The organism is Micromonospora sp. HM5-17 (assembly GCF_003762835.1).
In the GTDB taxonomy this organism is placed as follows: Bacteria; Actinomycetota; Actinomycetes; order Mycobacteriales; family Micromonosporaceae; genus Plantactinospora.
Window position 1 is genome coordinate 401,747 of the sequence record NZ_RJWA01000005.1, and the last position, 57,671, is coordinate 459,417.

The 57,671-nt window shown below is 72.4% G+C and carries 47 protein-coding genes, 1 other RNA gene and 1 pseudogene (1 of these 49 cut by a window edge); 24 read left to right on the forward strand and 25 right to left on the reverse strand.

Annotated elements, in window-relative coordinates; all coding sequences use genetic code 11:
* Positions 1-271, reverse strand: partial view of an SCO5389 family protein gene (locus EF879_RS17415; protein ID WP_123559846.1) — the 5' portion only. 122 nt of this gene lie to the left of the window's left edge; 271 of the gene's 393 nt are visible here — the first part of the coding sequence; it begins with the start codon at positions 269-271; its stop codon lies off the left edge, out of view.
* 107 nt (positions 272-378) lie between these two features.
* Entirely contained in the window at positions 379-1,383 is a 1,005-nt protein-coding gene (locus tag EF879_RS17420) for an ATP-binding protein (RefSeq protein ID WP_123559848.1), read from the reverse strand.
* Positions 1,384-1,501: 118 nt separating this feature from the next.
* Between EF879_RS17420 and EF879_RS17425 the strand changes: the two genes are divergently transcribed.
* The 4 genes from EF879_RS17425 to EF879_RS17440 all read left to right on the forward strand — a co-directional run bounded on the left by EF879_RS17425 (position 1,502) and on the right by EF879_RS17440 (position 7,224).
* The gene (locus EF879_RS17425) at positions 1,502-3,334 is read left to right on the forward strand and encodes a DUF2079 domain-containing protein (protein WP_370375513.1); all 1,833 of its coding nucleotides are present in this window, start codon (positions 1,502-1,504) and stop codon (positions 3,332-3,334) included.
* Positions 3,335-3,635: 301 nt separating this feature from the next.
* A complete protein-coding gene (gene lipB, locus EF879_RS17430; RefSeq protein WP_123560042.1) occupies positions 3,636-4,304 on the forward strand; it encodes a lipoyl(octanoyl) transferase LipB in 669 nt (222 codons plus the stop codon).
* A gap of 212 nt (positions 4,305-4,516) precedes the next feature.
* Positions 4,517-5,596 (forward strand): lipoyl synthase, encoded by a 1,080-nt coding sequence (locus tag EF879_RS17435; RefSeq protein WP_370375514.1) that lies wholly within the window; start codon positions 4,517-4,519, stop codon positions 5,594-5,596.
* Between the two features lie 152 nt (positions 5,597-5,748).
* A complete protein-coding gene (locus tag EF879_RS17440; protein WP_123559854.1) occupies positions 5,749-7,224 on the forward strand; it encodes an NAD(P)/FAD-dependent oxidoreductase in 1,476 nt (491 codons plus the stop codon).
* Between the two features lie 84 nt (positions 7,225-7,308).
* On the opposite strand, the gene EF879_RS17445 is transcribed toward EF879_RS17440, so the two are convergent.
* Both EF879_RS17445 and EF879_RS27010 read right to left on the reverse strand, forming a co-directional pair.
* Complete coding sequence (locus EF879_RS17445; RefSeq protein WP_233604534.1) at positions 7,309-10,239, reverse strand: AAA family ATPase; 2,931 nt, start codon at positions 10,237-10,239, stop codon at positions 7,309-7,311.
* Positions 10,236-10,415 carry a hypothetical protein gene (locus EF879_RS27010; RefSeq protein WP_148086468.1) on the reverse strand — a complete coding sequence of 60 codons (180 nt, stop codon included), beginning with the start codon at positions 10,413-10,415 and terminating at the stop codon, positions 10,236-10,238. Before EF879_RS27010 ends, EF879_RS17445 begins: the two co-directional genes overlap by 4 nt.
* A 214-nt stretch (positions 10,416-10,629) precedes the next feature.
* Here EF879_RS27010 and EF879_RS17455 point away from each other — a divergent pair, with 214 nt between their 5' ends.
* Positions 10,630-11,322: a DUF4191 domain-containing protein gene (locus tag EF879_RS17455; protein ID WP_123559858.1), complete on the forward strand. Its 693-nt coding sequence runs from the start codon at positions 10,630-10,632 to the stop codon at positions 11,320-11,322.
* Positions 11,323-11,500: 178 nt separating this feature from the next.
* Here EF879_RS17455 and EF879_RS17460 read toward each other — a convergent pair whose 3' ends face one another.
* Positions 11,501-11,920: an RDD family protein gene (locus tag EF879_RS17460; protein WP_370375515.1), complete on the reverse strand. Its 420-nt coding sequence runs from the start codon at positions 11,918-11,920 to the stop codon at positions 11,501-11,503.
* A gap of 266 nt (positions 11,921-12,186) precedes the next feature.
* Here EF879_RS17460 and glnA point away from each other — a divergent pair, with 266 nt between their 5' ends.
* The 3 genes from glnA to EF879_RS17475 all read left to right on the forward strand — a co-directional run bounded on the left by glnA (position 12,187) and on the right by EF879_RS17475 (position 17,141).
* A complete protein-coding gene (gene glnA, locus EF879_RS17465; protein WP_123559860.1) occupies positions 12,187-13,611 on the forward strand; it encodes a type I glutamate--ammonia ligase in 1,425 nt (474 codons plus the stop codon).
* A gap of 279 nt (positions 13,612-13,890) precedes the next feature.
* A complete protein-coding gene (locus EF879_RS17470) occupies positions 13,891-15,468 on the forward strand; it encodes an alkaline phosphatase (protein WP_199736477.1) in 1,578 nt (525 codons plus the stop codon).
* The gene (locus EF879_RS17475) at positions 15,465-17,141 is read left to right on the forward strand and encodes a discoidin domain-containing protein (RefSeq protein ID WP_148086469.1); all 1,677 of its coding nucleotides are present in this window, start codon (positions 15,465-15,467) and stop codon (positions 17,139-17,141) included. Before EF879_RS17470 ends, EF879_RS17475 begins: the two co-directional genes overlap by 4 nt.
* 186 nt (positions 17,142-17,327) lie before the next feature.
* Here EF879_RS17475 and EF879_RS17485 read toward each other — a convergent pair whose 3' ends face one another.
* The 4 genes from EF879_RS17485 to EF879_RS17500 form a co-directional block, all read right to left on the reverse strand.
* Positions 17,328-17,768, reverse strand: a complete 441-nt coding sequence (locus EF879_RS17485; protein ID WP_123559868.1) for a cold-shock protein — start codon at positions 17,766-17,768, stop codon at positions 17,328-17,330.
* Between the two features lie 126 nt (positions 17,769-17,894).
* Positions 17,895-19,442: a pyridoxal-dependent decarboxylase gene (locus EF879_RS17490; RefSeq protein ID WP_123559870.1), complete on the reverse strand. Its 1,548-nt coding sequence runs from the start codon at positions 19,440-19,442 to the stop codon at positions 17,895-17,897.
* A gap of 376 nt (positions 19,443-19,818) precedes the next feature.
* Positions 19,819-20,007, reverse strand: a complete 189-nt coding sequence (locus tag EF879_RS17495) for a DUF397 domain-containing protein (RefSeq protein ID WP_123559872.1) — start codon at positions 20,005-20,007, stop codon at positions 19,819-19,821.
* Complete coding sequence (locus tag EF879_RS17500; RefSeq protein WP_158624193.1) at positions 19,994-20,782, reverse strand: helix-turn-helix transcriptional regulator; 789 nt, start codon at positions 20,780-20,782, stop codon at positions 19,994-19,996. The genes EF879_RS17495 and EF879_RS17500 overlap by 14 nt, the downstream gene beginning before the upstream one ends.
* 262 nt (positions 20,783-21,044) lie before the next feature.
* Between EF879_RS17500 and EF879_RS27285 the strand changes: the two genes are divergently transcribed.
* The 3 genes from EF879_RS27285 (at position 21,045) to EF879_RS17510 (ending at position 25,354) form a co-directional block, all read left to right on the forward strand.
* Entirely contained in the window at positions 21,045-21,371 is a 327-nt protein-coding gene (locus tag EF879_RS27285) for a hypothetical protein (RefSeq protein ID WP_158624194.1), read from the forward strand.
* A gap of 1 nt (position 21,372) precedes the next feature.
* Positions 21,373-21,756 (forward strand): hypothetical protein, encoded by a 384-nt coding sequence (locus EF879_RS28640; protein WP_199736478.1) that lies wholly within the window; start codon positions 21,373-21,375, stop codon positions 21,754-21,756.
* 250 nt (positions 21,757-22,006) lie between these two features.
* On the forward strand, positions 22,007-25,354 hold the full coding sequence (locus EF879_RS17510; protein ID WP_123559876.1) for an NACHT domain-containing NTPase: 3,348 nt from the start codon (positions 22,007-22,009) through the stop codon (positions 25,352-25,354).
* A gap of 45 nt (positions 25,355-25,399) precedes the next feature.
* On the opposite strand, the gene mptB is transcribed toward EF879_RS17510, so the two are convergent.
* Genes mptB through EF879_RS17530 form a run of 4 tightly spaced genes read right to left on the reverse strand, consistent with a single transcriptional unit; the run spans position 25,400 to position 32,679 of the window.
* Positions 25,400-26,902: a polyprenol phosphomannose-dependent alpha 1,6 mannosyltransferase MptB gene (gene mptB / locus EF879_RS17515; protein WP_123559878.1), complete on the reverse strand. Its 1,503-nt coding sequence runs from the start codon at positions 26,900-26,902 to the stop codon at positions 25,400-25,402.
* Positions 26,903-26,914: 12 nt separating this feature from the next.
* Positions 26,915-28,591 (reverse strand): hypothetical protein, encoded by a 1,677-nt coding sequence (locus EF879_RS17520; RefSeq protein WP_233604536.1) that lies wholly within the window; start codon positions 28,589-28,591, stop codon positions 26,915-26,917.
* Between the two features lie 43 nt (positions 28,592-28,634).
* Positions 28,635-31,862: a bifunctional [glutamine synthetase] adenylyltransferase/[glutamine synthetase]-adenylyl-L-tyrosine phosphorylase gene (locus EF879_RS17525; RefSeq protein ID WP_123559880.1), complete on the reverse strand. Its 3,228-nt coding sequence runs from the start codon at positions 31,860-31,862 to the stop codon at positions 28,635-28,637.
* Positions 31,863-31,875: 13 nt separating this feature from the next.
* Positions 31,876-32,679, reverse strand: a complete 804-nt coding sequence (locus EF879_RS17530; RefSeq protein WP_233604537.1) for a type 1 glutamine amidotransferase — start codon at positions 32,677-32,679, stop codon at positions 31,876-31,878.
* Between the two features lie 87 nt (positions 32,680-32,766).
* On the opposite strand from EF879_RS17530, the gene EF879_RS17535 reads away from it, so the two are divergent.
* Positions 32,767-33,696: an LD-carboxypeptidase gene (locus EF879_RS17535; RefSeq protein ID WP_123559882.1), complete on the forward strand. Its 930-nt coding sequence runs from the start codon at positions 32,767-32,769 to the stop codon at positions 33,694-33,696.
* Positions 33,697-33,727: 31 nt separating this feature from the next.
* Here EF879_RS17535 and EF879_RS17540 read toward each other — a convergent pair whose 3' ends face one another.
* Positions 33,728-36,949, reverse strand: coding sequence for an NACHT domain-containing NTPase (locus EF879_RS17540; protein WP_123559884.1), 3,222 nt, complete (start codon positions 36,947-36,949; stop codon positions 33,728-33,730).
* A 237-nt stretch (positions 36,950-37,186) separates the two neighbouring features.
* Here EF879_RS17540 and EF879_RS17545 point away from each other — a divergent pair, with 237 nt between their 5' ends.
* Entirely contained in the window at positions 37,187-37,675 is a 489-nt protein-coding gene (locus EF879_RS17545; protein ID WP_123559886.1) for a hypothetical protein, read from the forward strand.
* 393 nt (positions 37,676-38,068) lie between these two features.
* Here EF879_RS17545 and EF879_RS17550 read toward each other — a convergent pair whose 3' ends face one another.
* Both EF879_RS17550 and EF879_RS17555 read right to left on the reverse strand, forming a co-directional pair.
* Entirely contained in the window at positions 38,069-38,494 is a 426-nt protein-coding gene (locus EF879_RS17550; protein WP_123559888.1) for a DUF350 domain-containing protein, read from the reverse strand.
* A gap of 167 nt (positions 38,495-38,661) precedes the next feature.
* Positions 38,662-40,014 carry a glutamine synthetase family protein gene (locus tag EF879_RS17555; RefSeq protein ID WP_123559889.1) on the reverse strand — a complete coding sequence of 451 codons (1,353 nt, stop codon included), beginning with the start codon at positions 40,012-40,014 and terminating at the stop codon, positions 38,662-38,664.
* A 230-nt stretch (positions 40,015-40,244) separates the two neighbouring features.
* Here EF879_RS17555 and EF879_RS17560 point away from each other — a divergent pair, with 230 nt between their 5' ends.
* On the forward strand, positions 40,245-42,029 hold the full coding sequence (locus tag EF879_RS17560; RefSeq protein ID WP_123559891.1) for an NAD+ synthase: 1,785 nt from the start codon (positions 40,245-40,247) through the stop codon (positions 42,027-42,029).
* A gap of 147 nt (positions 42,030-42,176) precedes the next feature.
* A complete protein-coding gene (gene panB / locus EF879_RS17565) occupies positions 42,177-43,034 on the forward strand; it encodes a 3-methyl-2-oxobutanoate hydroxymethyltransferase (protein WP_370375516.1) in 858 nt (285 codons plus the stop codon).
* A 99-nt stretch (positions 43,035-43,133) separates the two neighbouring features.
* On the opposite strand, the gene npdG is transcribed toward panB, so the two are convergent.
* Complete coding sequence (gene npdG, locus EF879_RS17570) at positions 43,134-43,832, reverse strand: NADPH-dependent F420 reductase (RefSeq protein WP_123559895.1); 699 nt, start codon at positions 43,830-43,832, stop codon at positions 43,134-43,136.
* Positions 43,833-44,019: 187 nt separating this feature from the next.
* Between npdG and EF879_RS27290 the strand changes: the two genes are divergently transcribed.
* Entirely contained in the window at positions 44,020-44,865 is an 846-nt protein-coding gene (locus tag EF879_RS27290; RefSeq protein ID WP_158624195.1) for a hypothetical protein, read from the forward strand.
* Here EF879_RS27290 and EF879_RS17580 read toward each other — a convergent pair.
* Entirely contained in the window at positions 44,862-45,065 is a 204-nt protein-coding gene (locus EF879_RS17580) for a hypothetical protein (RefSeq protein ID WP_123559897.1), read from the reverse strand. The two genes, EF879_RS27290 and EF879_RS17580, sit on opposite strands and share 4 nt — an antisense overlap.
* 379 nt (positions 45,066-45,444) lie before the next feature.
* Between EF879_RS17580 and EF879_RS17585 the strand changes: the two genes are divergently transcribed.
* Positions 45,445-45,876, forward strand: coding sequence for a hypothetical protein (locus tag EF879_RS17585; protein WP_148086470.1), 432 nt, complete (start codon positions 45,445-45,447; stop codon positions 45,874-45,876).
* A 77-nt stretch (positions 45,877-45,953) separates the two neighbouring features.
* Here the strand turns inward: EF879_RS17585 and EF879_RS17590 are convergent, their stop codons facing one another.
* A complete protein-coding gene (locus EF879_RS17590; protein WP_123559901.1) occupies positions 45,954-46,862 on the reverse strand; it encodes an aminoglycoside phosphotransferase family protein in 909 nt (302 codons plus the stop codon).
* Between the two features lie 177 nt (positions 46,863-47,039).
* Positions 47,040-47,306: a hypothetical protein gene (locus tag EF879_RS17595; RefSeq protein WP_148086471.1), complete on the reverse strand. Its 267-nt coding sequence runs from the start codon at positions 47,304-47,306 to the stop codon at positions 47,040-47,042.
* Positions 47,307-47,467: 161 nt separating this feature from the next.
* On the opposite strand from EF879_RS17595, the pseudogene EF879_RS28225 reads away from it, so the two are divergent.
* From EF879_RS28225 to EF879_RS17615, 5 genes and pseudogenes are all read left to right on the forward strand, one after another.
* Positions 47,468-47,788: pseudogene (locus EF879_RS28225) on the forward strand (hypothetical protein); the annotation flags it as partial.
* A gap of 226 nt (positions 47,789-48,014) precedes the next feature.
* Positions 48,015-48,344, forward strand: coding sequence for a hypothetical protein (locus EF879_RS27295; protein ID WP_158624196.1), 330 nt, complete (start codon positions 48,015-48,017; stop codon positions 48,342-48,344).
* An 18-nt stretch (positions 48,345-48,362) separates the two neighbouring features.
* The gene (locus EF879_RS17605; protein ID WP_123559905.1) at positions 48,363-50,174 is read left to right on the forward strand and encodes a M91 family zinc metallopeptidase; all 1,812 of its coding nucleotides are present in this window, start codon (positions 48,363-48,365) and stop codon (positions 50,172-50,174) included.
* On the forward strand, positions 50,171-50,743 hold the full coding sequence (locus EF879_RS17610) for a hypothetical protein (protein WP_148086472.1): 573 nt from the start codon (positions 50,171-50,173) through the stop codon (positions 50,741-50,743). The genes EF879_RS17605 and EF879_RS17610 overlap by 4 nt, the downstream gene beginning before the upstream one ends.
* A 146-nt stretch (positions 50,744-50,889) precedes the next feature.
* Positions 50,890-51,675 carry a spermidine synthase gene (locus EF879_RS17615; protein WP_123559909.1) on the forward strand — a complete coding sequence of 262 codons (786 nt, stop codon included), beginning with the start codon at positions 50,890-50,892 and terminating at the stop codon, positions 51,673-51,675.
* Positions 51,676-51,716: 41 nt separating this feature from the next.
* Here EF879_RS17615 and EF879_RS27015 read toward each other — a convergent pair whose 3' ends face one another.
* Positions 51,717-51,959: a hypothetical protein gene (locus EF879_RS27015; protein WP_148086473.1), complete on the reverse strand. Its 243-nt coding sequence runs from the start codon at positions 51,957-51,959 to the stop codon at positions 51,717-51,719.
* Between the two features lie 396 nt (positions 51,960-52,355).
* Positions 52,356-52,796: RNase P RNA component class A (gene rnpB / locus EF879_RS17620), an RNA gene on the reverse strand.
* Between the two features lie 161 nt (positions 52,797-52,957).
* Here rnpB and EF879_RS17625 point away from each other — a divergent pair.
* On the forward strand, positions 52,958-53,854 hold the full coding sequence (locus tag EF879_RS17625) for a sulfite exporter TauE/SafE family protein (RefSeq protein ID WP_123559911.1): 897 nt from the start codon (positions 52,958-52,960) through the stop codon (positions 53,852-53,854).
* A gap of 122 nt (positions 53,855-53,976) precedes the next feature.
* Here the strand turns inward: EF879_RS17625 and EF879_RS17630 are convergent, their stop codons facing one another.
* Positions 53,977-54,405 carry a MarR family winged helix-turn-helix transcriptional regulator gene (locus tag EF879_RS17630; RefSeq protein WP_123559913.1) on the reverse strand — a complete coding sequence of 143 codons (429 nt, stop codon included), beginning with the start codon at positions 54,403-54,405 and terminating at the stop codon, positions 53,977-53,979.
* 94 nt (positions 54,406-54,499) lie between these two features.
* Here EF879_RS17630 and EF879_RS17635 point away from each other — a divergent pair, with 94 nt between their 5' ends.
* Positions 54,500-55,747, forward strand: a complete 1,248-nt coding sequence (locus EF879_RS17635) for an MFS transporter (protein ID WP_233604538.1) — start codon at positions 54,500-54,502, stop codon at positions 55,745-55,747.
* On the opposite strand, the gene mctP is transcribed toward EF879_RS17635, so the two are convergent.
* Both mctP and EF879_RS17645 read right to left on the reverse strand, forming a co-directional pair.
* Positions 55,651-57,321 (reverse strand): monocarboxylate uptake permease MctP, encoded by a 1,671-nt coding sequence (gene mctP, locus EF879_RS17640; RefSeq protein WP_123559915.1) that lies wholly within the window; start codon positions 57,319-57,321, stop codon positions 55,651-55,653. The genes EF879_RS17635 and mctP overlap by 97 nt on opposite strands.
* A gap of 6 nt (positions 57,322-57,327) precedes the next feature.
* The gene (locus tag EF879_RS17645; protein ID WP_123559917.1) at positions 57,328-57,567 is read right to left on the reverse strand and encodes a DUF3311 domain-containing protein; all 240 of its coding nucleotides are present in this window, start codon (positions 57,565-57,567) and stop codon (positions 57,328-57,330) included.
* Between the last annotated feature and the right edge of the window lie 104 nt (positions 57,568-57,671).

A 57,671-nucleotide genomic window follows, 5' to 3' on the forward strand; every position in this document is an offset into this window, starting at 1 on the left:
ACGCCAGCTTCACTCCGAAGTGCCGCTCCAGGCCGCCCCGGATGGCGTCGCTGGCCAGCGCCCGGAGGAGCTGCCCGCGCTCCGCCTCGCTCGGCGGCGGTACGGCGTGGTCGGCGTAGTCGGCGGAGGTGGCGTGCGCCCGGGCGGCCACGTCGGAGACCACCGCCCAGGCGTACGGCAGCGAGCGCCGGACGCAGTCGACGAACTCGGCGTCGTCGACCTTGCCGGCTTCGGCCCGCTCCAGCAGAGCGGCGGGTACGTCGAGGGACATCCTTACTACTCCTTCGGTAGAGACCGGCCCGGTGCGGGCCGGTGACCCAATGGGGAGGTGCGAGGCGCGGATCGGGACGGGCGTACGTGGTGGGCGGCGGGGGCCGGTCAGTGGACCGAGGCCACCGGGCCGGGGACGTAGTCCGGGTCGACCTGACCGGCGAGGTCCTCGCCGACCCGGTCGTTGGCCCAGGCGACCGCGTTGCGCAGGTGGAACTCGACCGCGTGCCGGTGGTAGGTCGCCCAGTCCTTGACCTGGGCGTCCACCGTCGTCCGAAGCAGTTCCAGCGCCGCCCGGTTCTCCGGCTCCAACGCGGCGAGCGGTTCCGGGGCGCCCCGTTCGGCTCCCTTGACGTAGCGGGACCGGGTCAGCCAGGTGAGCAGGTCGGCGCCGACGTGCTGGCGCAGGAAGTCGACGTCGGAGGCGTCGTCGACCTTGTTGCCGACCACGTGCACGGTGACGCCGTAGTCGCGGGCGTGGCCGACGTACTGCCGGTAGACGCCGACGCTGCGCAGCGTCGGCTCGCAGACCAGGAAGGTCACGTCGAACCGGGTGAAGAGTCCGGAGGCGAAGGAGTCGGCGCCGGCGGTCATGTCCACGACGACGTACTCGCCGGGGCCGTCGACCAGGTGGTTGAGGAGGAGTTCCACCGCACCGACCTTGGCGTGGTAGCAGGCGACGCCGAGGTCCTCGGCGCCGAACGGGCCGGTCACCGCGAGCCGTACCCCGCCCACCTCGCGGACCAGTCGGTCGTAGATCGGGTTGGCACCGTCGACGGAGAGCAGTCGGGAGCCGCGGCCGGGTGGGGTGGTCTTGACCATCGCCGCCGCCGAGGAGATCCGGGGATTGTCGCCCCGCAGGTACTCCTTGATCTCGGCAAGGTGGTCGCCGAGCGCGGGCAGCCCGGCCGCCTCCTCCTCGGTCGCGCCGAGCGCCGTGGCGAGGTGCTGGTTGATGTCGGCGTCGATGGCGAGCAGCGGCGGCCGGGCCGGACCGGCGCTCCGGCCCCCGGTCTCCGGAACGTCGGCCTCCAGCGTCGCGAGATGGCGGGCGAAGAGGGCGGCCAGGGTGGTCTTGCCGCTGCCACCCTTGCCGACGAACGCAACCTTCACGGTGGGAATCCTCCTGTTTACTGACAGATGCAATTTAGATTGGAAATCATTTCCATTCAAGTCGTCAAGGTTGCCGGGTTCGTCGGCGTGTCGGGGTCAGGTTGGTACCCTCCGGCCCGTGCCGCTCTCCCCGCCCGCCCTGGCCGGGCCGACCCCGCCGCCCTCCGCCTCCGCCGCCGACCGACCGGGTCGGCGCCGGACAGACCTCCTCGCGGCGGCGATCGCGGTCGTCGGGGCGCTCTGGATCACCAGTGGGCTGTGGCAGGATCCGAACGGCCGGGCGCTCACCGTCAACACCAGTGACCAGGCATTCTTCGAGTGGCTGCTGGCGTACGGCGCGCACGCGCTCACCCACGGCCAGAACCCGTTCTTCACCGAGCTGGTGAACGTCCCGAACGGGGTCAACCTCGCGCTCAACACCTCGATCACGGTCTACGCCGTGCTCTTCGCGCCGCTGACCTACCTCATCGGACCGTCGGCAACCTTCCTGGTGGTGCTCACCCTCAACCTCGCCGGCACCGTCCTCGCCTGGTACTGGCTGCTCTCCCGGCACCTCGTGGCAAGCGGCGCCGCGGCGCTGCTCGGCGGGGTCGTCATCGGCTTCGCGCCCGGCATCGTCGCCCACGCCAACGCCCACCTGAACTGGAGCGCCGGCTGGATCGCCCCGATGTTGGTCTGGGGAGTGCTCCGGCTGCGCCAGCCCGGCCGCTGGCTCCGCAACGGGGTCCTGCTCGGCGTCCTGGTCGCGGTGGCGTTCTCGATCGCCGCCGAGGGGCTCTTCGCCACCGCGCTGGCCTGCGGGGTCTTCCTCGGCACCTGGGCGGCACACCGGTCGCGCCGGGCCGAGGTCCAGGCCGCCCTCGCGGACTTTCTGCGTGGCATGGGGGTCACCGCCGTCGTGGCGTTCGCGCTGCTGGCGTACCCGCTCTGGATGCACTTCTTCGGGCCGCAGCGCTTCCACGGCACCGGCTTCGACCCGATCATCCACGCCGAGGACGTCGCCGCGTACGGCGCGTACCCGCAACGGACCCTGGCCGGACTGCTCGGCCTCGGTACGTCGCTGGCACCGAACCCGACCGAGGAGAACTCCTTCTTCGGTATCCCGCTGCTCGTGCTGGCCGTGGTCTGCTTCGTCGTGCTCTGGCGTCGCGCCGACCCCGCCCGCCGCGCCACGCTACGGGCGCTCGCGGTCAGCGCGCTCGTCTTCACGGTCCTCTCCTGGGGGCCCCGGGTGAAGATCTTCGGCGTCCACACCGACATCCCGCTGCCCTACACCCTGCTCGGGGACCTGCCGGTCTTCAACGCCGCACTGCCGGCCCGGCTCGCCCTCGTGGTGGCGCCGCTGGTCGGACTGCTCCTCGCGCACACCGTCGACGAGCTGCGCGCCCGGCCCGCGTCCGGGCGGATCCGGACCGCCTGGATCGTCGGCTTCGCGGCGGCGCTGGTGCCGCTCGTCCCGACCACCCTGCTGACGGTCCAACGGGAACCGCTGCCCGAGTTCATCACGTCCGGCCTCTGGCGGTCGTACGTCTCGGACGGCGGGGTCCTCACCCCGGTGCCGCTCACCGTCGACCTGACCCCGGACGGCCAGCGCTGGCAGGCGTACGCGCTGGCTCACCGGCAGGGCGAGTTCCGCATTCCGGCCGGGTTCTTCCTCGGGCCGGGCGGCCCCGGCGGACGGGGGCGGATCGGCCCGGTGCCCCGCCCCACGGACAGCCTGCTCGCGGAGGTGGCCAGGACCGGCGAGGTACCGGCCATCACCGACGCCGACCGCGCCGCCGCCCGGGCCGACCTGCGGTACTGGGGGGTCGAGGTGGTGGTGCTCGACCCACAGATGCACGGGGCGAAGTACCGGTTGCACCCCGACGCGGTGCTCGAGGCCACCACGCGGCTGCTCGGGCCGCCCGAGCGGGTCTCCGACGTCTGGCTCTGGCGGGTCCCGGCGGCCTGAAGGCCGTCGGTCGCCGCGCACCGGCCGGCTCGCCGTGTCCCCGGGCCGGGGTCGGCCGCCGCGGCTCGGTGCCCGGCCAGGAGGCCGAGCACGAAGAGGCTGTACGCCATCGAGCCCAGCCGCAGCGCCGCGACCGTCGCGTGTACCGCGACCAGGCCGCGCGACAGCAGTGTCATCCGGGCATCATGCCCCGACGGGTCGCCGCTGTCGCCCGGTGACCCCGACCACGTACCGGTCCGACCGGTGGGTAGCGAACTAAGCTGGGGGCGTGACCAGCACAGTTGTCGAATCGACCGGCACCATCGCCCCGACCGACACCGTCGCCGGGCTGACCAGCATCCGCCTCGGGACCGTGGACTACCTGACCGCGTGGGCGGAGCAGCGCCGGGTGCACGAGGCGGTCGTCGCCGGTGATCGGCCCAACACCGTCCTCCTGCTCGAACACCCCAGCGTCTACACCGCGGGCAAGCGCACCGAACCGTGGGACCGTCCGACCGACGGCACTCCGGTGATCGACGTCGACCGTGGTGGCAAGATCACCTGGCACGGCCCCGGCCAGCTCGTCGGCTACCCGATCATCAAGCTTCCCGGCGCCGACTCGGGGCTGCCGGTGGACGTGGTCGCGTTCGTCCGCCGTACCGAGCAGATGCTGGTCGACGTCTGCCACGAGTTGGGCCTGACCTCCGCCCGGCGGGTGGACATCAAGGGTCGCAGCGGCGTCTGGGTGCCGGCCGACGAGCGCGGCCCGGACCGCAAGGTCGCCGCCCTCGGGCTGCGGGTCTCCCGGGGCGTGACCCAGCACGGGTTCTCGATCAACTGCGACTGCGACCTCTCCGCCTTCGACCGGATCGTGCCCTGCGGCATTCGGGACGCCGGCACCACCTCACTCAGCGCGGAACTGGGCCGCCGGGTCACCGTGGCCGAGGTCCTGCCGGTCGTCGAGCGGCACCTGCCGACCCTGCTCGGCTGACCGCGGCCGGGCCCCGGGGCCGCCCCGGCCGGAAGCGGCACCCCGGGAGCCCCGGCCCACGGGGATACGGCGGTACGGGGTCACCCGGGGCGGTCAACGCCGCCAGGTGATCAGCGATCTCCCACGACCGTGAGTGGCATCACCCGTTTCGGCACGTGAGTCCGGTCGCCTCCGGTCGATCGGCGGACCCGCCGGCGCGTAGGCTCGGATTCGTGACCATCGAGCACTCCGCGACCCCCGCCGCCGCCGGCGTCGGACGGGGAAGCGTCGCTACCATACCGGAGACCCGCAGCGGCTCCCCCGTCGCGCCTGAGGGGCGCCGGCTGCTGCGCATCGAGGCCCGCAACGCCGCCACGCCGATCGAACGCAAGCCGCCGTGGATCAAGGTCAGGGCGAAGATGGGGCCGGAGTACACCCAGCTCCGGGGCCTGGTCTCCCGGGAGGGGCTGCACACGGTCTGTCAGGAGGCCGGCTGCCCCAACATCTACGAGTGCTGGGAGGACCGCGAGGCGACGTTCCTGATCGGCGGCGACCAGTGCACCCGCCGGTGCGACTTCTGCCAGATCGACACCGGCAAGCCGGCGGACTTCGACGCGGACGAGCCGCGCCGGGTCGCCGAGTCGGTGGTCGCGATGGGCCTGCGGTACGCCACCGTCACCGGGGTGGCCCGCGACGACCTCCCGGACGGCGGTGCCTGGCTCTACGCCGAGACCGTCCGGCAGATCCACGCGCTGACCCGGCGGGAGGGCGGCGTCCAGCCCGACGGCGGCGTGCTGGACCGGCTGCCGCACTGCGGCGTGGAGCTGCTGATCCCCGACTTCAACGGCAACTCCGCGCAGCTCGCGGAGGTCTTCGGTGCCCGCCCCGAGGTGCTCGCGCACAACGTCGAGACGGTGCCCCGGATCTTCAGGCGGATCCGGCCAGCGTTCCGCTACGAGCGCTCGCTGGACGTCATCTCCCAGGCCCGCGCCGCCGGCCTGGTGACCAAGTCCAACCTGATTCTCGGCCTCGGCGAGGAGCGGGCCGAGGTTTCCCAGGCGCTGCGTGACCTGCACGCGGCCGGCTGCGAACTCGTCACCATCACCCAGTACCTGCGGCCGACGCCCCGGCACCACCCGGTCGAGCGGTGGGTCCGCCCTGAGGAGTTCGTCGAGCTGCGGGAGGAGGCGGAGCAGATCGGCTTCGCCGGGGTGCTGAGCGGGCCGCTGGTGCGCTCGTCGTACCGGGCCGGCCGGCTGTACCAGCAGGCCGTCGAGGCCCGGGGCGTGTCCGCTCCGCCCGCCGCCGGATAGCTCCCTCCCCACCGGATTCCCGGCCAGCCCGCCGTACCGGCCCGTCGCTCCCACCACTGCAGCGGCGGGCCGGAGACCTTCAACCGTGCTAGATTCCGGCCGTCCTGTGCCGGATACTGGTCGGCAGCACGTCGAAGGTGATGAATACAAATATGACAGCGCCCCATACCGTAGTCATCGGAGCCGGCCCCGCCGGCCTGACCGCGGCGTACGAGCTGACCAAGCGGAACGCCACGGTCGAGGTGTTCGAGGCCGACGACGTGGTGGGCGGGATCAGCCGTACCGTCGAGCGTGACGGCTGGCGCTTCGACATCGGCGGGCATCGCTTCTTCACCAAGGTTCCCCAGGTGGAGGCGCTGTGGCACGAGATTCTTCCGGACGAGGACTTCCTGCTCCGCCCCCGGATGAGCCGGATCTACTACCGGGGCAAGCTGTACGACTACCCGCTGAAGGCCGGCAACGCGCTGCGTAACCTCGGGATGCTGGAGGCGGTCCGCTGCGTCGGCTCGTACCTCTGGGCGCGGATCTCACCGCCGAAGGACCAGTCCCACCTCGCGGGCTGGGTCACCGCCCGGTTCGGACGGCGGCTGTTCAACCACTTCTTCAAGACCTACAACGAGAAGCTCTGGGGCGTACCCGCGACCGAGCTCTCCGCCGACTGGGCCGCGCAGCGGATCAAGAACCTCTCGCTCTCCAACGCCGTGCTGAACGCGCTGCTCCCCAAGCGCAACCAGAAGGAGATCACCAGCCTGATCGAGGAGTTCAACTACCCCAGGTACGGCCCCGGCATGATGTGGGAACGCTGCGCCGAGCACGTGGAGAAGCGGGGCGGCACGATCACCCTGAACACCCGGGTCGAGACGGTGCACCGGGAGGGCGGCCGCGCCGTCGGGGTCACCGTCACCGGGCCGGACGGGTCGCGACGGGTCGCCGCCGACCACGTCATCTCCTCGATGCCGATCTCGCACCTGGTGCTCGCGATGGATCCGCCCGCCCCGCCGGAGGTGGTCGCCGCCGCGAAGGACCTCTTCCACCGTGACTTCCTCACCGTCGCCCTGGTGGTGCCCGAGGAGTTCAGCTTCCCGGACAACTGGATCTACATCCACGCGCCGGAGGTCAAGGTCGGGCGGATCCAGAACTTCGGCTCCTGGTCGCCGTACCTGGTCAAGGACGGGCGTACCTGTCTGGGATTGGAGTACTTCCTCAGCATCGGCGACGAGCTGTGGAACAGGTCCGACGAGGAACTGATCGCGCTCGGCGTCGCCGAGCTGGAGCAGCTCGGCCTGGTCCGCCCGGGCTCGGTCGAGGCCGGCTACGTGGTCCGGATGCCCCGGGCGTACCCGTTCTACGACTTCGCGTACAAGGACAACGTCGCCACGATCCGGGCCTGGCTCGAGGCGGAGGTCCCGAACGTCCACCCGGTCGGCCGCAACGGCATGCACCGGTACAACAACGCCGACCACTCGATGATGACCGCCCTGCTCACGGTGTCGAACATCCTCGACGGCACCGACCACGACGTCTGGGAGGTCAACGTCGAGGCGGAGTACCACGAGGAGAGGGGCCCGGGCGACCACGGCACCGGCCGGGCCGCCCCGGTGCTGCCCCGGGCCGGCGTGCCGCGGTGAGCCCGAGCCCGGCGGCGGAGATCGCCGAGGCCGCCGCCAAGGCCGCACCGCGGCCCGCCCGCACCCGCGCGAGCCGGCCCGCCGTCAGCCCCGCCCGGACGGCGCGGACTCGTCGGACGCCAGCAGACCCAGCCGGTGAGCAACCGCCGCGGCCTCGATCCGGTTCGCGACGTCGAGCTTGGCGATGATCCGGGAGACGTGCACGCTCGCGGTCTTCGGCGAGATGTAGAGCTGCCGGGCGATCTGGCTGTTGCTGTACCCCTGCGCGACCAGTCGCAGCACCTCCCGCTCCCGGCTGGTGAGCAGGTCCGGGCCGGGGACCGCACCCGACGCGGTCCGCAGCCCGAGCCGCCGGGCCAGCGTCCCGACCTCGTCGGCCAGCGGTCCGGCGCCGAGCCCGGCCGCGATCCGGGCCGCCTCCTCGACCGCCGTCGCGGCCTCCGCGCGCTCCCCCGCCCCGGCTGCCGTCTCGGCCAGCCCGACCAGTGCCCGGGCCAGCCGGTACGGCTGGCCCGCGACCCGCCAGGCCGACACCGCCGCCCGCCACCGCGGCAGCGCCTCGGCCGGCGGAGCGAGCGCGGCCTCGACCTGGGCGGCGCAGGCCAACTCGGCGGGATAGCGGGCAGGGATCGCCTCCCGGGCGGCAGCTATCCGATCCCGGAGCCGGGCGTCGCCAGCGGTCAGGGCGACCCGGGTCGCGGCGAGCAGCGCGGGCCAGCCGTACCGGGGATGGCTGGACAGCGGCCGGTCGAGCAGCGCGGTGGCGGCGGCGACCGCGTCCGCGGTGTCCCCGGTGGCGAGCGCCGCCTCGATCCGCAGTTCGTAGAGCGGCAGGTCCTGCGCGAAGTAGGGCCGGCGGAGGAAGCCCAGCGCCCGGGCCACCAGGTCCTCGGCGCCCGCCTGCCCTCGTGCCAGGCGCAGCCAGGCCCGCAGCAGCAGCCAGTGGTAGTTGGTGAACCCGGGCAGATCGAGCCGGGCAGCCGCCCCGCAGAGCTCGTCCGCCTCGTCCCACCGGCCCAACGCGATCAGCGCCTCGGCCTGATTGGAGAGGAGAAAGGCGCCGGTGGAACGGCTGATCCCCACCCGCCGGGCCTCGACGAACCCGGCCGCCGCCGCCTCGGCCGACTCCGCGTACCGGCCGATCTCGAAGAGCGTGTCGGAGGTGACCACCAGGGTGGTGACCAGCGCTGACGAGTCATTCGCCGCTCGGGCCAGCCCCTCGGCCCGGCGCAACTCGGCCAGGGCGGCGTCGGGGGGGACCTGCCGGCTACAGACCCAGCTGCTTGCCAGGGTCGCGACCAGGGTCGCGTCCTCGCTGCCAGAGACCAGCGCCGCCGACCTCGCCTCGGCGGCGATCCGGCCGCCCTCCCCCCGGTCGAGCCGGACCACCTGGAAGGCGATGTCGGCGAGGAGCCGGGCCCGCGCCGTGTCGTCGGGTACCGCCGCCGCCAGCGCGTACGCCTGCCGCAGCTCGTCCAGGCCGTCGCCCTTGCCGAGGGTGCGCAGCAGCCTGCCGCGGAGCAGCAGCACCCGCGCGGCACGCAGCGGCTCCGCCGCACGGTCCAGCTCGTCGAGGGTGGCCCGGGTCAGGGTCAGCGCCCGGTGGTAGTCGCCGGCGGTGGAGGTGGCCAGCAGGGTCGCCTCCAGCAGGGCGAGGTGGTCCATGCCCAGCCGCCGAGCGGCGTCCGGCACCTGTTCCCAGAGTTCGAGGATCCGCTCCAGCAGCCGCCCCTGCTCGGCGTACGCGTACCGGGAGCCGGCCGCCTCGGCGGCGGCCCAGGTCGCGGTGAGCGCCCGGGGGTAGTCGTGTGCCGCGTACCAGTGGTAGGCCAGCTCCGCCGGGGCCCGGCCGTCCGGAACCAGCTGGGGCTGGGCCTCGATCGCGGCGGCGTACCGGGCGTGCAGCCGGGCGTGCTCGCCCGGGAGCAGGTCCTCGTGTACGGCCTCCCGGACCAGGGCGTGCCGGAACTCGTAGCCGCCGTCCGGCTGGGCGACGACGAGCTGGGCCGCGACCGCGGCGCGCAGCGCGGCCTCCAGCTCGGCCTCGGGCGCCCCGGCGACCTCGGCGAGCAGCTCGTGGGCGATCCGGGTCCCGCCGGCCGCGGCGATCCGTAGCACCCGCTGCGCGGGCTCGGGCAGCCGATCGACCCGGGCCAGCAGCAGGTCACGCAGGGTGTCTGGCAGCTCGGCGCAGCCCTGGGGATCGCCGGAGGCGGCGAGTTCCTCGATGAAGAACGGGTTGCCCTGGGTCCGCTCGTGGATGGTGTCGATCGCCCGCGCGCTCGGCTCGAACCCGAACAGTTCGGTGAGGATCTGGCCGGTCCCCTCCCGGTCCAGGCGGCCCAGCTCGATCCGCTCGACGCCCCGGGCCCGGTCCAGTTCGGCGAGGAACGGGCGCAGCGGGTGGCCCCGGTGCAGCTCGTCGGAGCGGTAGGTGCAGATGAGCAGCACCCGGGCCGGCCGGACCACCCGGGCCAGGAAGGCGATCAGATCGCGGGTGGACCGGTCGGCCCAGTGCAGATCCTCGATCACCAGCACCAGCGGCCGTTCTGCGGCGAGCCGACCGAACAGCTCGGCGACCAGCTCGAACAGGTACCCCCGGGGCGAGTCCGGGCCAAACCCGGGGCCGGCCGGGGCGGTGCGGACGGCCGGATCGGCCGGACCACCCCCGGTCAACCGGGCGAGTTCCGGCAACAGCCGGGCGAAGTCGCGCTCGTAGCCGGCGAACGCGTCCGGCCCGTCGTCGCGCAGCACCTGCCGCAGTGCGGCGGCGAATGGCGCGAACGGCAGCCCTTCCTCGCCGAGTTCGAGGCACTGGCCGAGGAGGAGCCGGTCCCCCTCGGCACGGACGTACCGGCCGAACTCCTCGACGAGCCGGGTCTTCCCCACCCCGGCCTCGCCGCCCACCAGCACGACCGCCGGCTCGTCGGCCCGGACCCGCTTCAACGTGTCGCGGAGCAGGGCGAGCTCGGGCTGACGACCGACGAGGACGGTGCTGACGGTACGGAAGGTCACGACGTCAACGATGCCAGGTCGCGGGGCCGACGGCGCCACCCGAATCCGCGGGGACGTCCCCGCCGCCCGGGGGTGCGTACCGACCGGGCCAGCCGGTCGGCGGCGACCTCGGCGCGCAGGGCGGCCAGGTGGTCGTGGTGCAGGGCGAGCAGGAGGTAGGGGTCGTCGTGGACCATGTCGAACTCCTCGGTGTTCGGCGTTGTCGTCGAGGTCGACTCTCCGCCGGAAGGAGGGGCCCGGACATCGGGACGCCGTCGCATCTCCGGCGCGCCGGCCACCTCAGGTCGGCGCGATCCCGGCCCGTCTGCCGCGTAAGGTCCTTACGGCCCCTCGCTGGGCCGGTCGACCGCGGACCGGTCGGGATACACCCGGACCACTAGACTCCCTCGCATGGCAAAGGCGCAGGAGAAGGTGTCGTTCGGCCAGCGGCTGAAGCAGATCGGGATGGTGTTCTCGTTCACCGCCAAACGCGACAAGTGGTTCGTGCCGCTCGCCGTCGTCGCGGTGCTCGTCCCGCTCGCGCTGACCGTGGTCGCGGTGCTGGCGTGGGGCTGGCTGTGGCTGCCGGTCGGCATCCTGGTCACCCTGCTCTCGCTGCTGATCGTCCTGAACCTGCGCTCCAACCTCGCGATGATGAACGCCGCCGAGGGGCAGCCCGGCGCCGCGGCCTCGATCCTGGAGAACATGCGCGGGGGCTGGCGGGTGACGCCTGCGATCAGCTCGACCACCCAGTTGGACATGATCCACCTGGTCATCGGCCGCCCCGGCGTGATCCTGCTGGCCGAGGGAAACCGGCAGCGGACCCGCAGCATGCTCGGCCAGGAGAAGCGGCGGCTGGCCAAGGTGATCGGCTCGGCGCCGCTCTACGACTACACCATCGGGTCGGGCGAGGGTGAGCTGTCGATCCGCAAGCTGCGGATGACGCTCATGCGGCTGCCCCACAGCCTCAGCGGCAAGGAGGTGAACGCCCTCGACCGGCGCATCAAGGCCCTCTCCGCCGCCCGGCCGCAGCTGCCGAAGGGTGCCATCCCGAAGAACATGCGTCCCCCGAAGGGTGCCTTCCGGCAGATGCGGGGCCGGTGACCCGGGGGTCGGCGCGGGCCGGGGTCAGTCGCGGATCTGGATCGGCGCGGGCCAGGGTTCGGCTGGCGGGCCGAGGTCAGCGCGGGCCCGTCGGACTGACCGGGCCGACAACCGCACGCGCCAACCACGTCGAGTTCCGCCGGTCGGTCGCGCCCCGAGAGCGACCGGCCGACGCCGATCAGCGTGTCGACGCCGGCGGCGGAACGGCGACCACGACCGAGCCGGCCAGCCGGTCGTGCAGCCCGCGCTGGCGCTCGTCCATCAGCAGCGGCGGCACCGCGAGGCAGAGCAGCACCGCGCGCAGCAGCGCCCGGGGGATACCGATCCGCCCGCCGTCGTCGTACGCGACGCACCTCAGCCGGAAGATCCACATGCCGGGCGTCTGCGCGAAGAGGCCGACGAAGACGGTGTACTCGGCGATCAGGACCACCACCGGCGGCCAGCCGTCCCGGATCGGGTCGGCGAAGAGGGCGGAGAGCATGGCGCAGAGCGCCCAGTCGACGAACAGCGCCGCGAACCGGCGGGCCAGGCTTACCGGCGCGCCGTCTCCGTCCGCCGCGGGCGCGGCCGCAGCCGCGGAGTCATCCTTTGTCGCCACGGGAAGCCAGGGTATCGCCGCGCGCCGGCAATCTCCTCGGCGGCCCGACCGGGGTAGGACCAATCACCAAAAACGACACAAGCAGCGTTACACTCGCCATTTACCCCAAATCAGGTAACATCCGAGACGGGGCCCGGCGCACACCAGGCGCGATCACGCTCCGCAGACGACGTAACACGGCGGAAACAACAGAGACATGCTCGGGCAACGGCATGGCCATAGCGTCGCCACCAGCCTAGCCATCAGTGGACGTGCCAGGAGGACGTGTGTTCGCCAACCCCGAGGAACTTCTGCGATACCTCAAAAACGAGGACGTGAAGTTCGTCGACGTACGCTTCTGTGACCTGCCCGGCGTCATGCAGCACTTCAACCTGCCGGTCGAGTCGTTCGACGAGAAGATCTTCACCGACGGTCTCGCCTTCGACGGATCGTCGATCCGCGGATTCCAGGCGATCCACGAGTCGGACATGCTGCTGCTGCCGGACGTCGCGACCGCCTTCATCGACCCGTTCCGCGAGCAGAAGACCCTGGCACTGAACTTCTTCATCCACGACCCGTTCACCCGCGAGCCGTACTCCCGGGACCCGCGGAACGTGGCGAAGAAGGCGGAGGCCTACCTGGCGGCGAGCGGGATCGCCGACACCGCGTACTTCGGCCCCGAGGCGGAGTTCTACATCTTCGACTCCATTCGGCACGAGACCTCGGCCCACCAGTCGTACTACTACATCGACTCGATCGAGGGTTGGTGGAACACCGGTCGGGAGGAGCCGGGCGGCAACCGCGGCTACAAGACCGCGTACAAGGGTGGCTACTTCCCGGTGCCGCCGGTCGACCACTACGCCGACCTGCGCGACAAGATCGTCCAGAACCTTCTGAAGGTCGGCTTCACCGTCGAGCGTTCGCACCACGAGGTGGGTACCGCCGGCCAGACCGAGATCAACTACAAGTACTCCACCCTGCTGCACGCCGCCGACCAGCTCCAGCTCTTCAAGTACATCGTCAAGAACACCGCCTGGGCGAACGGCAAGACCGCGACCTTCATGCCCAAGCCGCTCTTCGGCGACAACGGCTCCGGCATGCACACCCACCAGAGCCTCTGGCTGAACGGTGAGCCGCTGTTCTACGACGAGACCGGCTACGCCGGCCTGTCCGACATCGCCCGCTGGTACATCGGCGGCCTGCTGCACCACGCCCCGTCGCTGCTCGCCTTCACCAACCCGACGGTCAACTCCTACCGCCGCCTGGTGCCGGGCTTCGAGGCGCCGGTGAACCTGGTCTACTCGCAGCGGAACCGCTCCGCCTGCACCCGCATCCCGGTGACCGGCAGCAACGCCAAGGCGAAGCGGGTCGAGTTCCGGGTCCCGGACCCGTCGGCCAACGTCTACCTCGCCTTCTCCGCGATGATGATGGCCGGCCTCGACGGCATCAAGAGCAAGATCGAGCCGCCGGAGCCGATCGACAAGGACCTCTACGACCTCCCGCCGGAGGAGTGGGGCAACGTCAAGCAGGTCCCCGGCTCGCTCCCGGAGGTGCTCGACGCGCTCGAGGCCGACCACGACTTCCTGCTGGAGGGCGGCGTCTTCACGCCCGACCTGATCTCGACCTGGATCGAGTGGAAGCGCGCCAACGAGGTGGACCCGGTCCGGCTGCGGCCGACCCCGCACGAGTTCGCCCTGTACTTCGACTGCTGAGCCAGCACACCCGACCAACCGGTTCGGGCCGGTCCGTCACGGCGGGCCGGCCCGAACCGTTTTCGCCGCCGGGTCCACGCGTGGCGCCACCATCCGCGCACCCGCTGGCACGGTGCGCCAGGATCCCCCGGTCCTCGGCACGGCGGTACGGCCGGTGTGCTGCGCCTGTTGCCACGCATTCGCCGTCCGGGACAGCATCCGTCACGTCGTCGTTGCTACCCCGTCACCTCAGTCGATCAAGGTGAAGACAATTGATCTTCCATGGCATAAGGTGTTCGGATGCTGTCGTCCACATTGTCCTTTCAGTCGTCGGGCAGCCTGTCCCGACGACGAGTGCTTGCGATCGGTGGTGGACTCGCCGCCCTCGCCGGACTCAGCCAGCTGACCGCCGACCGCTCGGAAGCCGCCGAGCGGATCGCGGATTACCCATTCCGGCTGGGCGTCGCCTCCGGCGACCCGGAGCCCGACGGTGTCGTCCTGTGGACCCGTCTCGCGCCCGACGCACTCGCTGAGGACGGTCGCGGTGGGATGCCACCACGCCGGTACGGCGTCCGGTGGGAGGTGGCCGAGGACGAGGCCATGCGCCGGATCGTCCGGTCCGGCATCGCGACGGCGACACCGGAGCTCGGCCACTCCGTGCACGTGGAGGTGCACGGCCTACGACCCGGGCGCGAGTACTGGTACCGGTTCCGGGCCGGAGGCCACGACAGCCCGGTGGGCAGGACGAAGACCGCCCCCGAGCCATGGTCCCGGTCGGCGCTGAGCTTCGCGTTCGCCTCCTGCCAGAACTTCCCGAACGGCCACTACGTCGCCTACCGGCACATGGCCCAGCAGGATCTCGATCTGGTCCTGCACCTCGGCGACTACATCTACGAGGGCGGGGTCGATGCCAAGGCGGGCGTCCGCAACATGTCGCTCTCCCCGGCGCACAACGCCGAGATCCTCACCCTCGCGCAGTACCGCCTGCGCTACTCCCTCTACAAGTCCGATCCCGACCTCCAGGCCGCACACGCGGCGGCGCCGTGGGCGGTGACCCTCGACGACCACGACGTCGAGAACAACTGGGCCGGCGAGAGGTCGACGAACGGGCTCAGCCCCGAGAACCTGCTCCGCCGCCGGGCGGCCGCGTTCCGCGCCCTCTACGAGAACCAGCCGCTGCGGGCGTCGTCCCTGCCCCGGGCCACCGACCTGCGGCTGTACCGGACGCTGCGCTACGGTCAGCTCGCCACGTTCCACGTCCTCGACACCCGGCAGTACCGGGACCGGCAGGACCTGCGCCGGCGTACCGACCCGCAACGCAGCCTGCTCGGCTTCGAGCAGGAGCGCTGGCTCCTCGACCAGCTCGGCCGCTCCACCGCGACCTGGGACGTGCTGGCCCAGCAGGTCATGATGATGCGCCGGATCGGCCGGCCCGGCGCCGGCTTCGAAACCCTCGACGAGGACGCGTGGGACGGCTACGAGGCCAGCCGCGACCGGCTGCTGCGCGGGCTCGTCGAGCGGCGGGTCGCCAACCCCGTGGTGCTGACCGGCGACGTCCACGCCAACTTCGCCGGCAATCTGAAGAAGAACTTCGACGACCCCGACTCGGCCACGGTGGGTGTGGAGTTGGTCGGCACCTCCATCAGCTCCGGCGGTAACGGCACCGACCTGGACAACACCGGCCGGGACTACCTGGCGGCGAACCCCCACCTGATGTTCCACAACAAGCAGCGCGGCTACGTCCGGTGCCAGGTCACCGCCGAGCAGTGGCGGGCCGACTTCCTGGTGGCGGACAGGGTCAGCACGGCCGACGGCACCGTGACGGTCCGGAAGTCGTTCGTCGTGCAGGCCGGCCGGCCGGGATTGCAGGAGGCATGATGCGGGCAGGTTCCCGCGCGGTACGCGCGGCGCAGGTGATCGCTCTCGCGGCGCTTGCCGTGGCACTGACGCAGGCGTCGGCCACCGCGACCGACCGGTCGGCGCCACCGGCGATGGAACGGGTCCGGCTGGCGCCCGCGCCCGCCGGCGAACTGCTCGTCGTGCAGGCCAACCTGCAGGACGCGGTACGCCCGGCCGACGTCGCCGACCAGACCGATCTGGACAACTTCGCCCGCCGACTGGTCCGCACGGTGCCGGCGGCGCCGGACGCGCTGCTGCTCACCGAGGTGACCGGCCCCGGCGCGGAACGGGTCGCCCTGGCACTGAAGATCGCGACCGGCTACCGGTACGCGGCACGGGTCGCCCCGGGCCGCGCGGTCTTCGCCGACGACGCCTCCGTCCGGGAGTCGGCGATCGTGGTCAACCTGGACACCGTACGCCCGGACGGCGCCGGCGGCTTCCACCAGATCCAGGGCGAGGACCAGGCGTACCTGCCGATCTCCAAGCCCGGGACGCCGCCCGCGCTCCTCGTCAGTGGGCACGCCGCCGGCGACCCGGCGGTCGCCACCGACGAGCTCGTCGCGTTCGTCGACGCCCTGCCCGGCGACCGGCTGCCCGTCCTCGGCGCCGACCTGCGCAACGCGCGGTGCGCCCAGGCCGGGCCGCGACAGCCGATCGGCTGTGAGCCGCAGCGGTTCTGGACGGCGATGGCGGACACCCGGGGGTACGTCGACGTTTTCTTCGAGCACGGCGCGAACCCGGCGGGCTGGCGGTCCAGCTACCTGTTCACTCGGGCCAGCGTGGCCGCCGCGGCGGTCGACTCCGGATATCCGGCGGAACTGGAGGACGCCGAGGCGTGCAAGGTCGCGTTCGACCGGGGCTCCTCGCGGCGCGCGCCGCGCGAGTGCCGGCAGCGGTACTACGCCGACCAGCCCTTCGGGTGGGCGAGGCTGGTCCGCCCGGAGCCGGTCTCCGTCGCGCTCGTCCCCGGCCGGGTGGTCCTGAACGAGTGTGAGCTGGGCGTCCGGAGCCAGGACATGCTGGCCCGGCTGACGAACCGGACGGCCGAGCCCCAGCACCGCACCGTCACCGCCACCGCGGCGGCGCCGCTCGCGGTCACGGTCACGAGCGAGAGCCTGGAGGTACCGGCCGGGCAGGCCCGCGGGGCTCTCCTGCGGGTCACCGCGGAGGCCGAGGCACCGCCCGGGGAGTACGAGATCACGGTCACGGTCGGCGACCGGGAGTACCGGGTGCCGGTGACCGTGCCCGAGGACTGCGTCGAGCCACCCGCCGTCGCCACCTCGTGGCACGTCGGCAACGAGCCGGAGCGCGCCGTGGACGGCGACTCCTACACCTTCTGGCACTCGGAGTGGACGCCGCCGAACCCGCTGCCGCAGTCCATCACCGTCTCCCTCGGCGAGCTGCGGCAGATCCAGACGCTGCACTACCAGCCGCGGCAGGACGGCAACCTCAACGGGACGATCCTGGACTACACCATCGAGGTGAGCGTCGACGGACGTAACTTCACCACGGTGGCGCAGGGTTCGTGGCCGGCCAACGCGCTGACCAAGACCCTGACCTTCCCGGCCACCCAGGCCCGGTACCTGCGGATCACCGCGACCCGCGCCTCGGGCGGCAGCTACGCGTCCGCGGCCGAGATCACGGTCTCGTGACCGGATTGACCTGATCCGCGGTCGATTCGCCGCGCACTGACTCGGGCCGGACCACCCTGGTGGTCCGGCCCGAGCCGTTTCGGGTCCGGGTGGCCCGGGTCGCCGCCACGGCCACCGGGCGATCGCGATCGAGGGCGACGATCGCCGGTTCGCCCGTTCGCTTCCGGGTGCACGGGAGCGGTGCCGTCACCGGCCGACGAGCCGACCGACGACCAGGGTCACCGCGATGATGCCGCCGAAGACGTACGGCCACCACCCGGGGATCGCCCCGCCTCCGACCATCATCGCGACGGTGGCGACCACCGCCCCCACGACCAGCACCGCCGCCACGCCGACGAAGACCACAGCGGTACGCGCGGCCGGCGGCCGGGAACGGGCGGCGGGCATGCCCTCCGCCGGCCGCCGTTGGGTCGTACGGCGGGCGAGCGGCGTCACCTCGGCGGCGTACGCGGTGCCGTCGGCATCCACCGCGACCGTGTACGACACCCACTCCCCCACCTCCAGGCCCCGCTGGTCGGGGGACCGGAGGTCGGTGTCGCGCACGATCACATCCGCGCCGCCGTCGGCCGGGGCGATGAGACCGATTCCCCGGTCACGGTCGACGCTCCTGATCCAGCCTTCCGCCATCCGGTCCTCCTCGGTCGGCGTGGACCCGCGCCCGGTGCGGCACCGTCACGGGTATTCTCGCTCCGCCGGCCGAGGCGGGCCGACTCCGTTCGGCCCCGGCAGGCCACACGGCGACGAGAACCCGGCTCAGGCGGGCGCCGGGGCGAGCCGCGCGACGAGGTCGCGGACCACCTCGACCAGCAGGTCGATGTCGGCCTCGGTGGTCCGCCAGTTGACGATCGCCGGCCGCAGCGCCACCCGACCGTCGTAGACGGTGGTGCCGGCGACGACCCGCCCGTCGTCGAGCAGTGCGGCGCCGAGCCGCCGGTTGAGGTCGTCGAGCGCCTCGGCCGGGACGTGCTCCGGGCGGGCCCGGAAGCAGACGATGCAGAGCGGCACCTCGGCGAGGCGTTCCAGCTCGGGCGCGGCGTCGACCAGGCGGGCGAGCCGCTGCGCGAGGTCGAGCTGCCGCTCCACCATCGCCCGGTATCCGTCCCGGCCGTACGCGGCCAGGGTCGCCCAGATCGGCATCGCGCGGGCCCGGCGCGACGACTCCGGCCCGTACCTGGAGTAGTCCAGCGGCCCGGACGGCACCGCCGCGTCGCCCGGCCCGGCCGACGTCGCCGCTGCGCGGGCGCGGGCCGGGTCCGGGCGATCCTGCTCCGGTCCCGACCACAGGGGGCTTCCCGGCCCCGGCAGGTACGTCGAGCCCGGCATCCCGAACGCCGCCGCCAGCCGGGCCGGCTCCCGGACGAAGGCAAACCCGCTCTCGTACGGCACGTTCAGCCACTTGTGGCCGTCGCAGGCGATGGAGTCGGCCCGGTCGACTCCCCGGACCAGGTGGGCGGTCCGCGGCGACAGCGCGGCGAAGAGCCCGAACGCGCCGTCCACGTGCAGCCAGGCGCCGTACCGCTCGGCGAGGTCGGCCAGCGCCTCGATCGGGTCGAAGTCGCCGGCGTTGACCTCCCCGGCGCTGGCGACCAGCACCGCCGGGCCGTCCAGTTCGGCGAGCCGGCGTTCGATCGCCGCCAGGTCGACCCGCCCGACCCGGTCGGCGGCGTGGACCTCGACGGTGTCCCGGCCGTGGCCGAGCATCTGCAACGCCTTGCGAATGCTGGCGTGGACGTACCCGCCGGAGAGGACCGGCATCCGGGGCAGTCCGGCCAGTCCGTTCGCGGCCACGTCGACGCCGTGCCGTTCCGCCCACCAGTGGGTGGCGACGGCGAGCGAGGTGAAGTTGGCGAACGTGGCGCTGCCGACCAGCGCCCCGCCGTACGTCTCGGGAAGCCCGAACAGCTCGCGCAGCCAGCGCAGCGTGATCCGCTCGACCTCGGCGGCGAACAGTGACGACGTCCGGAACGCGGCGTTCTGGTCCAGCAGTGAGGTGGTCCAGTCGGCGGCGAGCGCGGCCGGGGTGGCGCCGCCGATGACGAAGTGGAAGTAACGCGGCCCGGCGGAGTGGGTGGCGGCGGCGGTCCCGACCCGCAGCAGCCGCTCCGCGGCAGCGGCCGTACCGACTCCCTGTTCGGGCAGCCCGCCGTCCGGGGTCAGCGCCGACAGCTCGGCCAGCAGGTCGGCGCTGCCCGGATCGTACGCCGGGCGTTTGGCGAGCGAGTCGAGGTACGGCCCGGCCGCCTCGGACACCTGCCGCAGCACCTCTGCGGTCACGTCGACGTCGAAGAGCGGATCACCCATGCCGAATCCCCCTGACGGTCCTTCCACCCGGTGCGGCCCACCCTGCCACCGTCGGCTGCCCGCCTCACGGGCCAATCGCACGATCGCGGCCTGGGAGGGGCCACCCATCCGACCGGACGGTCACCGGATCGCCGAGACGCAGGTCGTCCACGACGATCTCCGACCGTCGGTCGCCCCACACGATCTCGGGCACTGATCATCCGCCCGTACGCCTGGGTCGCCGATTCCCGGTACCCGGGACCACGCACAGGGGCTGGACGACACGGACCGCCGTCAGTTGGGCACCGTCAACCGTGCGAGCAGAAGGTTGGCAACGGCCATCGGCGGACATGCACTCGACGGGAAGGCCCAGGGCTTACCGGCATGTCGAGCCGAGTCAGCGGTGGGACTTCACGAACTCCACGAAGCCCTGCCACGCCTCCGGCTCGAACATCAACACCGCGCCAGACCGGTCCTTGCTGTCCCGAACCAGCACCCGCCCGGGAAGGTTGTCGGCAACCTCAACGCAGGCACCCGTGCCGTTGCTGCGGGTGGCTGTCCGCCAGCGCGGCTCACTTGTGTTCATCAAGCATCCTCAAGATTACGTCCCGGGATTGCACCACGGGAAGCGCCAGGGCGTCGATCTCCTCCCAGGCTAGCTCCAGGTGCCCGAGGTCGCTATGGCTGGTCACGGGGTGGCCGGTCAACTGATCGTCCATGTGGCCGAACCGTCGACCGTCCGGCATCGTCGCGATGTTGAACGAGCCGGAGAGGCCGACGTGAATCCCTTCCGACTCTGCCAAGACGAGCCGGATCTTGACATGCGGTCGATGTCCCATGTCAACCAGGTGCCCAAGCTGTCCCTTCACGATGTCCCGCGGCCCGCGTCGCAGCGCCATCTCACCGATGATGGCGGACAGCGCGACAGGGTTTTCCTCACGAAGAATCGTGTTCGCCTGACGCGCGCAGCGCGCGGCGATCAGCTCGTCGATCCGACCGGCGTTCCGGGGCACCGTCGAGAAGACAGCGCGCATGTACGCCTCACATTGCAGCAGCCCGGGTATCAGCATCGGCTCCCAGGTGCGTACCAGGAGCGCCCTGCGCTCATGGTCAACCCATGGTCGTAGCCAAGGCTGCCGGTCCTCCCGTGCGGCCTTCGCCAGGTCTCGGATCTCATGACCAGTGCCAAAGTACTGATCCAGGCGATCGGCGGTGTCTTCCTGCGGTATCAGCTTTCCGGATTCAAACTGCTGTACGAGAGATTTCGACACATTGAGCGCCGCCGCGATCTTTTCCTGTGACAGCCGGCGGGCAGCGCGGAGTTGCCGTAGACGGTGAGGCAGGTCATGGCGGTCACTCATGATTATCACCACTCTGCTGTTTGGGCGTGCTCCACGCTGGCCGATCCATGAATGCCATCTATCTTCCGTCTCTTGTCCGTGGTGGTCCAGGGTGAATGTCGACGGAGGAGCCATAACGGTCCAACGCGTCGGGTGGCCGCGTGCCCCACACGTTCCCCCGTGGACCGTCCCCGTCAGCGGGGGTCGCCCCTTCCCGAGCGCTCGGGGGGCGAGCGCGGGCGACCCCCGCCTCCCATTCCCACAGCCCAGAAAGGGGCAACCCATGGCACTCCGAAGGCGACACATTTCACCGCACGGCCGCACCTGGCGCTGGCTCTGGCTACGCTGCCGATGCCGACGCTGGTGGCACTGCCCCGGCACCACCTCCGTCATCGACGCGCCCTACACCCTCACCCCCACCACCCCGATACTGGCCGTCCCCACCTGGCTTCCCACCCCCACCCCGAGCCCACACACCGCGACCACACCGACCCGCTGCCGCACCAGCGTCAACCGCGGACCCACCTGGAACGCCGCCACCGGCCACCACACCGGCCGAGCCGGCCACCTCACCCCGGCGCAACGGTCCCGCGTCGGTGCGGTGGGCTGACATGGGCACCGTCGTCCTCCACACCATGGCCACACCAGCCGACCCCGAACACACCCCCCGACGGCCCACCTGGACCTGCCGCGCCTGCCACCTCGACTGGCCCTGCCCCACCGCAAAAGACGCACTACGGCAGGAGTACCAACGAGACCCCCTGGCGCTGTTCGTCTACCTCGGCATGACGCTGCAGGAGGCAGCCCACGACCTCTACACCCTGAACCCGAACCCGGGGCCGGATCCGGTAGAACTGCACGCCCGGTTCATGGCCTGGGTCCCGGTCACCCGACTCATCCGCCGAGCACTCCTGATGCGTGGATTCCTCGGCGAGCAACGCTTCCCGGCGTCGGATTACCTCACCCGGCGGCCGGACACGAACAGCGGCCCGTAGGCCGGCGACGGCCTTTCCGGCCTTCTGTCGTCGTCATCTCCACCCGTCCCATGGTCGATCATGGAGGTGTCGTCGGAACCGAGGTCGGAAACGGCGATAACTTCCTGATCAACGATCGGGAATGGGCGGGAAACGCCCAGGGGCGAGTGAGGACGAGTCGCGAAATCGACTCGCGTTCACGTACCGGCCATTGTCCACCGGCACTACGATGTCCGTCGCTGTTCGTGTCGACACACGGAAAGATCAACGGATGCCGGTGCTCGAATCCGCCCTGTCCGGGCTGGCGCGGGCGGTGGCGACCCGGGCGGCGAGCCAGTGGCTCGCCGCCCGGCGTGATCGCGCCGACAGCTCGCGCGAGCTCGCCGAACTGTTGACCCTGACCTTCCGGGACCGGCTCGTCCGCCGCAAGGTCGAGCTTCAGATCGAGAGCGTGGCGGCGGACATCGCGGAACGTATCCAGCGGCTGTTCGAGGCCGACTCCGTCGACATCCCGGAGCACGAGTCGGCGGCGGCGCTCGACGTGGTCGCCCGGACCATCGACTCCGCCGCGCTGACCGACGAGGCGCTCTTCGCGGTCGACGCCGACGCCAGCGCGCTGGCGAAACGGCTCCGGCCGGTGCTCGTCGCCAACAGCCAGGCGGCCGGGTTGGGCGAGGCCGCCGAACGACTGGCGATCCGGGTACTGGAGGACTGCATCGTCTGCTACGTGCAGATGGTCCGCCACCTACCCCAGTTCACGAACCGGGCCAGCCAGGAAACCCTGGTGCGGCTGTCCCGGATCTCGGTGGACCTGGCCGAGATCCTCGCCCGGCTGCCGGTGGCAGCGCCCACCGGTACGGCCGTGCCGGACGACGACGCCTTCACCGCGCGGTATCTGCGGTTCGTCTCGACCCACTATGACCAGCTCGAACTCTTCGGTGTCGACGTCCGCAACTACACGCCGGAAACAACGCTGGGCATCGCGTACCTGAGTCTGGCGGTCACCGACGGGGATGCCGCGCGACCCGCTCGGCGCGCGAAGGCTCATGGCGACCCCGTCCGGCGTGGCTCGTTCTTCGCCGGCGGGTCCCTGCCGCGCAACGGCAAGGACGACGGCGACGACGACCGGACCGGCCTGCGGGTGGAGACGGCGCTGGGGCGCGGCCAGCGCGTCCTGATTCGGGGTGAGGCCGGTTCGGGCAAGAGTACGCTGCTGCGCTGGCTGGCGATCACCGCCGCCCGGAACGGCTTCACCGGCGAGCTGCGGAGCTGGAACGGACGCATTCCGTTCCTGGTCAAGTTGCGCAGTTACGCGGACCGGTCGCTGCCGCCGGTCGGTGCCCTGCTCGGCGACGACATGGCCCAGTTCGCCGCCGAGGCGCCCGACGGCCTGGTCGCACGGATCTTCGCCGCCGGACGCGCCCTGCTGCTGGTCGACGGCGTGGACGAACTCGTCCAGACGCAGCGGGCCATGGTCCGCCAGTGGCTGCGCCGGATCCTCAACCAGTATCCGGACGCGATCGTGGTGGTGACCTCCCGGCCCACCGGGGCGCCGGCCCGGTGGCTGATCGCCGAGGGTTTCGCCACCGTGATGCTCGAGCGGATGAACCCGGCGGACATCGTCGAGTTCGTGCGGCGGTGGCACCGGGCCATCGGCGGCGCCCGCCACCTGCCGTGCGAGCCGGCGCACCTGCCCCGGTACGAGCGCCGGCTGCTCGCCCGGCTCGACGCCAACCACCACCTGCGCGGGCTGGCCACCAACCCCCTGATGTGCGCGATGCTCTGCGCGCTGAACCTCGACCGCGGCGACGACCTGCCGCACGACCGGATCAGTCTCTACCGCGCCGCCCTGGAGATGCTGCTCGAACGGCGGGACACCGCCCGGAACGTGCCGTCCTACCGTCGGGTCGGGCTGGGCGCGCAGCACGCGATGTCGCTGTTACAGGACCTCGCCTGGCGGCTGACCCTCGGCAACCAGTCCGAGTTGGACGCGGCGCAGGCCCGGGAGCACGTACGCCGGAAGCTGACCATGATGCCGAAGGTGACCGCCGCGCCGGACGACGTCTTCGCGCACCTGCTCGACCGCAGCGGCGTGCTCAAGGACGTGGCCGAGGACCGGATCTCCTTCGTCCACCGCACCTTCCAGGAATACCTGGCCGCGAAGGAGATCGCCGAGGAGGACTACATCGACGTCCTGGCCGCGCACGCCACCCGGGACATGTGGCGGGAGACGATCATCATGACCGCCGGGCTGGCCAACAGCGCGTACCGGCAGCGCCTGATCAACCACCTGCTCGACCGCGCCGAGTCCGCCTCGCCGCGCAAGGCCCGCTGGCTCCGGCTCCTCGCCGGGGCCTGCGTCGAGACCGTCCCGGCGCTGGCGGTCGACACCCTCGACCGGATCGACGCCAACCTCGCCGCACTGGTGCCCCCGCGCAGCGCGGCGGAGGCCCGGTCACTGGCGCTGGCCGGGGAACGCGTGCTCCGGCACCTGCCGGAGGACCTGGCCGCCCTCTCCGAGAGCGCGGCGGAGGCCACGGTGGAGACCGCCGCCTTCGTCGGCGGACCCGCCGCGCTGCGCACGCTCAGCCGGTACGGCCGCGATCCGCGACGGCGGGTGGTCGAGGCGTTGGTCCGGGCGGCGAGCCACTTCGAGCCCGAGGAGTACGCGCGCCAGGTCCTCGCCGACTCGCCGCTGGACGACGGGTGGATCACCGTGGACGAGTGGACCGCCCCGATGCTGCCCCACCTGCGCCACCTTCACGGGGTGCAGCTCACGGCGGATGATCCGGCCGGCGTCGTCCGTCACCTCCCGGCGGTCCGAAAGCTACAGCTCTACGCGCGCGGCTTCAGGCTCTCCGACCGGTCCGTCGACCTCGGCTTCCTACACGAGCAGCCCAGCCTGGAAATCCTGGACATCGGTTGGGCGACCAGTCCGTACCATCTCCCGGAGACCCTGACCCAGCTCACCGAGCTCGAACTCTGGCTCGGCGGCGATCCGGCGCTGCTACCCGACCTCGACTGGGTCACCCGGTATCCACGACTCACCCGGCTTCGCCTCCTCGGCCTCGGACGCGATCCGCGAAGCTACGCACCGCTCACCGCGTTGACCGCGCTGACCTTCCTCGGCATCGACGGACACGACGACAGACCGGTCCTCGGCGACACCGGTTTCCTGGCAGGTATACCAGGGCTCCAATACCTGCTGCTCACCGGCTGTACCGATTCCCGGGCGCTGGAGCGGATCGCGGCCTCGCAGACAGCGCTGCGGGCCCTCTGGCTCGCACGGTGGAACACACCCGCCGTGGATCTCGCCGCGGTCGCCGGGCTGCCGCTCGAAGGGCTCAGCCTTGCCTGGTGCCCCGCGCCGCTCGACCTGGAACCGCTGCGCGGCCACCCCACGCTCACCTGGCTCGATCTGCGGAATCGTTCACAGATCGTCGATCTCGCTCCGCTGGCCGACATCCCAGGGCTGACCGGTTTGTACCTGCACGACGTACCGGAACTGGATCTCGGGCCGCTCGCCGGGAACCGTCGGCTGACGGTCTGGGCCTACCGTGGGCAGACGTTCCGCAACGTCGCCGGCGTACGCATCAGGTGGGTGCGGCGACCGGTCTGAGAGGTCCCGGGCCAGCCCGCAGTCGGGGCGGAGCCCCGACGCGAGTCAGTGACGAGAGCCGGCGGCGTCGTGCCGCGCGTCCGGTCGACGCGGACGCCCGGCCACCCGGCGGGCGGCCACGACCACGAGAGCGACCAGCCCCGCCGCCATCGCCAGGGTTCCGGGAAACTTCGTGAACCTGGCGAGGTTGGTCCCGTCCGGCAGGACGAGGAACGAGACCACCGTCGCGGGCACGAGCAACCACCGGGCCGGCACCGTGGCGACGGCCAACACCGCCAACGGCCACACCGCGTACCAGGGATGGAAGACCGGTGCGAGGACGACCGTCGCGGCCAGCGCCAGCCCGGCACCGCGCAGCGGGCTACCGTGCCGGGCCCGCCACCAGATCGCGACCAGCAGCAGCGCCAGCACACCCAACCCGACGGCACGGGCGGCCGGCACCACATACCAGTCAGCCCCGAAGGGTCGGCCCAGATATCCCAGGGCGAGCCCGACCGCCGTGGGCAGCGAGGTCCACTGCACCGACTCCCCGCTGCTGGCCAGCCCGCGTACCCAGCCCGGCCCGAGCCCGGCCAGCCCGGTCACCAGCACCGCCGCCGCGACCGTCCCGGCCAGCACCAGGCCGCCGTGCCGGGCCAGCGCCCGCACCCGGTACGCCCCCGGCAGCGCGGCCAGCATCGCGAACGGTACGACCACGACCGCGGTGACCTTCACGCTGACCGCGAGCCCCAGCAGCGCCCCGCCGGCGAACAGCGGCAGCGCCCGGCCGGGCCGGTCCCGTACCACCCGCAGCCCGGCAACCACCAGGCCGACCATCAGGGCGTCGTTGTGCGCGCCGGACACCAGGTGGATCGCCACCAGCGGGCAGGCCAGCACCAGCCAGAGGGCACGGTCCCGGTCCACGCCGGCGTGCCGGGCCAGGCCCGGCAGGCAGTACGCGGTCAGCGCCACGCCGAGCAGCGCCGCCAACCGGAGCAGTGCGACCGTGCCGACCAGCGACGCCCCGCCGAGCGTCGCGGCGGCCCCGGCGACGAGCATGAACAGCGGCCCGTACGGGGCGGGGGTGTCCCGCCACGTGGGCGAGACCGCCTCCAGCCACGGGCAGCCCGCACCGGCCACCCCGACCGCGTACGGATCCGCTCCGGCGGCGTAGATCGCGCCCTGGCAGGCGTACGAGTAGACGTCACGGCTGCCCAACGGCGGCGCGGCGAGGAACGGCAGCAGCCAGAGCCCGACCGTGACCAGCACCCACCGCGCCGACGGTACGCGGTGCCGCCCGGCCCACCAGGCGCCCACGAGCAGCGTCGTGCCGGCCAGCCACCCGAGGAGGATGAGAGGTCCGTGCGGCCCCTGCCAGATGCTCACCGGCGTGACCCCGGGCCGCCAGACCGGCAACACCCCACCGAGGTACGCGGTCGCGGCCAGCACCGCCGCGCCGGTCAGCCCGCCGTACCGCACCAGCCGCCACCGCACCACGTCCCGCTCCGGGTGTCCGGAACGCGGTGGGCGCGTCCCCCGTACCGGCTCCGCCGGATTACTCGACCGCATCCGTCCGTCCGCTCAGCACGCCGGGCCGGATCGCCACCCGCTGGTGAGCCGGTAGTCGCCGGCGGCGGGGACCCGTACCACGGTCCACCCGTCATCCGCCCGGCGCAGACAGCCGGCCGGGCCGTCCAGCACCAACCACCGTGACCAGCGCACCCGAACCAGCACCTCGCCGGGCGCGTCGGCACGGAACCGCACGTGCTCCGGTGTGGACTCGACCAGCTCTCCGGGAGCCGCGACCAGCGGGGTCGGGTCGACGACGGCGTACAACCGCCAGGTCGAATCCCGCCACACCTCGGCCAGGTAGGGCAGCCCGGCGACGACCAGGGCCGCCTCCGCCCGGGCGTACCGGTCGGGCGGGCTGTCCGGCGCGACCGCCACGTAGCTCACCGCGGTGTCGCGCAACCAGTCCCGGTACGCCTCCGCCGTCAGCTCCGCGTCGTAGAACAACGGGTTGCGGGCCACGTCCACCTGCCGCTCCCAGCCCCGGGCCAGCGGGAACCGGCGGGCCAGGTACGCCGACTCCCAGTGGTCCCGCAGCGGCACCACCTCGATGCGGCCGATCGGCCCCGCCTGCCGGGCACGCCGGTCGAGCGCGTCGGCGAGCGGCTGGTAGAAGTCGCTCCGGACCGGCACGGAGCCGGCCCGACCGAGGTCACCGGTCATCACCGGAGGCTGCCACCAGACGACCGCGGCGAGCAGCGCGGCGAGCCAACCGCGGCCCAGATCGGCGTACGCGGCCAGCACCGGCACCGTGAAGAGCAGGGTCAGCCGCAGCGCGTTCGAGCCCACCGGGCTGGGCAGGTAGTAGGCGAGCAGCAGCAACAGCACGGTCAGCCCGGCGCCGCAGCGGAGTACGCGGTGCCGGGCCGGCACGATCACGACCGCCAGCAGGGCGAGCGCGACGTTGATCCGCATCGACTCGGCCGTGAACGGCTGTACCCCGCCGTTGCCGAAGAGCACCGTCATCGGGACGAGCGCCACGGCGGGAGCGAGCGCGAGCACCAGCCCCTCCGCCCGGTGCTGCCGGGGTAGCCATCCGTCGCGCCCGAGCCCGCCACGGCGACCGTCCGGGCCGGGAACGCCGGGAACCAGGTGGGCCAGCAGCAGCGCGGCACCGACCAGGCCGGTGAAGAGCCCGGCCACCGGGCTGGCCCAGGTGGCGAGCGCGGCGAGCAGACCGGCGCCGCCCAGCCGCAGTGGGGAGCGGAGCCGCCCGGCCGCGACCGCGCAGAGTGCCGTCAGCGCCAGCGCCAGCCCGAGCGCGAAGGTGATCCTCCCGCTGACCAGGTTTCCGATCAGGACCAGCGCGCCGAGGATCGCGCCGAGCACCGGGCGCCGGGCGTCGCCGCGCACCAGCAGCCAGGCGAGGGCCACCGCCGCGCCGACGGCGGCCAGCGCGCCGACGACCCGGACCCCGAGCGCCGCGCCCAGCGCGGCACTGAACAGGCTGTAGCCGAACTGCTGCACGCCGCCGTACCAGCCGAGGTCGACCGGGGTCGCGCCGTACCGGTCGACGAACTCGGCGCGCGCCACCTGTGCCGCCAGGTCGGTGCCCATCGGCGGGGCGAGCAGGAACGCCACCGCTCCCCCGCCGGCCACGAGGGCCGCACCGAGCAGCGCCGGCCGGCCGGAGCCGGCTCGCCACCACCCACCGGGCCCGGACGCCCGCCGCCCGCCAGGCTCGGACATCCGCCGCCCGCCGGGCCCAGGTGCCAACCGCCCGCCAGCCCGATCAGCCATTGAGCACGCGCTCCGCCGCCGCCCGGCATCGCCGGGCCGTTCGCAGGTAGTGGTCGAGGAACTCGCCGGGATCCTGTCCGCCGAGCAGGCGTACCACGCCGGCCAGTTCGGGCCCGTGCCGAGGCAGTTGATCGCCGGCCCGGCCCCGGACCAGCATCAACGCGTTACGGACCCGGGCCGTCAGGGTCCAGCCGGCGGCCATGGCGGCAGCGTCGGCCGGATCCACCAGCCCGGCGTCGCGGGCCGCGGCCAGCGCGTCGAGGGTACGGGTGTGACGTAGCTCCGGGACCGTGCCGGCGTACCGGAGTTGCAGGAGCTGCACCGCCCACTCCACGTCGGCCAGCCCGCCCCGACCGAGCTTGGTGTGGGTGGCCGGATCGGCGCCCCGGGGCAGCCGCTCGGTCTCCACCCGAGCCTTGATCCGACGGATCTCCACCACCTGCTCGCGGGTCAGCCCCCGCTCGGGGTAGCGAACCGGGTCGGCGACGGCCATGAACTCGGCGGCGAGGTCGGCGTCGCCGCAGACGTACCGGGCGCGCAGCAGGGCCTGTGCCTCCCACACCTTCGACCAGCGCGCGTAGTACTGGGCGTACGCGTTCAGACTGCGTACCAACGGCCCCTGCCGCCCCTCCGGGCGCAGGTCGGCGTCGACGCCGAGCGGCGGGTCGACGGCCGGCATGCCGAGCAACCGGCGCAGCTCCTCGGCGATGCCGTGCGCCGCCGCGCTGGCCACGTCCTCGGCCACGCCGGCCGGGGGGTCGTAGACGAAGAGCACGTCGGCGTCGGAGAGGTAGTTCATCTCGTAGCCGCCGAGCCGGCCCATCCCCACCACCGCGAACCGGAGTCCGGGCAGCGCCGGCTGGGTCGCCCGGGCCGCCCGCAGCGCCGCGCCGAGGGTGGCGTCGGTGACCGCCGCCAGCGCCGCCCCCACTGTAAGGAAGGGCCCCTTGTTATCGGTTTCTGTCGTAGAAGGGGCCCTTCCTAACACAGGTGGCCTCGGGGCCAGCGAGCCTGCCCGGTGCAGAACGTCGGCACAGGCGACCCGGATCAGCTCCCGGCCGCGCAGCGCCCGGACCGCCCGGATCGCCTCCGTCGGGTCGGCCCCCGCACCGGAGCCCCGACCGTCGAGGTGCCGGTCGGCCGCGGCGGCGAAACCGTCCCGAAGCACCTCCGCGTCGCGCGGGGCCAGTTCGTTGTCGTCGGCGAGCAGCCGCAGCGCCTCCGGATCGCGGGCCAGCAGGTCCGCGACGTACCGGGAGAGGGCGAGGGTACGGGCCAGCCGCTGCGCCACCGGCCCGGAGTCCCGCAACAGCCGCAGGTACCAGGGGGTGCTACCGAGCTTGTCGGAGACCTGTCGGTAGTTGAGCAGTCCCCGGTCCGGTTCCGGGGCGTCGGCGAACTCCTGGAGCAGCACCGGCAGCAGGGTGCGCTGGATCGCCGCCGTCCGGGTCACCCCGCCGGTCAGCGCCTGGATGTGCCGCAGCGCCCCGGCCGGGTCGGCGAACCCGAGGATCTCCAGCCGTTCCCGGGCCGCCTCGGGGGTCATCCGCAGCCCGTCCGCCGGCACCCGGGCGACCGCCTCCAGCAGCGGCCGGTAGAGCAGCTTGGCATGCAGTCGACGTACCTCGGTGGCGTGCCCGACCCAGTCGGCCCGGAACGCCTCGACCGCGTCGCGGCCCGGCATCGCGGTGTAGCCGAGCGCGTGCGCCAGCCAGCGCAGCGCCGCCGGATCGGCCGGAACCGTGTGGGTCCGACGGAGGTGCTGGAGCTGGAGCCGGTGCTCGACGGCGCGCAGGAAGCGGTAGCCGCGCAGCAGCGCCTCGCCGTCGGCCCGGCCGACGTAGCCGCCGGCCACCAGCGCCCGCAGCGCGGGAAGGGTGCCGCGGGCCCGCAGCGTCTCGTCGACCCGACCGTGCACGAGCTGGAGCAGCTGGACGGCGAACTCGATGTCCCGCAGCCCGCCCGGGCCGCGCTTGATCTCCCGCTCCAACTCGCGCGGCGGGATGTTGTCGATGATTTTCCGGCGCATCGCCCGGACATCCTCGACCGCCTCCGGACGTTCCGCCGCCCGCCAGACCAGCGGGGCAAGCCCCTCGATCCACTCCCGGGCCAGGGCCAGGTCGCCGGCGGCCGGCCGCGCCTTGAGCAGCGCCTGGAACTCCCAGGTCCGGGCCCAGCGCCGGTAGTAGGCGAGGTGGCTGGCGAGCGTACGGACCAGCGGGCCCCGGTTTCCCTCCGGGCGCAGCGCGGCGTCCACCGGCCAGGCCACCTGACCGCAGATGTTGATAAGCCTGCTGGCGACCTGGGTCGCGGCCGGCAGGTCCGCGTCGGTCGCGGCCACGAAGATCACATCGACGTCGGAGACGTAGTTCAGCTCCCCGCCCCCGCACTTGCCGAGGGCCAGCACGGCCAGCCGGGGCTCCGGCGTACCGGCCGGCAGCTCACCGAGGGCGATCTCGTAGGCGGCTGCCAGGGTGGCGTCGGCGAGCGCGGAGAGCGCCGCCATGGTCTGCTCCAGGTCGCGCCCACCGGTCAGGTCGGCCGCCGCGATCCGCAGCAGGGCCAGCCGGTACGCCTGCCGCAGCGCCGCGACCGGCGGCAGCCCCGCCGGCAACGGCGGCAACCCCTCCGGTACGTCCGGCGTCTCCTCCGCCGCGTGCAGCAGTCCCTCGGCCCGGGGCGGCAGCCCGTCCGCCCCGGTGCACAGCGCCCGCCACTGCTCCGGGTTGGCCACCAGGTGATCGCCGAGCGCCGACGAGGCCCCGAGTACGGCGACCAGCCGGCGCCGCAGCCCCGGATCCTCGGCGAGCGCGGCGAGCAGCGGGGACCCCTCCCGGTCGGCCCGCGCCCCGGACCCGTCCGGGCCGGGGCGGGTGCCACCCGGGGCGGGTCGCGTGCCGTCCCGACCGGCGCGGGTGACGCCCGAGGCGGCCCGGGTGCCGACCCGACCGGGTCGGGTGCCGTCCGGGGACGGCGCCGCCCGGCGTTCCGCCTCCACGATCCGGTGCAGCTGCCGCAGCGCCAGATCCGGGTCGGCGGCCCGGGAGAGGGCGGTCAGCAGTTCGGCGGCCCGCTCGTCGACCGGCTCCTGGCCGGTGAGATCCCACAGGCCAAGCCCGTCCGGTCCGAGCAGTTCGGCCGCCCGTCCCGCGCCACCGCCGTCGGCGAGGCCGAACCCGTACCGGGCGAGCCGGCCGGGTGCGCTGCTCGGTCTGGTCATCGCCGCGCGTCTCCTACTGACCGAGCAGCGGCAGGGTACGGCGGGGTTCCGCGCCGGCGAGCCGGCCCTGGGCCAGCATCGCGAAGCGGAGGGCGAACGGCTGCCACACCTCCTCGATGTCGGCGAGCACCTCCGCGCAGGCGGCCACCACCAGCTCGGGGTCGTAGTCGAGTTCGGCCAGGAGCGGCGAGCCGGCCGCCCAGTCGGCGATCATGTCGGTGTCGCACTCGATGTGGAACTGGAGCCCCCAGGCCCGGTCGCCGAGCCGGAACGCCTGGTTCGGGTAGCGGGTCGAGGTGGCCAGCAGCACCGCGCCGCGGGGCAGTTCGGTGATCTCGTCGGCGTGCCACTGGATCACGTCGGGGATCATCGGCACGTACCGGAAGAGCGGGTCCGTCTCGGCGGCGTCCCGCCGGCCGACCACGGTCGGGCCGACCTCGGGGCCGGCCTCGCTGCGCCGTACCTCCCCGGCGTGGGCGGTGGCGAGCAGCTGGGCGCCGAGGCAGATCGCCAGCGTCGGCACCCGGTGCCGGACCGCCTTGCGCAGCAGGCCCTCCAGCGCCGGGAACCAGGGTGCCCCGGGTGTGCCGTCCGGCCCCGGGTACGCCGACTGCGGACCACCGAGCACCACCAGCGCCCCGTACCCGGTCAGGTCGTCGGGAAGGGTCTCCCCGGCGTGCGGCCGGCGTACCTCCAGGGCCAACCCGGCCTCGGTGAGCCACTCCCCCAGCCGGCGGAGGTCGTCCGTCGGGTCGTTCTCGACCACCAGGGCGGTCACGGTGTCGGACTCGGTCTCGGTCTCGGCGGTGCTTGTCACGCTGTCGAGGCTAGTCGGTGACCCGGAGGGGCACCGATAGGCTCAAGGGCCCGGCAGGCGGGGTGGAGCGAGGGAGGAGAAGGCAGGGTGTCCGAGGATCAGGTGGTACGGCCGCCGGCACTGCGCCCCGGCGACACGGTCCTACTGGTCTCACCGTCGGGGCCGACCCGGCCGGAACGGGTGGCCCGGGGTGTGGAACTGCTCACCTCCTGGGGACTGCGCCCGGTGCTCGCCCCGAACGCGTACGCCCGACGCGGCTACCTGGCCGGCGACGACGCCCTGCGGGCCGCCGACCTGAACGCCGCCTTCGCCGACCCCACGGTCCGGGGCGTGCTCTGCACCCGGGGCGGGTACGGCGCACAGCGGGTGGTCGACCTGATCGACATGGCGGCGGTCCGCCGGGACCCGAAGGTGGTGGCCGGCTTCTCCGACATCACCGCGCTGCAACTGGCGCTCTGGCGTGGCGCCCGGCTCGCCACCGTGCACGGCCCGGGCGCCGCCTGGCTGGACGAGCGGACGCCGGCCGCCTCGGCCGAGTCGCTGCGCGCCGCGCTGATGTGCCCCGAGCCGGTGGTGGTGCCCCGGGTTCCGGAGGAGGAGACGGCGAGCGTCGTCGTTCCCGGCACCGCCACCGGGCGGCTGCTCGGCGGCAACCTGTGCCTGCTGGTCTCCTCCATCGGCACCCCGGACATGCCGGACCTGACCGGGGCGATCCTGCTGATCGAGGACGTCGCGGAACCGCCGTACAAGGTCGACCGGATGCTCACCCACCTACGCCGGACCGGGCTGCTGGCCGGCCTGGCGGGGGTGGCGGTCGGGCAGTTCACCGACTGCGCCGACGACTGGGCGGTCAGTGTCGCCGACGTACTCGCCGAACGGCTCGGCGACCTCGGGGTGCCGGTCCTCGGCGGACTGCCGATCGGGCACGGGGCCGGGCAGATCACCGTGCCGCTCGGCGTACCGGCGACCCTGGACACCGCCGCCGGGACGTTGACCGTCTCCCCCGCCGTCCGCTGACCGTCGGCGCCGGCGGCCCACCCCGGGCCGGTCACCGACGGGCCGGCCGGAGCCGCCAGCCGAGTTCGGCGAGCCGGGCGACGACCTGGGCCTTCAGGTGCCGGTTCGCGGTAGGCACGGCGCTGCTGTCCGTCAGGTTGGACAGGACGGGCGCGATGATCCGGTCGGCCTCCGGGTCACGGCCGAGAAACGCCAGCCCGCACTGGAGCGCCGCCACGATCAGCCGGGACGGCACGACGCCCGCCAGCCAGGCGACCTCTCCCCGCCTGCCGTCACGGTCCGCACCGGTGATCAGTTGCGCCGCCAGCAGGGCCGGCATCTCCGGATCGACGGCCAGCCGGTTGAGCAGGAGCGTCCGGAGCTGATGCCGCTCCGCCGCGTCGTCCAGGGCCTCCAGCATGGCGTGGCAGCGCAGGTAGGCGGCGTGCCGTCGGCCCGACCCGTACGGGGCGGAGGACATCGTGACCAGGCGCAGCAGGTCGTGCGCGATGGAGCTGCCCACGTCCAGCGCGACGGTGTTGATCACGGACGGCAGTGGCCCGGCGAGCGGCTCCAGAGCATGAACCAGCAGGTCGTCGCCGAGACCGCAGCGCAGGCGCGCCTCGCGACTCAGATACGCGAAGGACCGGGCCGAGTCCTGGAACGCCCCGGTCGAGGCCGGCCCGACGTCGTACGTCCAGCGTGGGTCGACCGGCGGGACCGGCGCCTCGACGGGATCGGCGACGACGCGCAGCGCGATGTCTCGGCTGCCGTCCTCGGCGCGGATCCGGTCGAGGGCGAGCACGCCGACCAGGCTGGTCCAGTCCTCCGCGCTGAGCTGGGACTGCCAGAGCAGGGTCTCCCGGTGCCAGACCGGGACCACGTTCCGGTCCGGGAAGAGCCGACTACCGCGCAGGGTGTCGGCGGCACAGACCGCCAGCAACAGCAGGTTGACGCTGTACGCGGCGTGCCGGGCCGGCACCGGCAGCCCGCGCGGCTGGTAGGAGTCGTGTCGCCGGGCCGGGCGGCTGCGGTGCGCGGCCCGGAAGAGCCGGGTCAGCAGGTCGGTCAGGTCCTCCCGCCGTTGCCGGTCCACTCCGGACAGGAACGCCTGGACGAAGCCGAGGACCGGCGCCCGTCCGCTCAACGCCGCCCAGGACAGCAGCGCGTGCAGCAGGTCGTCGTCGACGGTCGCGGACCCGAGCGACATCGTGGCGGCGGCCTCCCGCGCGGCGATGTCGGTCAACACCTGCCAGGTGAGCCGGGCCACCAGGAACTCGCCGAAGGTGGCGTGCAGAAACTCGTACGTCTCCAGCCGCTCGTCGTCCCGCAGCGCGCGCGACCGGTGGACGAAGAAGAACCGGCCGAGCACGACCTCGGCGTGCCGCAACGGCGCCCGCAGGTCGACGGCGGCCCCGGGGGGCGGTGCCGGGCCGAACAGCGCCGTCAGGTCGGCCTCCAGCTCGGCCTCGGTGACCCACTGGGCGCCCCGGTTGAACATCGCGAAGGCGACCACCGACAGCCGGCGCAGCTCCACCTCGACGGCCCGGTCCACCTCGCGCTCCGGCAGCCCGGGGCGGTGTTTGACCACCTCCCGGCGGGCGAACCGGCGCAGCAGCCGCTCGTAGAGTTCGTCCGGACGCAGCTCGCCGGCCCGGCGCAGTGCGTTGTCGTCGGCGTCGTAGAGCGCCAGCATCAGCAGCAACAGCGGCTGCTCGGCCAGCTCGCGGTAGGCGAGCACGGCCGACAGGTCCAGCGGGGTCACGCCCCGGGCGGCGAACTCGTCGGCGTTGACCGCGTTCCAGGTGGCGAGCCAGGTGGAGATCCGCGCCTCGTCGAACGGCTCCAGGCGGAGCGCCACGGTTCCGGGTGGGACGCGGGCCCGGTCGGCGACGCTGGTCCGGCTGGTCACCACGACCACCACCGGCCGGCCCTGAGCGGCCTCGCGGCGCTGGAACACCGCCACCTTGACCAGGTAGTCGGTCTGGCTGACCCCGGTCGCCTGGAGCAGTTCGTCGAAGCCGTCGAGCAGCACCACCGGCAGGGCGTCGCCGGCCGACCGGACCAGCGCCGGCCAGTCCAGCCGTTCGCCGGTGGCCGCGCGGACCGCGTACTCGATCTGGTCCTGGAGGTCGGCGGCGGCCGGGACGTCGCGGAGCACCACCCGGACCGGGAGGAAGTCGTCGGCCGGCAGCCGGGCGGCGAGTACCCGGGTCAGGACGGACTTCCCCGAGCCCGGCTGGCCGAGCACCAGCAGCGGCGCCTCGACCGCCGCCGGGTTGGTGAGGTAGCCGGCGAGGAACCCGGCGAGGTCGTCCCGGACCGGCTGCCCCGCCCACCAGGACTCCTCGCTGGGCCGGGTCGCCGGACCCAGCTCCGCCACCCGACACAGCGGCGACACGTAGCCGGTGGCCAGGCTCGGCATCCGGATCCCGGCCGGCACATCGCCGGACTCGACCACCGAGCGGTCCAGCTCCGTCGCGTACGCCGCCGCCAGCCCGGCCCGCCGCGCCTCCGGCACCCGGCCGGCGGCCGCCTGTCGGAGCAGTCGTTCGAGGTCGGCCAACGCGGCGGCGACCTGGCGCACCTCGGCCCGGGTCCCGGCGTGCTCACGCAACCCGGCCCAGTACGCCACCTCGGGAAAGTCGCCGGCGAGCCGTCCGACGAGCTCCCGATACCGCTCCACCGCCCGCGCGGGCAGGGCGTCCAGGACGGCCGTGAAGGCGGCCCGCCGGGGATGGTCGAGCCGGTCCCAGACGTCAAGGCCGGCGACGAAGCTCCGCAGCGCCGCCGCAACCCCGGCGTAGTACTCGGCCAGCACCGCCCGGAACAGCTCGTCCGGCTGCTGCGGCCCGGGCGCCGGCACCGCCTCGGCGAAGAGCCCGTCGAGCGGGGAGCGGGCGTCGGGGTCCGCCCCGACGATGGCGAGCCGTTCCCGCTCGGTCAGCTCCAGCTCGGTGAAGCGGAACGGCAGGTCGGCCCCGGCCAGCGCCTCGAAGAAGGCCGTCACCACCAGCACCCGGTGCGCGGCCGCCAGCCGTTCGGTCCGGCCGTACCGGGAGAGCCCGGCGCGCCGCTCGGCGAGCCGGCCGACGAGGTCGTGGCTGAGCCGGACGAACTCGGCCTTGGCGTCAAAGAGCGAGAGTACGGCCGGCACGGCCACCGCCGTGCCGAGCAGCGCGCCGCCGGCGAGGGTGTCCAGTGCCGTCACCACCGGGCTGCGGCCTCCGCCGAGCAGGCGGGCGGCCTCGGCATAGCTGAGTCTCCGGGACACGGACAACTCCCCTCGGTCGGCGACCTGCCCGGACCAGCATGCCGGAACCGGACAAGCGACGGAGGCCGAGCGTGACCGGGCAGGCGGTCACCCGGTGGGAGGAAACTCCTGGCCCGGGTGGCGATTCTCAGCGGGTTGACAGCTCGCTGCCAGCCACGGCCAAGCCTGGTGCCCGAGGTTGGGCCGGTTGGCACCGACGCCGCCACCGCGGCGTGACGCACCGAAGGAGGAAATCAGATGGGCAACCGGCTGTCCCGGAAGAAGGTCCTCGGCGGGCTGGTGGCCGGGGGTGTGCTCACCGTCGGCCTGGCAGCCCCGGCCGTGGCGTTCGCCCAGGACGAGACCCCGACGCCGAGCCCGTCGGCCTCGGCGTCGACGGACGGCGGCCCCGCGCACGTGCGCGACCACCGCGGTGACCTGGCCGAGAAGCTCGCCACCGAGCTGGGCGTTCCGCAGGAGAGGGTCGAGGCGGCGCTGGAGAAGATCTGGGCACAGCACCGGGCCGACCACCAGGGCCAGAGCAGGGCCGACCACCCGTCCGCCGAGCAGCGGGAGGCGTGGCTGAGGTCGCGGCTCGACCAGGCGGTCTCGGACGGCAAGCTGACCCGGGAGCAGGCCGACGCCATCCTGGCGGCGGTCAAGGCGGGCGTGCTGCCCGGCTGGGGCGGCTTCGGGCACGGCGGCCACGGCTGGCACGGCCACGGCGGCGACGAGGCCGAGAAGTAGCTGGCGGCCGGGGCCAGGTGGCTCCCGAGACCGGGCCACCGGCCCGGGACGTCATCCCGTGATCCTCGCTGTTTCCCGGTCGGCGGGTCCCCGCCGATCCCCGCCGAGATTCGTCCCGCGGTCCCGGCGGACACGGCGCGCCGGCCGGGAGGGCGGAGCGGATCCGGCCCGTCGGGCGGTCCTGAGCCGGCACGGCGGACTCGGGCTGGCGCGGGGCTCAGACCGGTACGGCGGGGCGGCAGTCGAGGGGGGCTGCCGTCCCGCCGTCGCGAGCCGGCTGGACAGGCGGACCGGCGTCCCGACCCGGGCCGGGCCGGGTACGACGGGCCGGCGGGCCTGCCCGGGCACGACACGGTCCGCGCCCTGGGCGGCGCGGCGGCGCGTGCGGACGGGTCAGGCGATGCAGGCGCAGACGAACAACGCCGCCCCGAAGTGGATGGCCGCGCTGACCCGGGCGGCCGGGTTCGGCTCCTCGGTGCAGATCACCTCGCCGAGCTTGCCGGGGGTGAGCCAGTCCAGGACCAGGAAGGCGAGGGCCATGATGCCGAGCCCGACCAGTCCGAAGAGGATGGTCGAGGCGAGGCCCTTCGTGAAGTCGGTGTAGCTGGTCAGGATCGCGGTGAAGACGATCCCCGCGATGCCGAGTTGGTTGGCGATCAGCAGCAGTGCGGCGTTGCTGTTGCGACGTATCCAGATCAGCTCGCGCAGCCTGCCGGGCGTGAGGGCGTCGACCAGCAGGAACCCGACGGCCATCAACGCGATGCCGACCACGCCGAACACGATGCTGTGCAAGGCTCCAACAAGCAGGTCCTCGACCACCGACAAGTCTCCCTCGGGTGTGGGCGGCCATGGAGGGGGGCCGCGTCGTGAGGACGATAGCGTGATCACGCAAGCCGGCGCGGCATTGAGGGCGACGGCGTGCCCGCCGGAGCCGAAGCGCGCCGCACCCGCCCGGTTCTCGGCAACGCGTGACGTCGCCCGGGCCGCTAGAGGAGGCCGAGGTAGCGCTGACGCTCGTACGGGGTGACCTCGCGGCGGTACTGCTCCCACTCGGCGCGCTTGTTACGGAGGAAGAAGTCGAAGACGTGCTCACCGAGGATCTCGGCGACCAGCTCCGAGCGGGACATCACGTCGATCGCCTCCGCGAGGTTCTCCGGCAGCGACTCGTACCCCATCGCCTTGCGCTCGGCGCTGGAGAGCGACCAGACGTCGTCCTCGGCCCCCGGCGGCAGCTCGTAGCCCTCCTCGATCCCCTTCAACCCGGCGCCGAGCAGCACCGCGAAGGCAAGGTACGGGTTGCACGCCGAGTCGGGCGAGCGGATCTCGACCCGGGCCGAGTTCGGCTTGCCGTACGCCGGGACCCGGACCAGGGCCGAGCGGTTGAGGTGGCCCCAGCAGACGTACGCCGGCGACTCGGTGATCCGGTCCGGCAGTGCCTGCGGGAAGAGCCGCTTGTACGAGTTGACCCACTGGTTGGTGACCGCCGTGTACTCGCGGGCGTGGGCGAGCAGCCCGGCGATGAACGCCTTGCCGACCTTGGAGAGTTTCATCGGATCGCTGGCGTCGTGGAACGCGTTGCGCTCCCCCTCGAAGAGCGAGAGGTGGGTGTGCATCCCGCTGCCGGGCTGGTCGGTGAAGGGCTTGGGCATGAAGGTGGCCCGCACACCGGTCGAGAGCGCGACCTCCTTGACCATGTGGCGGAAGGTCATGATGTTGTCGGCGGTGGTGAGCGCGTCGGCGTAGCGGAGGTCGATCTCCTGCTGGCCGGGGGCGACCTCGTGGTGGCTGAACTCGACCGAGATCCCGATCCGCTCCAGCGCCAGCACCGCCTGCCGGCGGAAGTCCCGGGCCACCGCGTGGGTGGTGTGCTCGAAGTAGCCGCCGTTGTCGACCGGGACCGGCACCGAGCCGTCGTTCGGGCCGTTCTCCAGCAGGAAGAACTCGATCTCGGGGTGGGTGTAGAAGGTGAAGCCCTTCTCCGCCGCCTTCGAGAGCGCCCGGCGCAGCACGTGCCGGGGGTCGGCCCAGGAGGGGCTGCCGTCGGGGAGCAGGATGTCGCAGAACATCCGGGCGCTCTCTCCACTCATCCCGCCCTCGAACGGGAAGACCTGGAACGTCGTCGGGTCCGGCATCGCGATCATGTCCGACTCGAAGACCCGGGCGAAGCCCTCGATGGCCGAGCCGTCGAAGCCGATCCCCTCGTCGAAGGCCGCCTCCAGCTCGGCGGGGGCCACCGAGACGCTCTTGAGCGTGCCGAGCACGTCGGTGAACCACAACCGGACGAAACGGATGTCCCGCTCTTCCAGCGTACGAAGCACGAACTCCTGCTGACGGTCCACGTCCTACCCCTCGCACACGTTGTTCGGACCGGCCCAGCCGGCGCCCGGCCTGACGGTCCAGTCTTCCCCGGTTCCGTTACGCAGACGTTACGATGCCTCGATCGAGGCTGATGCGCGGGGTGCCCGGTCTGCCGGGTTCCGGGGCGTCCGGGCCAGGTTCTGACCAGGGCCACCGCCACCGTGCCGGGTTGAGCCGGACCGGCGGTCAGCGGCTGCGGCAAGATGAGGACATGCCGACCCTGCGTCTCGCTCTCGCCCAGGTCAACCCCACCGTCGGCGATCTGGCCGGCAACGCGGCGATCGTCCGGAAGCGGTCCCGGGACGCCGCCGAGGCCGGCGCGCACCTCGTGGCGTTCCCCGAGATGATGCTGACCGGCTACCCGGTGGAGGACCTGGTCTTCCGGAACTCCTTCGTCACCGCCTGCCAGGCCGCCCTCGACCGGCTCGCCGCCGACCTGGCCGACGACGGGCTCGGCGACCTGCCGGTGCTGGTCGGTTACCTCGACGCGGACGGGCCGGCCAGCGCCAACGCCGAGGCGCGGCCGAGCCGGGGACCCCGCAACGCCCTGGGTGTCCTGCACCGTGGCCGGGTGGTGGCCCGCTACTTCAAGCACCATCTGCCCAACTACGGCGTCTTCGACGAGGACCGCTACTTCGTCCCCGGCAACACCCTGCCGGTGGTCCGGATCGGCGGGGTCGACGTCGCGCTCACCATCTGCGAGGACCTCTGGCAGGCGGGGGGCCCGTTCGCGGTCGCCCGCCACGCCCGGGTCGGGCTGGTCATCAACGTCAACGGCTCGCCGTACGAGCTGAACAAGGACGACGTACGGCTGCCGCTGGTCCGCCGCCGGGCCGCCGAGGCCGGTGCCACGGTCGCGTACGTCAACATGGTCGGCGGCCAGGACGAGCTGGTCTTCGACGGCGACTCCATGATCGTTGCACCGGACGGCACCCTGCTGACCCGCGCCCCGCGGTTCGTCGAACACCTGCTCCTGCACGACGTCGCGCTGCCACCGGCCGAAACCCTCGCCCCGGCGGGCACCACACCGGTGAGCCCGACCCCGGCCAACGGGCCGGAGGAGATGACCATCGTCCGGGTGCACGTCAGCGACACCGTGCCGGCCCCGGCCGACCCGCCCGCGGTCGGTGGCATCAGCGAGCCGATCGTCGACGAGGGCGAGGTGTGGCAGGCCCTGGTGCTCGGGCTGCGCGACTACGTCGAGAAGAACCGGTTCCGCTCGGTGGTGCTGGGGCTGAGCGGCGGCATCGACTCGTCGGTGGTCGCGGCGATCGCGGTGGACGCCCTCGGCCCGGACCGGGTGGTCGGGGTCTCGATGCCGAGCCGGCACTCGTCGGAACACTCCCGGGACGACGCCGCGGAGCTGGCCAAGCGGACCGGACTCGACTTCCGGGTCGAGCCGATCCAGCCGATGGTCGACAGCTTCCTGGCCAATCTCTCGCTGTCCGGGATGTCGGTGGAGAACCTCCAGGCCCGGGTCCGCGGGGTGCTGCTGATGGCGCTGTCGAACCAGGAGGGGCACCTCGTCCTCACCACCGGCAACAAGAGCGAGCTGGCGGTTGGCTACTCCACCCTCTACGGCGACTCCGTCGGCGGCTTCAACCCGATCAAGGACGTCTGGAAGAGCATGGTCTGGAGGCTCGCGACGTGGCGCAACGCGGAGGCGACCCGGCGCGGCGAGATACCTCCGATCCCGGAGAACTCGATCCGCAAGCCGCCCAGCGCCGAGCTGAGCCCCGGGCAGCTCGACACCGACACCCTGCCCGACTACTCCCTGCTCGACGCGGTCCTGGTCGGCTACGTCGACGGGGACCAGGGCCGGGAGGACCTGATCGCCGCCGGGCACGACCCCGAGGTGGTCGACCGGGTGCTGCGCATGGTGGACATCGCCGAGTACAAGCGCCGGCAGTCGGCGCCGGGGCCGAAAATCTCCATCAAGGCGTTCGGTCGGGACCGCCGGCTGCCGATCACGAACCGATGGCGCGAGCGGGAGTGACCGGGCGGCCCCGCGAGGCGCGTCGGGGCCGGTTCCGACCGGTGTGACAACCTGCACTCTCCCCTGCCGGCACCACCGCGGTCGATGCGACGATCGGGTGGTGACCCGGGGACCGCGGAGGCGGCCTCGAGGCGAGAGGAGACAACGATGTCCGAGCAGGGAATGCGGTCCACCCCGACCGAGGTGACAGCGCTCTACGGCGGGCCGGCAACCCGACGGGTCCGGACCCGCGATCTGCAGGCCGCCAAGGAGCGCGGCGAGCGGTGGCCGATGCTCACCTCGTACGACCAGTACACCGCCGCGCTCTTCGAGAAGGCGGGGATTCCGGTGCTGCTGGTCGGCGACTCGGCCGCGAACAACGTCTTCGGCTACGAGACCACGGTGCCGGTCGCCGTCGACGAGCTGCTGCCGCTGGTCCGGGCCGTGGCCCGGGCGACCAGCTACGCCCTGGTCGTCGCCGACCTGCCGTTCGGCTCGTACGAGGAGGGCCCGGCCCAGGCGCTGCGCAACGCCGTACGGTTCATGAAGGAGGGCGGCTGCCAGGCGGTGAAGCTGGAGGGCGGCCGGCGGGTCGCCGAGCAGATCCGGGCGCTGACCGGGGCGGGGATACCGGTGATGGCGCACATCGGGTTCACCCCGCAGTCGGAGCACACCCTCGGCGGCTACCGGGTGCAGGGCCGCGGCGAGGCGGCCGCCGAGGTGGTCGCGGACGCGGTGGCGGTGGCCGAGGCCGGCGCGTTCGCGGTGGTGCTGGAGATGGTCCCGGGCGAGGTGGCCAAACGAATCACCCACGAGCTGTCGATCCCCACCATCGGGATCGGCGCCGGACCCGACTGTGACGCCCAGGTGCTGGTCTGGCAGGACATGGCCGGGCTGCGGCCCGGTCGGATGCCCCGGTTCGTCAAGCGCTACGCCGACCTGCAGGGGGTGCTCACCGAGGCGACCCGGCGGTTCGCCGCCGAGGTGCGGGAGGGCAGCTTCCCCACCCTCGAGCACACGTTCTGACCCTGCCGTCCCGGCCCCGCACCGCCGCGGTCGCGGGCCGGGAACCGGCACCGTCGTGGTCGCGGGCCGGGCGGGTCGTCGCCCGGCCCGCGCCGTACCTCACAGGTCGGTGATCCGGAGCCCGGCGTGCGCCTTGTACCGCCGGTTGATCGCGATCAGGTTGGCGGTGAACGCCTCGATCTGGTGTGCGTTGCGCAGCCGGCCCGCGTAGATGCCGCGCATCCCGGGAATCCGGGCCACGAGCGCGGCGACCAGGTCGACCAGTTCCCGCTCCTCGGTGCAGATCAGCACGTCGAGGTCGATCCGGTCGATCGCCGGGTCGGCCAGCAGCGGCGCGCTGACATGGTTGAAGGCCGCGCAGACCCGCGAGTCCGGCAGCAGCGCCGCCGCCTGCTGCACGGCGCTCCCCTCCGGCACCGACAGCGGGTACGGCCCGTGCTTGTCGAAGCCGAGCGGGTTGACGCAGTCGACGACCACCTTCCCGGCCAGCGGCTCCCGCAGCTCGACGAGAGTGTCCCGGTGCCCGGCCCACGGCACCGCGACGATGACCACGTCGGACCGGGCCGCCACCTCGACGTTGGCGCCGCCGGAGAGGGCCACCTCCGCCGGCAGACCGGGGAGGCCGCGCAGTTCCTCGACGGTCTGCGTCGCGCGCTCCGCCGACCGTGACCCGACGAGTACGGTCTGCCCCGCCCGGGCCAGCCGGTAGGCCAGGCCCCGTCCCTGGTCGCCGGTGCCACCGATGATGCCGACGGTCAGTCCGGTCACGTCGGGGAGGCCGCTCGCGTCATATCCCATGCCCGCATCCTCGCAAACCGCCACGGGCGGCGGCGCGGACGGGCCGGACGCCGACGGTCACCCGTGCCGCCGACGTACCCGGTGGAGCCGGCGCCCCGCCGGGACGTACCGGAGATCCACCGAGGAGCCGGACGGTCCGGGTGGCGCGGCGCCGGGCCGGAACGCCCCTGTCCCCCGGGGCGTTCCGGTGCCGACTCACCCCCGCATCGTCCGGGCGCCGGGCCGCGCGGGCCTCCGCGCCGAGGCGGCCGCCGTCGTCTTGCGGGCCGCGGCCTGCTTGACCGGCGCCTTCCGGGCGGTGATCTTCTTGGCCTGCGTGGCGCGCGTGGTCCCGGCGGTCGTCCGGGCGCGCGTGGTTCCGGCGGTCGTCCGCTTCGCCATCGCGGTGGTCCGCTTCGCGGGCGCCTTCTTCGCCGGAGCCTTCTTGGCGGGAGCCCGCTTCGCCGCCGTCGTGCGCGTGGCCGGCACCTTCTTCGGCGGGGTCTTCTTGGCCACCTTCTTGGCTGCCGCGGCCGCCGTCTTCCGCGCCGCCGTCGTGGTGGTGCGCTTCGCCGTCGTCGTGGTCCGCTTCGCCGCCCCCGCTGTCTTCCGCGCCGCCGTGGTGCCCCTCGCCGCGGTGGTACGCGTGGCGGTCGTCTTCTTCGCGGTCGCCTTCTTCGCCGGCGCGCGGGTAGCGGTGGCCCGCTTCGCCGGCGCCTTCTTGGCCGGTGCACGGGTGGCCGTCGTCTTCTTCGCCGTCACCTTCTTCGCCGGAGCCTTCTTCGCGGTCGCTGTCGTACGCGTGCCCGGGGCCTTCTTCGCCGACGTGCGGGCCGCCGCCGCGCTCGCGCCTCCCCGGACGGCGGCGCTCCTGGCGGCACCCACGGTCCGGCTCCGCGCCACCGCCTTCTTCCCGGCAGCGCTCCTGGCTACCGAGCGGGTGGCCCTGGTTGCTTCGGCCATCTGTGTTCCTCCTTGCGGGACATGCTCTCGGGGGTCTCCTCGCGGAGCACCACGGAGTTCCTCGACGCGGGCCTGCGCCGCGCCGGTCTAGCGCTCCTCCCCGGTCCAGCGGGCGTCCTCGGCCTCCCACGCCTCGTTGCGCTGGCGTACCCGCTCCAGCGCCTGCTCCGCGTCGGCGACGGAGGCGTACGGCCCGAGCACGTACCGCGCGGCACACACGTCCGCGTCGGTCTCGGCCCGGTGGTGACGGACGCACCAGAAGTACCGCGTACCACTCCCGCTGTCGCTCATGGCAACACTGTGCACCGCAAACCGACCAGGCGCTACCGATTCACGCAAAATGACAGGGCGACTTCCACAATAGACCCGATCCGATAAGCCCGGATACGGAATCGGTGAAGTACGGCGGTACGCCGAAAAGCCGTTTTACATCAAGGGATTCACCGCTGTGAGCGTCGGGCAAGACGGTTCAACCGGTGCCCCGGACGCTCGGGAAGAAAGTTTGCCCCGGCGTCGCCCAGCGGGCCGCCCCGACCTCCTCGAACCGCTCACCCGAGCCGGCTCCATCAGCCCAACCTGGGCACTTGCCGACCAGAAATGAAGCACAATTCGCAGTGTGGGTGCGATACGACAGGCGGGTCACAGACGACGGCTCCCCCAGGTGCCGCCATTGGTCGTGTTCGCCATTCTGCTGCTACTCGTCGGCGCGGCCGGGCACACCGTGCTCACCATCCTCACCTCCCCGACCATCGAGGAACGGGCCCACGAGGAAGCGGTACGCCGCGCCGCCCTGATCGGTCACGCACTCGTACACGGCAATGCCGTCGACGCCGCCGCACTCGGCCAGGACGCCGCCCGTAACGACCGGGTCGACGTGGTACGCGTCGACGGGACCGACCGTCGCCGCTCACCCGGGGTCCGGCTGCTCCTCCGGGTGCACGTCGAGATGTCCCAGCCCGGCATGGCCGGGCTGACCCGCACCAAGCTGTCGGTCTGCTTCCGCCAGACGATCGACGAGGAGCGCGGCGACTTCTCCCGGCTCGAGGTGCCCTGCCCACCCCCGGCGGACCCCACCCCGACCCCCACCCCCGTCCCTCGGTAAGGAAGGGCCCCTTCCTATCGTTTTTGGTAGAAGAAGGGCCCCTTCCTAACCGCTTCGCGCGGTCTTCGCCGGCCTGCTCACCGGGTGGCGGCGTCGTCGAGGATCGCCCGGAGCCGCGCCTGGCATTCGGCGACAAACGCGGGATAGGTCGACCAGTAGTAGGCAAGTCCGACAATGCCGACACCGATAGCCCAGGCACGGGCCCGGGCCCAGGTCAGGTCGTCGAGGTCGAGGCTGTTCCAGTACGCCTGTCGGGCCGGCGCCGGCAGGTCCCAGACCGGGGCGTGTTCGGCGTCGGGAAAGCCGATCGCGAGTGCCCCGAAGTCGATGACCGCGCACAGCCGACCGTCGCGCACCAGCAGGTTGGTCGGCTTGAGGTCGCTGTGCAGCCACACGTGGGGTCCGGACGGCGGCGGCAGATCGAGCGCGGCGCGCCACAACCGTTCCAGGGTCGCCACGTCGAGGCTGGCACCGACCGTGTCCCGGCACTCCGGGAAGCACCTGCTGACCGACCGGTCGAATGACCGCAGGCTGCCGCCGCGGTAACCGCCGAGCCCGTCCGCCCGGGTCGCGCCCATCAGGTCCAGGCCGTGCAGCTCCCGGACGAACGCCGCCAGGTCGGTGCCGAGGGCGGCCCAGTCCTCGACGGTCTCCGGACCCGGTGGGGCGCCCTCGATCCAGCGGTAGACCGACCAGGCGAGCGGGAAGTCCAAGGTGGGCGTACCGGCGAAGACAGGCTCGGGGACGGCGAGGGTGAGCCGCGGCGCCAGGCGCGGAAGCCACTTCTGTTCCTTGCGTACCGACGGCTCGTTGTCCGGGGTGCGGGGCAGTCGTACGAGCAGGTCGTCGCCGAGCCGAAACATCGTGTTGTCGGTGCCCGAGCCGGCGTGCGCCAACGGCAGGTCGGCCCACTCCGGGCACTGCTTCGTCAGCAGGGTCCGGACCAGCGCCTCGTCGATCGGGAGTTCGTTGTGGTGCAGCGTCACACCGGGATACTTCCGCAGCCCTGGTCGGACAGGCCAGCGACTTTGCAGCTCGGGCTGCTGTTCGTCGGCGCCGTGCCGACCTGTTACGCCAGCCTCGGGACGGCACCGGTACCGGGCGGGGCCACGATCAGCGGCGCCAGGCCAGGCCGCGATCAGCGGCGCCGGGCGAGGCCGCGATCATCGGCGCCACCGACGCCAGATGCCGTACGCGAGCAGGGCCAGCCCGGCCACGGCGACGCCGGCGGCGATCCACAGCCGGGTCACCAGGACGCGGTGCGCCTCGGCGACCTCCGCCGCCTGCCGGCGCAGCATCTCCGGAGTCGGATCCTGGTACGGAAACATGGCGCCGACCTTGTCGCCGATCGGCCCACAGGGCAGTACGCATGCGCCCACGAGCAACAGGGCGCCCAGGGCCATTGCCGTTCGATCCAGCCATCGCGACACCTCGCCATGATGGCAGCGCGCGACAGCCCGACGTCCGGGCACTGATGTGCGGGGGTGCGCCGGCGGGTACCCTTCGGTCCCACCGTCGCAACGATCAGTGAGGGCAACAGGGCGGCGCCGGCGGGACCACGACGCGCTGGCGTCCCACCGGCCCTGACGAGTTGGATCTCGTCCGGGCTCGGGGTGGCGGCGCTGGCCGACGCGGCCGCCCGAGCAGCCGATCTTCTATCCCGTGCTGGGCGAGGACTACGCGGTCAGGATCGCCCGGGACTGGAACGTGCCCAGTCACGGTGTGGGTTACGTGACCCGGTTCCAGGTGGAGTCGGGGTTCCCGGCCGGTACCCGGTCCGCCAGGTCGACGGCGACGCCCTCCTCGAGGCGACACCATCCTTGAGCTGTGGGCGCCCGCCGAGGAACTGGACGAGTTCAACGACCACACTGTCGGGCTGATCGAGGTCGTACACGGGTTCCGCGAGCCGGGACGCCCAGACGCTCCATCCGGTGAGCGTGGTGGTGCGGCACAGGTCCGTCCGGTCAGCCGGGAAACGATGCCGGCGACCTCGATCACCCGGCCGGTGATGTCGTACGACGTTGCCGGTCACCGGCAGGGCCGCGCGGATGACTCGGATCGCCCAGCCGACCGTCGCTCGACCGCCACGCTCGGTCACCGCGGTGGGGCCTGGTGCGGCGACGTTGTAGGGTGCCGGCATGGGTGCGGAGGTACGGGCCGATCCGGTCGAGCTGGCGCGGGTCGCACAGTCGTGTCTGGACGGCTCACAGGAGCTCGCGGCGGCGCTGCGCGCCGTCCGGGCCGACGCGGTCCTGTCCACGTCAGACTTCGGCGACGTGGCGAACGCCGACCGGCAGAGCACGGCCTACCACGGCGTGGAGGGCAGTGCGGGCACGGCCGTGGAGCGGTTGGTCACCGTACTCGAGGTGGACAACGACAGCCTGCTCCGGGTGGCCTTCGCCTACCGGCAGGCAGACGAGGCGGCCGAGCGCAGGATGCGGCAGAAGCACCGCAACATCCCGATCTGACCACGGGGGAGACCACCGATGGGGATACCACCGGAAGACCAGGAGCGTTTCCCGCCGATCACGGCGGCCGAATCGACCTGGCAGTTGCACGCGAACCCGGGACGTATCCGGAGCGCGGCGTCGGCGTGGCGACGGTTCGGCAAGGCCGCCACATCGCTGGGTGACGATCTCGAGGCGAGCGGCAAGAAGCTGGTGGGCTCCCAGTGGGCGGGCCCGGCCCGCGACAGCTTTGTGAAGCACCGGACCAAACTGCTCTCCAGCATCGACGCGTTACCGGGCAACGCGGGCAAGCTGGCCGATCACCTGGAGGGCATCGCCGACCTGCTCCAGCGCTACCAGGGGTTGCTCGACGCCGAGTACGACAAGGTGAAGTTCCACGACGTCGGCGGCACGTTCTATCCCCGCAGCGCGGAAGAGCAGAAGCTGATCAGCGGTGCCATCGCCGAGGCCGTAGCCCTGCGGAAGGAGTTGGAGCAGGCGCTCGCCCAGAAGCTCAGCGGCTTCGACAGGTCGGGCTGGGACGCCATCGCCGCCGACTGGGGCGCGGTCGCCGCCGGCACCCGCGACCCGTTCACGCTGCCACCCGAGGCGACGGACGGCGTTTCTGTGATCATGGTGGACGGCCGGGTGGTCGTGAACACCGGTACCGGGAACGACGACGTCAAGGTCAGGGTCGACCCGAAGACCGGCGACGTCATCGTCACCGTCAATGGTGCGGACTACCGCTACCCGCCGGGTACCCCGATCACCATCCGGGGCGGTGAGGGCAACGACACCATCGAGGTCCCGAAGGGCTCCAACGTCCGCGTGACCCTGCTCGGCGGAGAGGGGGACGACACCATCCGCGGTGGTGACGGCGCCGACAAGATCTTCGGAGGACGTGGAACGGACGACCTCTACGGTGGCCGGAACAGCGACTACATCTCCGGCGGCTCCGGCATCGACTACATCGACGGCCAGGACGGGAACGACGTACTGTCCGGTGGTTCCGGCCAGGACACCCTGTACGGCCTGGGCGGTGACGACCAGCTCTCCGGCGGCGAGGACGACGACTACCTCGAAGGCGCGAAGGGCAACGACTCGCTACACGGCGGCAGCGGCAAGGATGTGCTGTCCGGAGGCCGTGGCAACGACCGACTCGCCGGAGGCACCGGCGACGACGTCTACTACGGCGGGCATGGCAAGGACACCATCCACGCAGGTGGCGGCCGCGACACCGCCTACCGGCAGGACGAGGACACCGTCGACGGTGTGACCTCGGACGTCAAGGTCGAAATCAGCGACAAGGCGCAGTTCATCAAGATCGAGGGCTCCGACGAGTTCCGGGAACGGGTGCTGGCCGATCTCGACATGTACCGGGCCTCACCCACCGGCCAACAGATGCTGGCCAACCTCGAGGACAAGCGCGACCCGAACTTCCTGTTCGGCGAGAACACGCTGACCATCAAGGAGCTCAACGAGGAGAACGGCTACGCCAGCCGGGGCCACAAGTTCGTGAACTCGGACTCCGTCATCCAGTACAACCCCGCCTTCACCTTCGACTCCGAGCGCGGCCGACCGTCGGTGGTGCTCTACCACGAACTCGGGCACGTGTACGACTACTGGAACGACACCTTCGACGGCGACACCATCGCCGGCGGGCCGGACGACGGCATCAAGAAGGCCGAACGGCAGGCGACCGGGCTCCCCTTCGACCACGACGACGACCCCTCGACGCCGGACCGGCTCGACCCCGATCACCCGATCCAGTACACCGAGAACGGGCTGCGCCGCGAGATGGGCATGCGCGAACGCGACACCTACGCCACCTACCCGGGAGACGGTTGGTGACCAGAGTGCGTCGTGTCGTCGGCCTGCTGCTCGTCACGGCGGCGCTGTCCGCCTGCTCGGGCGACCCGGATCTGGATCTGACGGTGCGGACCGCCGTCGCCGGCGGCGACGTCACGGTCGAGTACACCCTGGCCAACCGATCCGATGCGCCGATGGTGGTCTACGACGGGGGATGGACCGATCCGCAACAGCCCGGCTGGTCGCGGGGGCCGGTGGAGGTCAGCGTCCGGGACGACGGCGTGATCGAGATCTCCCGACGCATCATCCACCCCTGTCAGACCGAAGACACCAGCGACTGCGGTGGCGCCCGCCAACCCACCGTACGGATCCGGGGCTCCGTGCTCGAACCGGGTGCCAGGAGGTCGGACAGCGTCCGGGTGCCGCTCCAGGTGGAGCCCGACCATCCGGCGTCCGTCCAGCACACGACCATCTCGCTGGCCGGGCGGAAGGTGGTCTTCTGCGTCGGCTTCACCGAGGCGACCGACGACAACCCACCCACCTCGACCGGGCTCTACCCGCCCGGAAGTCCGCAGACCGTTGTCTGTGGCGAGCCGTACCAGGTGCCCTGAGGACGCGGGACGGGTGCGCGCCGGCGCCGGACGGCCGCGGCGTCCAGGCGACCTCCGGCGCGCACCCCCACATCCTCCGGCCGCTCACGTCCTCCGCCGCCGGCTCGGGCGGGTGCGGCCCGGGTGGTGGGTTAGCCTGCCTGATCGTGGGGGCATCCGACGACCGGCTCGAGCTGGCCGTCGATCCGGCCCGACCCACCGGTCGCACGCTTCTGGCCGATGGCGTCGAGCAGTCGTACGTCGATCTCGCCGATCCCACGTACCTGCACTTCGAGTACGTCCGCCGAATGGCCGCCGTGACCGACCTCGCCGCGCCGACCGGTGATCCCCTGGATGTGCTGCACCTGGGCGGCGGCGCAATGACGCTGCCACGTTATGTCGCCGCGACCCGGCCCGGCTCGGCGCAGGTGGTCGTCGAGCGGAACCCGGCCGTCGTCGAACTCGTGGAGCGCGACCTGCCGCCCCGACCAGCCGGCGTCGACGTACAGGTCGCCGATGCCCGGGAGGCGGTCACCGCCGCTCCCGCCGACGCGTACGACCTGGTACTCGCCGACATCTACCGGGCGGCCCAGATGCCGCCACACGTGGCCACCGTGGCGTTCGCCGCCGAGGTCGCCCGGCTACTACGGCCGGAGGGCATCTACCTGGTCAACGTCACGGACCTGCCGCCCCTGGCCCTCACCCGGGTACAGGCGGCCACCCTGCGCGCGGTCTTCGCCGACGTGTGTGTCGTCGCCGACCGGCGGATGCTACGCGGCCGCCGGTACGGCAACGTGGTGCTGGCCGCGGCGACGCGTCCGCGTCGACTGCCCGTGGCCCGCCTGGCGGTACGGCTCCTGCACGATCCGGTACCCGGCGCCGTGCTGCACGGGCCGGCGCTCGACAGGTTCATCGCCGGTGCTCGGCCGCGTACCGACGACGCCGAGCGTTGAGATCCAGATGGCCGGCTCAGGCCCTTGAACCACCCACAGGGTCAGGTTGGCCCATCCAGTTCGGCACGAATTTTCGCCGCCTCACTGCGCGCCGCGATCGATTCAGCGATGGCTTTGCGACGATCTTCGTCATACAGCAGAACAGTAGACAGCGATTCCAGGGCATCCGCGATCCGGTCTCGCCAGGCGGCATACGATTCCGGATCGTAGTCACCAGCCGGCCTCTCGGAGCGGGTCTTGCGCAGGTTCTCTAGCGCTGCCCGCAGCTCTGACGGAAGAGACATCGCCTTCCCCCTTCCGCCTAAACTCCCTGCCCCCCTCCGCCAAGCCGGACCGACACGATGTCGGACGGCGGCTGGTGGGTCGCCGGCACGATCGTCCGCTTCTCCACGCTGAGTGGCATCTCCGGATAGCGCTCTGACAGCGCCGACCGCTCCGCGTCGTCGCCGGCGCGGGTTAACAGCACAAACCGTTATTCAGCGCACTCCTAAACCGTCCGTCGCCAGGCCGTCAGGCCGTCGCCAGGCCGTCAGGCCGTCGCCAGGCCGTCAGGCCGTCGCCAGGCCGTCAGGCCGTCGCCAGGCCGTCAGATGCCAACCCAAGTTGACCAACAACAGCCATCGACGACAGGTCATACGACCAGGTCAGATCCTTGATCAACGCTTCGACCCGGATGGCGACGGACGAGTCGACCTGTACGCCGGATTCTGTGCCCGGCGCGCACCGTTGCCGGTGGCGCCGGCGGCGGTCATCCATCTCGGCCTGCCGTTGCCGACAGGCTCCAGCGGCCTACCCGCAGGCTCGGGCGGGCCACCCTCAAACGCCTGCGCAGGCCGTCGCCCTGCGGCGGCGGCCCTTCTTGGCCTTGCTCCGGGTGGGGTTTGCCGAGCCATCCCGGTCACCCGAGATGCTGGTGGGCTCTTACCCCACCGTTTCACCCTTACCGGAACCGGACAGTCCGCGCCCGAGGGCTCGTACCGGCCGCTCCGGCGGTCTGTTTTCTGTGGCACTGTCCCGCGGGTCACCCCGGGTTGCCGTTAGCAACCACCCTGCCCTGTGGAGTCCGGACGTTCCTCGGCGCCGGACGCGGGGCCCGGCGACGCGACCGCCCGGTCGGCTCGTCCGTCGCGTGGCAATCGTAACGAAGATCCGGAAGAGCGATCCACCGACCTGACGGACGGCCCGACCGGCGGCCGGATCGCGTCTGATCGGGTGGGCACCCCCCGGCATCTGGCCGGGTAGGTGCGGGACACTCCCGACCGGCCGACTAACCTCACGGGCGATGGAGCTTCCCGAGGTGCTGCTGGTGCTCGCCGCCGGGGTCGCCGCGGGAACGGTCAACGCGGTGGCCGGCGGAGGATCGCTGATCACGTTTCCCGCCCTGATCGCGGTCGGGCTGCCACCGGTCGTCGCCAACGTCAGCAACTCGATCGCCGTCTGCCCGGGTTACCTGGCGAGCGTGGCGGCGAGCCGGGCCGACCTGCCCGAGCGGCGTTGGCTGGTGCGGTTGATTCCGGGCGCCGTGCTCGGCACCGCCGCCGGTTGCGCCCTGCTGCTCGCCACCCCGGCCCGCGCCTTCGAGGTGGTCGTGCCGTTCCTGGTGCTGGGCGCGACCGCCGCACTCGCCTTCCAGGAGCGGCTGCGGCGCCTGGTCACCCGGCCGCGCGGCAGCCGTTCGGGCTCGCCGACCCGGGCGGGTCCGGCGACCCGCGGCGCCGCGGTGACGCCGCCGACCACGCCCGACGGCCCGGGGACGCAGATCGGCGGCAGGCGAGGGGTGACGACGATGGCGCCGGCAGCGCCGACCGGTCCGGCGGCACGGACGACGACGGTCCAGGCGATGGTCACGGTCGGCGCCGTCTACGGCGGGTACTTCGGCGCCGCGCTGGGGGTCATGCTGGTCGCCGGTCTGGCGCTGGTGCTGACCGAGACACTGGCCCGGATCAGCGCGATCAAGAACCTGCTCTCCGCGGTGGTCGGCCTGACCACGACGGTGGCCTTCGCCGCGTTCGGCCCGGTCCACTGGGCCGCGGTCGCGCTGGTCGCCCCCGCCACCATCGTCGGCGGGTACGCCGGCGCCTGGCTGGTCCGCCGGATGCCAGCGACCGTGCTCCGGGCGGTGATCGTGACCTTCGGTACGGCGGTCGGCCTGCTCCTGCTCGTCCGGGCGCTCGGCTGACCGGGGACCTCCCGGCCCGCGGCGCCGGCCAGCAACCCTCGGGTGCCGCCCGGCCAGGCGGTGGCCCTCGGGCGCCGCGACAGCGGCGGACCGGGTGCGGGCGTCCGCCGGGGCCGGCCGCCTCAGGCGACGAGGGCGTGGAGCAGGTCGCGCAGGGAGGCCTGTTCTGCCCGGCTGAGGGCGGTCAGCGGTGAGTGGGCGTCCAGCCGTTCCAGCACCTCACGCCGGCGGCGTTCGCCCGCCGGGGTGAGGACGATCTGCTTCGCACGCCGGTCGGTCGGGTGGGGCTGCCGCTTGATGAGTCCCTGCTGTTCCAGCCGGTCGAGGACGAACGTGGCGTTGGACGCCTCGCAGACCATCCGGACGGCCAGCTCCCGTGCGGTGATCGGGTCCGAGAGTTCCCGCAGCGCCACCACCTGCGTGGGAGTCAGGCCGAGTTCGTCGGCGACCCGGCGCACGTAGCTGTCCAGCCGCTGGATGAACCGGTGGGCCAGCCTGCACACCTCGCGGTCGAGTTGCTGGTCTGTCGCGGCATCGGGCTGTTCAGCCATTCCTCCAGTTTACCGAGACCACTTCGAGTGATTATAGTTATGACTCGAATAACTTGAACTCGTATAAGTTGAACTCGAAACACATGGAGTCGACGTGCCGCTTCTGGTCTTCTCGCTCATGCTCGTGGTCTTCGGGCTCACCACGGGGGAGTTCGTCATCGCGGGGATCCTGCCGGAGGTGGCGCACGACCTGTCGGTGCCGGTCCCGGCGGCGGGGCTGCTGGTCAGCGCGTATGCCCTTGGCATGATCGTCGGGGGGCCGGTGGTCACGACCCTGACCGCGCGGCTGCCTCGCCGCCCGCTCGTCGTCGGGCTCGTCGTCACGTCCATCGCCGGAAACGTTGCGTCGGCTCTCGCCCCCGCCTATCCGGTGCTCCTGGCCGGGCGCTTCGTCGCCGGCCTGGTGGTGGCCACCTTCTTCGCCGTCGCGATCGCCACCGCCGTATCCACCGCCCCCCCGGGTCGGCATGCCTCCACGGTGGCGAAGTTGACGCTCGGCATGAACCTGGGGATCATCGCCGGGACTCCCCTGGGCACCGTCATCGGTCAGCACCTCGGCTGGCGGGCACCCTTCGCCACGGTCGCGGCGATCGCCGCCGCTGCCCTGGTGCTGGTGCTGGTGTCCATGCCCAACCAGCCCGCACCGGTCGTCGGCTCGTTGCTCGGCGAGCTGCGGGTGTTCACCCGGCAGGACGTCGTTCTCGCCATCATCCTGACCGCGGCGGGGAACCTGGGCGTCGTCACCGTGTTCAGCTTCCTGGCGCCGCTGGCCACCGACGTCAGCGGATTCTCCGCCCAGGCGGTACCGGCGCTGCTGCTGCTCTACGGCACCGGCGCCGTCCTCGGCAACTTCCTGGGCGGCTGGCTGGCCGACAAGACCCTCATGCCCTCGCTCACCATGCTGTTGGCCGTGCTGGCGGGTGTGCTCGCGGTCGGCTGGCCGGCCAGTGGCCACCAGGTGTCCGCCGGCGTGCTGTGGTTCGTCCTCGGCGTCCTGGCGTTCGCCATCATCCCCGGCATGCAGACCCGGGTGCTGACCACTGCCCAGGCCGCCCCCACCCTGGCCGTCGCCGTCAACGCCTCCGGCTTCCAGCTCGCCGCCGCGTTCGCCGGGTGGCTCGGTGGACGGATCATCGACGGGCCCGGCCCGCGGACGATCTACCCGGTCGCCGCCGCGCTCACGGTCGCGGGCCTGCTCGTCGCGCTCTCTGCGCTGCGGCGCGACCGCCGTCGCGCCGCAGCGGCTCAGAGCTTGGGTGCGGGTTCGGTGTCCGCCCCGGCGGCCTCGGTCTCCTCCCGCGGCGCGGGGATCGACCGCGGGTCGTCCTCGTCGGCGAAGTAGTCGTCGGGCTCGGTGCCGTCGACACCGTCGGGGACCCGGCCGGCCCGCAGCACCAGCGTGCCGATCGCGGCGACCAGCAGGTTGACCGCGACCGCGACCAGTCCGACGTAGATCGTCTTCGGGGTGTCGAGGCCGAACTTCTCCAGGGGGAAGGCGGAGCCACCGAAGTGGGCGCGACCGGTGGCCGGGTTCGGGATCTGGTAGAGCATCCACATCCCGAGCCCCATCCCGGCGACCCAGCCGGCGATCAGCGCGCCCCGGTGGAACCAGCGGGTGTAGAGGCCGAGCGCGACGGCCGGCAGCGTCTGGAGAATGATGACGCCGCCGATGAGCTGCAGGTCGATCGAGAACTGCGGGTCGAGGAAGACGATGCAGGCGACCGCCCCGATCTTCACGACCAGCGACGTGACCTTGGAAACGCTCGCCTCCTGGGCCGGAGTGGCGTCCCGGCGCAGGTACTCCTTGTAGATGTTGCGGGTGAAGAGGTTGGCGGCGGCGATCGACATGATCGCGGCCGGCACGAGCGCCCCGATGCCGACCGCGGCGAACGCGACCCCGGCGAACCAACTCGGGAACTGCTGGTCGAACAGCAGCGGCACCACGGTGTTGTTGTCGACGGTGCCCTCCGACGCGCCGGGCAACGGGGTGACCTCGGCCGCGATCGCCATGTAGCCGAGCAGGGCGATCAGCCCGAGCAGCAGGCTGTACGCGGGCAGCGCCGACATGTTCCGCTTGATCACGTCGCGGTTCCGGGCCGCCAGGACGCCGGTCAGGCTGTGCGGGTAGAGGAAGAGCGCCAGTGCCGAGCCCAGCGCCAGCGTGATGTATTGCAGCTGGTTGTTCTGGTTCAGCAGGACGCCGTCCCCGGGCGACGGGCTGGCGTCGAACCTGGCGTCCGCCGCGGCGAAGATCTCGCCCCAGCCACCCAGCTTGTACGGCAGGTAGAGGACCGCCACCAGGATCACGATGTAGATCAGCGAGTCCTTGACGAAGGCGATCAGCGCCGGAGCGCGCAGCCCCGACTGGTAGGTGTAGGCGGCCAGGATGGCGAAGGCGACGATGATCGGCAGGTGTCGGGCCAGCGGGCTCTCCCCGGTGACCCCCATCGTCTTCAGCACCGCCTCGATCCCGACGAGTTGCAGCGCGATGTACGGCATCGTCGCGACGATCCCGGTGATGGCGACGAGCAGCGCCAGGGTCGGCGAGTCGAACCGTCGACGGACGAAGTCGGCCGGGGTGACGAAGCCGTGCCGGTGCGAGACCGACCAGAGCCGCACCAGCACCAGGAAGGCCATCGGATAGATGATGACCGTGTACGGCACCGCGAAGAACCCGGCCGCGCCGGCCCCGAACAGCAGCGCCGGCACCGCCACGAAGGTGTACGCGGTGTAGAGGTCGCCACCGACCAGGAACCAGGTGATCCAGCCGCCGAAGTTACGCCCGCCGAGCCCCCACTCGTCGAGATGCTCCATGTCCTTCGGCGCCCGCCAGCGGGCGGCGACGAAGCCCATCGCGCTGACCAGGAGGAACAGCAGTGTGAAGATGATGATCTCAGTGAGATGGTCCCGCCACACCGCGGCTCACCTCCGCTTCTTGGTCATCTGGTAGACGAGGGTGGTGGTCCCCACCCCAAGGGCGATGAAGGCCAGTTGCAGCCAGTAGAAGAGCGGGAAGTTGAACAGCCGGGGTGAGTCGGCGTTGAACAACGGCGTGACCAGCGGCACGACGATCGGAACGAAGAGCAGCCAGTTCCAGGGGCTGTGGTCCTTGGCTCTGGAGGTCGACGCGGTCGACGCCGCCTCCGTACCCGGTTCGCTCATGCCGTCTCCTCGCTACGGTCGCCGCGGGGTCGTGACCCGGGTCGCCGTCCCACCCAGCCCGGTCGGTCCCGGAGCTGCCCCGCAACACGCCGGCCGCCCGGGTG

What these genes read in the sequence shown, in the direction of transcription:
- EF879_RS17440 (WP_123559854.1), top strand. Translation starts at nt 5,749, where the DNA reads ATGACAGCGCCCCATACCGTAGTCATCGGAGCCGGCCCCGCCGGCCTG.
- EF879_RS27010 (WP_148086468.1), bottom strand. Translation starts at nt 10,415, where the DNA reads ATGGTCCACGACGACCCCTACCTCCTGCTCGCCCTGCACCACGACCAC.
- EF879_RS17455 (WP_123559858.1), top strand. Translation starts at nt 10,630, where the DNA reads ATGGCAAAGGCGCAGGAGAAGGTGTCGTTCGGCCAGCGGCTGAAGCAG.
- EF879_RS17470 (WP_199736477.1), top strand. Translation starts at nt 13,891, where the DNA reads ATGCTGTCGTCCACATTGTCCTTTCAGTCGTCGGGCAGCCTGTCCCGA.
- EF879_RS17475 (WP_148086469.1), top strand. Translation starts at nt 15,465, where the DNA reads ATGATGCGGGCAGGTTCCCGCGCGGTACGCGCGGCGCAGGTGATCGCT.
- EF879_RS17485 (WP_123559868.1), bottom strand. Translation starts at nt 17,768, where the DNA reads ATGGCGGAAGGCTGGATCAGGAGCGTCGACCGTGACCGGGGAATCGGT.
- EF879_RS17490 (WP_123559870.1), bottom strand. Translation starts at nt 19,442, where the DNA reads ATGGGTGATCCGCTCTTCGACGTCGACGTGACCGCAGAGGTGCTGCGG.
- EF879_RS17495 (WP_123559872.1), bottom strand. Translation starts at nt 20,007, where the DNA reads ATGAACACAAGTGAGCCGCGCTGGCGGACAGCCACCCGCAGCAACGGC.
- EF879_RS17500 (WP_158624193.1), bottom strand. Translation starts at nt 20,782, where the DNA reads ATGAGTGACCGCCATGACCTGCCTCACCGTCTACGGCAACTCCGCGCT.
- EF879_RS27285 (WP_158624194.1), top strand. Translation starts at nt 21,045, where the DNA reads ATGGCACTCCGAAGGCGACACATTTCACCGCACGGCCGCACCTGGCGC.
- EF879_RS28640 (WP_199736478.1), top strand. Translation starts at nt 21,373, where the DNA reads ATGGGCACCGTCGTCCTCCACACCATGGCCACACCAGCCGACCCCGAA.
- EF879_RS17510 (WP_123559876.1), top strand. Translation starts at nt 22,007, where the DNA reads ATGCCGGTGCTCGAATCCGCCCTGTCCGGGCTGGCGCGGGCGGTGGCG.
- mptB (WP_123559878.1), bottom strand. Translation starts at nt 26,902, where the DNA reads ATGCGGTCGAGTAATCCGGCGGAGCCGGTACGGGGGACGCGCCCACCG.
- EF879_RS17520 (WP_233604536.1), bottom strand. Translation starts at nt 28,591, where the DNA reads ATGTCCGAGCCTGGCGGGCGGCGGGCGTCCGGGCCCGGTGGGTGGTGG.
- EF879_RS17525 (WP_123559880.1), bottom strand. Translation starts at nt 31,862, where the DNA reads ATGACCAGACCGAGCAGCGCACCCGGCCGGCTCGCCCGGTACGGGTTC.
- EF879_RS17545 (WP_123559886.1), top strand. Translation starts at nt 37,187, where the DNA reads ATGGGCAACCGGCTGTCCCGGAAGAAGGTCCTCGGCGGGCTGGTGGCC.
- EF879_RS17560 (WP_123559891.1), top strand. Translation starts at nt 40,245, where the DNA reads ATGCCGACCCTGCGTCTCGCTCTCGCCCAGGTCAACCCCACCGTCGGC.
- panB (WP_370375516.1), top strand. Translation starts at nt 42,177, where the DNA reads ATGTCCGAGCAGGGAATGCGGTCCACCCCGACCGAGGTGACAGCGCTC.
- npdG (WP_123559895.1), bottom strand. Translation starts at nt 43,832, where the DNA reads ATGGGATATGACGCGAGCGGCCTCCCCGACGTGACCGGACTGACCGTC.
- EF879_RS17580 (WP_123559897.1), bottom strand. Translation starts at nt 45,065, where the DNA reads ATGAGCGACAGCGGGAGTGGTACGCGGTACTTCTGGTGCGTCCGTCAC.
- EF879_RS27295 (WP_158624196.1), top strand. Translation starts at nt 48,015, where the DNA reads ATGGGTGCGGAGGTACGGGCCGATCCGGTCGAGCTGGCGCGGGTCGCA.
- EF879_RS17605 (WP_123559905.1), top strand. Translation starts at nt 48,363, where the DNA reads ATGGGGATACCACCGGAAGACCAGGAGCGTTTCCCGCCGATCACGGCG.
- EF879_RS27015 (WP_148086473.1), bottom strand. Translation starts at nt 51,959, where the DNA reads ATGTCTCTTCCGTCAGAGCTGCGGGCAGCGCTAGAGAACCTGCGCAAG.
- EF879_RS17625 (WP_123559911.1), top strand. Translation starts at nt 52,958, where the DNA reads ATGGAGCTTCCCGAGGTGCTGCTGGTGCTCGCCGCCGGGGTCGCCGCG.
- EF879_RS17630 (WP_123559913.1), bottom strand. Translation starts at nt 54,405, where the DNA reads ATGGCTGAACAGCCCGATGCCGCGACAGACCAGCAACTCGACCGCGAG.
- EF879_RS17645 (WP_123559917.1), bottom strand. Translation starts at nt 57,567, where the DNA reads ATGAGCGAACCGGGTACGGAGGCGGCGTCGACCGCGTCGACCTCCAGA.